41 protein-coding genes are annotated in these 51,233 nt (G+C 74.6%); 22 read left to right on the top strand and 19 right to left on the bottom strand.

Annotation, left to right across the window (positions count from 1 at the left end; genetic code table 11):
• Positions 1–153: 153 nt before the first annotated feature.
• On the top strand, positions 154–843 hold the full coding sequence (locus ACZ4W5_RS29670; RefSeq protein WP_465657980.1) for a hypothetical protein: 690 nt from the start codon (positions 154–156) through the stop codon (positions 841–843).
• Positions 844–984: 141 nt separating this feature from the next.
• Here ACZ4W5_RS29670 and ACZ4W5_RS29665 read toward each other — a convergent pair whose 3' ends face one another.
• The 4 genes from ACZ4W5_RS29665 to ACZ4W5_RS29650 all read right to left on the bottom strand — a co-directional run bounded on the left by ACZ4W5_RS29665 (position 985) and on the right by ACZ4W5_RS29650 (position 6,771).
• Complete coding sequence (locus tag ACZ4W5_RS29665) at positions 985–3,636, bottom strand: glycoside hydrolase family 31 protein (protein WP_465657978.1); 2,652 nt, start codon at positions 3,634–3,636, stop codon at positions 985–987.
• A gap of 75 nt (positions 3,637–3,711) precedes the next feature.
• Complete coding sequence (locus ACZ4W5_RS29660) at positions 3,712–4,542, bottom strand: carbohydrate ABC transporter permease (protein ID WP_360242013.1); 831 nt, start codon at positions 4,540–4,542, stop codon at positions 3,712–3,714.
• Complete coding sequence (locus ACZ4W5_RS29655) at positions 4,542–5,414, bottom strand: carbohydrate ABC transporter permease (protein WP_360242010.1); 873 nt, start codon at positions 5,412–5,414, stop codon at positions 4,542–4,544. Before ACZ4W5_RS29655 ends, ACZ4W5_RS29660 begins: the two co-directional genes overlap by 1 nt.
• A gap of 76 nt (positions 5,415–5,490) precedes the next feature.
• Positions 5,491–6,771 (bottom strand): extracellular solute-binding protein, encoded by a 1,281-nt coding sequence (locus tag ACZ4W5_RS29650; RefSeq protein ID WP_465657976.1) that lies wholly within the window; start codon positions 6,769–6,771, stop codon positions 5,491–5,493.
• Between the two features lie 371 nt (positions 6,772–7,142).
• On the opposite strand from ACZ4W5_RS29650, the gene ACZ4W5_RS29645 reads away from it, so the two are divergent.
• The 5 genes from ACZ4W5_RS29645 (at position 7,143) to ACZ4W5_RS29625 (ending at position 17,314) form a co-directional block, all read left to right on the top strand.
• A complete protein-coding gene (locus ACZ4W5_RS29645) occupies positions 7,143–7,589 on the top strand; it encodes a CU044_2847 family protein (RefSeq protein ID WP_402480764.1) in 447 nt (148 codons plus the stop codon).
• On the top strand, positions 7,586–8,554 hold the full coding sequence (locus ACZ4W5_RS29640; protein WP_465657975.1) for a trypsin-like peptidase domain-containing protein: 969 nt from the start codon (positions 7,586–7,588) through the stop codon (positions 8,552–8,554). The genes ACZ4W5_RS29645 and ACZ4W5_RS29640 overlap by 4 nt, the downstream gene beginning before the upstream one ends.
• 4 nt (positions 8,555–8,558) lie before the next feature.
• A complete protein-coding gene (locus ACZ4W5_RS29635; protein ID WP_465657973.1) occupies positions 8,559–10,088 on the top strand; it encodes a VMAP-C domain-containing protein in 1,530 nt (509 codons plus the stop codon).
• A 102-nt stretch (positions 10,089–10,190) separates the two neighbouring features.
• Positions 10,191–11,228 carry an AAA family ATPase gene (locus tag ACZ4W5_RS29630; protein WP_465657972.1) on the top strand — a complete coding sequence of 346 codons (1,038 nt, stop codon included), beginning with the start codon at positions 10,191–10,193 and terminating at the stop codon, positions 11,226–11,228.
• Positions 11,229–11,239: 11 nt separating this feature from the next.
• The gene (locus ACZ4W5_RS29625) at positions 11,240–17,314 is read left to right on the top strand and encodes an SAV_2336 N-terminal domain-related protein (RefSeq protein ID WP_465657970.1); all 6,075 of its coding nucleotides are present in this window, start codon (positions 11,240–11,242) and stop codon (positions 17,312–17,314) included.
• Positions 17,315–17,353: 39 nt separating this feature from the next.
• Here ACZ4W5_RS29625 and ACZ4W5_RS29620 read toward each other — a convergent pair whose 3' ends face one another.
• The 5 genes from ACZ4W5_RS29620 to ACZ4W5_RS29600 all read right to left on the bottom strand — a co-directional run bounded on the left by ACZ4W5_RS29620 (position 17,354) and on the right by ACZ4W5_RS29600 (position 22,026).
• Positions 17,354–18,349 (bottom strand): class I SAM-dependent methyltransferase, encoded by a 996-nt coding sequence (locus tag ACZ4W5_RS29620; protein ID WP_465657968.1) that lies wholly within the window; start codon positions 18,347–18,349, stop codon positions 17,354–17,356.
• Positions 18,346–18,987, bottom strand: coding sequence for a cysteine hydrolase family protein (locus tag ACZ4W5_RS29615; RefSeq protein ID WP_465657967.1), 642 nt, complete (start codon positions 18,985–18,987; stop codon positions 18,346–18,348). The genes ACZ4W5_RS29620 and ACZ4W5_RS29615 overlap by 4 nt, the downstream gene beginning before the upstream one ends.
• A gap of 286 nt (positions 18,988–19,273) precedes the next feature.
• On the bottom strand, positions 19,274–20,029 hold the full coding sequence (locus ACZ4W5_RS29610; RefSeq protein WP_465657981.1) for an FAD:protein FMN transferase: 756 nt from the start codon (positions 20,027–20,029) through the stop codon (positions 19,274–19,276).
• A 29-nt stretch (positions 20,030–20,058) separates the two neighbouring features.
• Positions 20,059–20,568, bottom strand: a complete 510-nt coding sequence (locus tag ACZ4W5_RS29605; protein WP_465657965.1) for an FMN-binding protein — start codon at positions 20,566–20,568, stop codon at positions 20,059–20,061.
• Between the two features lie 90 nt (positions 20,569–20,658).
• Positions 20,659–22,026 carry a ferredoxin reductase family protein gene (locus ACZ4W5_RS29600; protein ID WP_465657963.1) on the bottom strand — a complete coding sequence of 456 codons (1,368 nt, stop codon included), beginning with the start codon at positions 22,024–22,026 and terminating at the stop codon, positions 20,659–20,661.
• Between the two features lie 366 nt (positions 22,027–22,392).
• Between ACZ4W5_RS29600 and ACZ4W5_RS29595 the strand changes: the two genes are divergently transcribed.
• Complete coding sequence (locus ACZ4W5_RS29595) at positions 22,393–23,583, top strand: macrolide family glycosyltransferase (RefSeq protein ID WP_465657961.1); 1,191 nt, start codon at positions 22,393–22,395, stop codon at positions 23,581–23,583.
• A 61-nt stretch (positions 23,584–23,644) separates the two neighbouring features.
• On the opposite strand, the gene ACZ4W5_RS29590 is transcribed toward ACZ4W5_RS29595, so the two are convergent.
• Both ACZ4W5_RS29590 and ACZ4W5_RS29585 read right to left on the bottom strand, forming a co-directional pair.
• Positions 23,645–24,634 carry an ArsR/SmtB family transcription factor gene (locus tag ACZ4W5_RS29590; protein WP_465657959.1) on the bottom strand — a complete coding sequence of 330 codons (990 nt, stop codon included), beginning with the start codon at positions 24,632–24,634 and terminating at the stop codon, positions 23,645–23,647.
• Positions 24,635–24,875: 241 nt separating this feature from the next.
• Positions 24,876–25,514, bottom strand: coding sequence for an isochorismatase family protein (locus ACZ4W5_RS29585; protein ID WP_465657957.1), 639 nt, complete (start codon positions 25,512–25,514; stop codon positions 24,876–24,878).
• Between the two features lie 224 nt (positions 25,515–25,738).
• Between ACZ4W5_RS29585 and ACZ4W5_RS29580 the strand changes: the two genes are divergently transcribed.
• The gene (locus ACZ4W5_RS29580) at positions 25,739–26,833 is read left to right on the top strand and encodes a GlxA family transcriptional regulator (protein WP_465657956.1); all 1,095 of its coding nucleotides are present in this window, start codon (positions 25,739–25,741) and stop codon (positions 26,831–26,833) included.
• Here ACZ4W5_RS29580 and ACZ4W5_RS29575 read toward each other — a convergent pair.
• The 3 genes from ACZ4W5_RS29575 to ACZ4W5_RS29565 form a co-directional block, all read right to left on the bottom strand.
• Positions 26,790–28,289, bottom strand: coding sequence for a sensor histidine kinase (locus ACZ4W5_RS29575; protein ID WP_465657954.1), 1,500 nt, complete (start codon positions 28,287–28,289; stop codon positions 26,790–26,792). The two genes, ACZ4W5_RS29580 and ACZ4W5_RS29575, sit on opposite strands and share 44 nt — an antisense overlap.
• Complete coding sequence (locus ACZ4W5_RS29570; protein WP_465657952.1) at positions 28,286–29,029, bottom strand: response regulator transcription factor; 744 nt, start codon at positions 29,027–29,029, stop codon at positions 28,286–28,288. Before ACZ4W5_RS29570 ends, ACZ4W5_RS29575 begins: the two co-directional genes overlap by 4 nt.
• Before the next feature lie 222 nt (positions 29,030–29,251).
• Positions 29,252–30,562, bottom strand: a complete 1,311-nt coding sequence (locus tag ACZ4W5_RS29565; protein ID WP_465657950.1) for a citrate synthase — start codon at positions 30,560–30,562, stop codon at positions 29,252–29,254.
• Positions 30,563–30,720: 158 nt separating this feature from the next.
• Here ACZ4W5_RS29565 and ACZ4W5_RS29560 point away from each other — a divergent pair, with 158 nt between their 5' ends.
• Positions 30,721–31,872, top strand: a complete 1,152-nt coding sequence (locus ACZ4W5_RS29560; protein WP_465657948.1) for a citrate/2-methylcitrate synthase — start codon at positions 30,721–30,723, stop codon at positions 31,870–31,872.
• A 163-nt stretch (positions 31,873–32,035) separates the two neighbouring features.
• Here the strand turns inward: ACZ4W5_RS29560 and ACZ4W5_RS29555 are convergent, their stop codons facing one another.
• Positions 32,036–32,875 (bottom strand): alpha/beta hydrolase, encoded by an 840-nt coding sequence (locus ACZ4W5_RS29555; RefSeq protein ID WP_465657946.1) that lies wholly within the window; start codon positions 32,873–32,875, stop codon positions 32,036–32,038.
• 225 nt (positions 32,876–33,100) lie between these two features.
• Between ACZ4W5_RS29555 and ACZ4W5_RS29550 the strand changes: the two genes are divergently transcribed.
• Entirely contained in the window at positions 33,101–33,907 is an 807-nt protein-coding gene (locus ACZ4W5_RS29550) for a mechanosensitive ion channel family protein (RefSeq protein ID WP_360234447.1), read from the top strand.
• Positions 33,908–34,320: 413 nt separating this feature from the next.
• Here the strand turns inward: ACZ4W5_RS29550 and ACZ4W5_RS29545 are convergent, their stop codons facing one another.
• Entirely contained in the window at positions 34,321–34,674 is a 354-nt protein-coding gene (locus ACZ4W5_RS29545; RefSeq protein WP_360234444.1) for a DUF6401 family natural product biosynthesis protein, read from the bottom strand.
• A 142-nt stretch (positions 34,675–34,816) separates the two neighbouring features.
• Here ACZ4W5_RS29545 and ACZ4W5_RS29540 point away from each other — a divergent pair, with 142 nt between their 5' ends.
• Positions 34,817–35,743 carry an LLM class F420-dependent oxidoreductase gene (locus tag ACZ4W5_RS29540; protein ID WP_360234441.1) on the top strand — a complete coding sequence of 309 codons (927 nt, stop codon included), beginning with the start codon at positions 34,817–34,819 and terminating at the stop codon, positions 35,741–35,743.
• Between the two features lie 242 nt (positions 35,744–35,985).
• Here the strand turns inward: ACZ4W5_RS29540 and ACZ4W5_RS29535 are convergent, their stop codons facing one another.
• The gene (locus ACZ4W5_RS29535) at positions 35,986–36,426 is read right to left on the bottom strand and encodes a HEAT repeat domain-containing protein (protein WP_465657944.1); all 441 of its coding nucleotides are present in this window, start codon (positions 36,424–36,426) and stop codon (positions 35,986–35,988) included.
• A 264-nt stretch (positions 36,427–36,690) separates the two neighbouring features.
• Between ACZ4W5_RS29535 and ACZ4W5_RS29530 the strand changes: the two genes are divergently transcribed.
• The 4 genes from ACZ4W5_RS29530 (at position 36,691) to ACZ4W5_RS29515 (ending at position 40,048) form a co-directional block, all read left to right on the top strand.
• Positions 36,691–37,293, top strand: coding sequence for an AAA family ATPase (locus ACZ4W5_RS29530; RefSeq protein ID WP_465657942.1), 603 nt, complete (start codon positions 36,691–36,693; stop codon positions 37,291–37,293).
• 114 nt (positions 37,294–37,407) lie between these two features.
• Entirely contained in the window at positions 37,408–38,445 is a 1,038-nt protein-coding gene (locus tag ACZ4W5_RS29525; RefSeq protein WP_465657941.1) for a zinc metalloprotease, read from the top strand.
• A 233-nt stretch (positions 38,446–38,678) separates the two neighbouring features.
• Positions 38,679–39,131 carry a universal stress protein gene (locus ACZ4W5_RS29520; RefSeq protein WP_360234429.1) on the top strand — a complete coding sequence of 151 codons (453 nt, stop codon included), beginning with the start codon at positions 38,679–38,681 and terminating at the stop codon, positions 39,129–39,131.
• A 62-nt stretch (positions 39,132–39,193) separates the two neighbouring features.
• A complete protein-coding gene (locus tag ACZ4W5_RS29515) occupies positions 39,194–40,048 on the top strand; it encodes a DNA-formamidopyrimidine glycosylase family protein (protein ID WP_465657939.1) in 855 nt (284 codons plus the stop codon).
• Positions 40,049–40,053: 5 nt separating this feature from the next.
• Here ACZ4W5_RS29515 and ACZ4W5_RS29510 read toward each other — a convergent pair whose 3' ends face one another.
• Together ACZ4W5_RS29510 and ACZ4W5_RS29505 are read right to left on the bottom strand one after the other, a co-directional pair.
• Positions 40,054–40,689, bottom strand: a complete 636-nt coding sequence (locus tag ACZ4W5_RS29510; RefSeq protein WP_465657937.1) for a nucleoside/nucleotide kinase family protein — start codon at positions 40,687–40,689, stop codon at positions 40,054–40,056.
• A gap of 41 nt (positions 40,690–40,730) precedes the next feature.
• On the bottom strand, positions 40,731–42,056 hold the full coding sequence (locus ACZ4W5_RS29505; protein ID WP_465657935.1) for an outer membrane protein assembly factor BamB family protein: 1,326 nt from the start codon (positions 42,054–42,056) through the stop codon (positions 40,731–40,733).
• 178 nt (positions 42,057–42,234) lie between these two features.
• Between ACZ4W5_RS29505 and ACZ4W5_RS29500 the strand changes: the two genes are divergently transcribed.
• The 7 genes from ACZ4W5_RS29500 (at position 42,235) to ACZ4W5_RS29470 (ending at position 51,066) form a co-directional block, all read left to right on the top strand.
• Positions 42,235–42,771, top strand: a complete 537-nt coding sequence (locus ACZ4W5_RS29500) for a Uma2 family endonuclease (protein ID WP_465657933.1) — start codon at positions 42,235–42,237, stop codon at positions 42,769–42,771.
• A gap of 134 nt (positions 42,772–42,905) precedes the next feature.
• Positions 42,906–45,464, top strand: a complete 2,559-nt coding sequence (locus tag ACZ4W5_RS29495; protein ID WP_465657931.1) for a SpoIIE family protein phosphatase — start codon at positions 42,906–42,908, stop codon at positions 45,462–45,464.
• Positions 45,465–45,500: 36 nt separating this feature from the next.
• Positions 45,501–47,168, top strand: coding sequence for a sensor histidine kinase (locus ACZ4W5_RS29490; protein ID WP_465657929.1), 1,668 nt, complete (start codon positions 45,501–45,503; stop codon positions 47,166–47,168).
• 137 nt (positions 47,169–47,305) lie between these two features.
• Complete coding sequence (locus ACZ4W5_RS29485) at positions 47,306–47,974, top strand: response regulator transcription factor (protein WP_360234489.1); 669 nt, start codon at positions 47,306–47,308, stop codon at positions 47,972–47,974.
• A 554-nt stretch (positions 47,975–48,528) separates the two neighbouring features.
• Positions 48,529–49,302: a transglycosylase family protein gene (locus tag ACZ4W5_RS29480; protein ID WP_465657928.1), complete on the top strand. Its 774-nt coding sequence runs from the start codon at positions 48,529–48,531 to the stop codon at positions 49,300–49,302.
• Between the two features lie 147 nt (positions 49,303–49,449).
• Positions 49,450–50,166 carry a methyltransferase domain-containing protein gene (locus tag ACZ4W5_RS29475; RefSeq protein ID WP_465657926.1) on the top strand — a complete coding sequence of 239 codons (717 nt, stop codon included), beginning with the start codon at positions 49,450–49,452 and terminating at the stop codon, positions 50,164–50,166.
• A 144-nt stretch (positions 50,167–50,310) separates the two neighbouring features.
• A complete protein-coding gene (locus ACZ4W5_RS29470) occupies positions 50,311–51,066 on the top strand; it encodes an SDR family oxidoreductase (protein WP_465657924.1) in 756 nt (251 codons plus the stop codon).
• The last annotated feature ends 167 nt before the right edge of the window (positions 51,067–51,233 follow it).

Raw genomic sequence — 51,233 nt, 5'->3', positions numbered from 1 at the left:
GCACGCTCGACACCCCCACCATGTGTCCCCCCCCCCTCCCTCCCCAGCCGGGGCACAACCTCCCCACCCCCCCCCCCCTCCCCCCCCCTTCCCCCCCCCCTCCCCCCCCCCCCCCCCCCCCCGCCGCCCGGGACGCCGGAGGAGATCGCGGCGATGGCCGCCGACGTCCCCGACATCGATCCGGAGGGCCTGACGACGGCGCTCTGGTGGATCGGCGCCCTGTACGGGGACGCCGACGCCATGCGTCAGCTCGCGGCCTCGCCGAAACTGCTGGTCCGCCGCAGCGTCGCCAGAGCGCCGCGCCTGCCCGCGGACGTGGTGGCCGGGCTGGCCCGCGACCGGGACCGGATCGTGCGGCTCTTCCTCGCCGAGTCGTGCGACGACGCTCCGCCGGAGCTGCTCCTGGACGTGGCCGCGTGGTGGGACGGGAGCCTGTCCTTCCCCGGCCGACCGCACAACCACCCCAACTTCCCCCGCGAGGGCCTGCTGCGCTTCGCGACGGACCCCAACCCGCGCCTGCGGGCCCTCGCCCTCGACGACCCGGCCTCGACCGGCGCCCTCGTCGAGCAGTTCAGCCGCGACCCCGATCCGCTCGTGCGCGCGGCCGCCGGCCGGGACCGGCGCCTCTCGCCGGAATCGCTCCGAGGGCTCGTCACCGACCCGGACGGAGGCGTGCGCGGGTGCGCCTGGCTCAACCCCGCCCTGCCACCGGATCTGCTGGTGACGCTGCTGCTCGAAGCCGACAGCGCCGAGCACGCCGTCCGTAACCCCGCCATCCCCGTCCCCGTCCTGCGCCGGATGGCCGCGCTCGGCAGACTCCGGGCCGCGACCGGAACCTCCTGAGCAGACCTGAGCACCGGCGAAGCCGGGCCCGACGCCGGTGAGGCCCCCGGCGGTGTGCCGGGGGCCTCGGGCGGTCGGTCGGCCGATCAGCCAGCCGGCCGATCAGCGGGCAGGCCGATCAGCCGGCCTCCGGACCAGTGTTCAGCGGATCAGGTGGAGCGAGAACTGGTCGTCGGTGGGGACGGACGGGGTCTTGACGTGGGTCACGCCCGTTGCCGGGTCGTGGTACCAGCCGGAGGCGGCGGTGTCGAGGGCGGCGGCCGACTCGAGTTCGGGCAGCCGCCCGCCCTGGGTGACGACCAGGCGCGGGGCGGACTGGCCGTGCACGGTGAAGCGGTACGAGCGGGCGTCCGGCTTGCCGGTGTAGCTGCCCTGGCTGGCACCGACCTCGACGGTGGTGACCGGCCCGTGGGAGTGGACCTCGACCTGCTGGGTGGCGGAGGACCCGGCGTTGTACTGGCGGGTGACGCCGTCGTCCTCGTACAGGGTGTACGAGGAGTCGCCCTGCGGGTAGAGGTCGTAGTCGAGTTCGCCGCGGTCGCGGTTCTGCCAGGACAGCGTGCCCTGCGGCCACATCGGGACGATGGCGCCGCCCTTGACGAACAGCGGCAGCGTGTCCAGCGGGGCGGAGTAGTTGTCGATGGTGGTGGGCCCCTGGTAGGTGCGCCCGGTCCAGTAGTCGGTCCAGGTGCCCTCGGGCAGGTAGATGCCGTTGCGCACCGAGGTGTCGGAGTAGACCGGGGCGACCAGGAAGTCCGGCCCGGCGAGGAACTCGTACTTGGCGTTCGGGCCGAGCGCGTCCTTGTCGTGCGGGTACTCCAGGGCGAGCGGCCGGACGGCGCCGATGCCGGTGCGGGTGGCCTCGGCGGACAGGGTGTACATGTACGGCAGCAGGCGCTCCTTGAGCTGCAGGTACTTGCGGTTGATCGAGGTGTAGGGCTCGCCGTCCAGCCAGGGCTGCTGGTCGCGCTGCTCCTTGCCGGTCATGTCCTTGGCCCAGCCGTCCATGGTCATGATGGTCGGCAGGAAGGCCTTCCACTGGAGGTCGCGGGTGTACATCTTGGGGTCGCGGCGGAAGATCGAGCCGACGTCCCCGGTGTTGTAGGCGATGCCGGACATGGTGGCGCCCGCGTAGGTGGGGATCTGCCAGCGGATGTAGTCCCAGGACAGGCTCTGGTCGCCGCTCCACAGCACGCCGCAGCGCTGGGCGCCGGCCCAGGAGACCGGCAGCCAGACGAAGCCGCGGGCGTCGCTGTTGTCCTCGATGCCGGCCTTGGCCTGGTCGCAGGCGTTCAGCGCGAAGTCGTAGCCGTTGCCGACCCAGGCGACGTCGAGCTTGCGCACCCGGACCCCGGCCTTGACCTCCTCGGCCTGGTTGGGCAGGCCGTTCTGGGTCCAGAGGCCGAGCTGGGCATGGTCCTTGCGCAGGCCCTCGCCGGTCTGCGGGAGGTTCTCGTAGCCGCAGCCGTAGCCGTCGTTGACCAGCATCCAGCCGAGCGGCATCTGGTTCTGCACGTAGCCGTCGGCGACCTTGAGGGCGTCGGTGGTGTGGCGCTCGCCGCGGTTGGCGTTGTGCAGGTAGCAGTCGGAGTCGCCGGGTTCCAGGCCGTAGACGGGCGGCATGAAGGGCTTGCCGACCAGCGAGGTGTACTGGCCGATGACGGACTTGACGTCACCGGTGAAGTAGTAGGCGTCCAGGCGCCGTTCCTGCTGCCCGGTGCGCACCGGCGAGCCGAAGTCGTAGATCCCGGGGGCGAAGGTGTTGCGGAAGACGCCGTAGCCTCCGCTGGAGACGTAGAACGGCTGGGAGTTGTTGTAGCCGCCCTCGTTCCAGTTGGTGCTGTTGGCGACGTGGACGGTCTGGTCGCGGTGCGAGAAGCTGCCGTTCTGCTCGCCGCCGCCGAAGAACTGCTCGTCGGCGCCGCGGGTCAGGCTCTGCCGCAGGCCGCTGGTGGACCAGCGCAGCGGGGCGTTCTCCTGCCAGATCGCGGTGCGGTTGTCGGCCTGGTAGAGGCCGAACCGCAGCGGGTGCTTGTAGACCCGCAGGACGACGTGGCCGGACCGGATGCCGTAGTAGTCGCCGGCGTCGAACGAGGAGGTGCGGGGCTGGAGTTCGGGCTGCTTGCGGATGATGGTGCTGCCCGCCGGGTCGGTGATGGTGCCGTCCGGCGCGGCGCGCAGCCGCAGTTGGTCGTCGGCGAGGAAGTCGACCTTGGCCTTGAGGGTGCCCGCGGCGATGTCGTAGCTGCCCTTGCCGCCGCTGAACGAGGTGAGGTCGCCGGCGTCGGCGGTCTGCGGCAGGTAGGCGCGGCCGGTGAAGGAGCCGCCGTGCACGTCGTACGGGACGACCAGGACGTGGTAGGTGCCGGAGGCCTTGGGGATCACCGTCGCCTCCGGGTCGGCGGTGCCCGCGCTCTCGGCGACCTCCTTGCCGTTGGCGTCGTAGATGTACAGGTCGAAGTCGTCGGTGGGGTTCTGCCACTGGACGGAGATCGGGACGCCGCCCTCGGGGTTGTCGTCCCAGTAGCCCTTCGGGACGTTCACCGTCAGGTCGAAGCGGGCGCAGACCGCGCCGTCCGGGTCCTGGGCGACGGCGGGGCAGGAGGTGGCGCCGCCGAGGGTGCCCTTGGCGTAGGTGGGGCTCTGCCAGGTGACGCTCTGGTGGCCGTCGTCGAGGACGGCGGCGGGCGGGCCGGCGGCGTGGGCCGGTACGACGGGGCCGGTGACGGCGGCCAGGCTGGTCAGGGCCGCCGCGAGGGCGGCCCTGCGGAGCTGGGGTCGGAGCAGGCGCACGGGGGTTCTCCTGTCGACTCGGGTGCTCGGTGGCTTGTTGGAGGGGGCAGGGGCTCGACTCGGTCGTTCGGAGCGCTACTTGACGGATCCGGCGGTCAGGCCGGAGACCACGTGCCGCTCGATCACCGCGAACAGCACCACCACCGGCACGATCGCGACGACCGAGCCGGCGAACAGGTAGTTCCACTGGACGGTGTAGTTGCCGATGAAGCTGTTGATCCCGACGGTCAGCGGCTGGCTGCCCGGATCGGTGGACAGCGTCAGGCCCATGACGAACTCGTTCCAGGCGGAGATGAAGGTGAAGATCACCGCCGTGACCACGCCCGGCAGGGCCAGCGGCAGCACCACCCGGCGCAGCGCCCCGATCCGGCCCAGGCCGTCGAGCATGGCGGCCTCCTCCAGCTCCACCGGGATCGAGGAGATGTACGCGGTGAGGATCCAGACCGCGAAGGCCAGGTTGAACGCGGCGTTGCAGAGGATCAGCGTCCAGACCGAGTTGAGCATGGACAGCTGGTAGAACTCCCGGTAGAGGCCGACCAGCAGGGAGGTCGGCTGGAACATCTGGGTGACCAGCACCAGCAGCAGGAACAGCCGGCGGCCCCGGTAGCGCACCCGGGCGGTGTAGTAGGCGGCGGGCAGCGCGACCAGCAGCGCCAGCAGGGTGGAGCCGCCGGCCACCAGCAGGGTGACCCGCAGGTTGTCGCCGAGCGTCGACTCCTGCCACACGCCGACGAAGTTGGACCAGGCGAAGTGCCGTGGCAGGTACGTCGCGTCGCGCAGCTCGTCGGCCGGGCGCAGCGCGGTGACCACCATCTCCAGGTACGGGAACAGGAAGACCGCCGCCAGCAGCCAGGCCGCTCCCGCGAGGGCCAGGGTGCGCGGCCTCCAGCGGTTCTGACGCAGCATCAGCTCTCCTCCTGGTTCCAACCGCTGACCTTGAGGAAGGCCAGCACCATCAGCACCACGAGGGCGAAGTTGACCACCGACATCGCCGCGGACTCCCCGATGTCGGTGGACTTCAACTGGTACATGAACACCGTGCTGGTGGCCGTGTCGCTGCTCGGGCCGCCCTGGGTCATGCCCCAGATCACCGGAAAGGAGTTGAAGACGTTGATCAGGTTGATCACCAGGCCGACCAGGAACGCCGGGCGCAGCAGCGGCAGGGTGATCCGCCGGTACGCCTGCCAGGCCGAGGCGCCGTCCACCCGGGCCGCCTCGTACACCTCGGCGGGGACGGTCTGCAGGCCGGCCAGCAGGGTGTAGGTGGTGAACGGGAGGGACACGAACACGGCGACGAAGACCATCCAGGGCCAGGCCGTCGACGGGTCGCCCAGCCAGTCCCGCGGGCCGTCGACCAGCCCGAGGTCGGTCAGGAGGGTGTTCAGCACGCCCGCCGTCCGGTCCAGCATCCAGCGGAAGCCGATCGCGGTCATCAGCACGGACGCCGCCCACGGGGCGATCAGCGCCCAGCGGGCGTAGCGCCGGCCCGGGAAGCGCTGGTCGAACAGCTGGGCCAGGGCGAGCGACAGCAGCATGGTCAGGCCGACCACGGCGAGGGTCCAGGCGACCGTGGCCAGCAGGACGTGGCCCAGGTCCGTCTCGCCGAACAGCTTCCGGTACTTGTCCAGTCCGGCCGAGCCGCGGACGAAGCCGCTGGTGCTGACCCGCAGGAACGAGGTGCGGACCATCTCGTACACCGGCCACAGCACCACGGCGAGGATCAGCAGCACGGCCGGGGCGATCCACGGCAGCGGGCCGAACCGGCGGCCTCTGCGCACAGGGGGGTTGGGAGTCACGGGGGTGCCTTTCACGGCCTTCGACGGGAGCCGGCCGTCAACTGTTCGAAGTGGGCCGTCACTTGTTCGCGACCGCGTCCTGGGCCTTCTTCTGGAGGTCGCCGAGCACCTTGGCCGGGTCGCCCGAGACGGCGCTGCCGACCGACTTCTTGAGCTCGGCCGAGACCGCGTCCCAGGTGGTGTCGCCGAGCGGGTAGAACACGGCGTGCGGCAGCAGCGCGAAGAACGGCGCGAGGTCCTGGTGCTTGCCCCCGGTGGTGAGTTCGCGCAGCGCGCTCTGGGTGACCGGCATCAGGTTGTACGTCTCGTCGAAGGCGACCTGGTTGTCCTTGCTGTACGCGAAGTCGAGGAACTTCCGGATCTGGTCGCGGTGCCCGTTCTTCTTGAACGCCATCATCCAGTCCGCCACGCCGAGGGTGGAGGCCAGCGGGCCGTTCTTGCCGGGGATGGGCGCGACCCCGTAGTCGACCTTGCCGTCCTGCGCCATCTGGATCAGCGACGGGTGCCCGTTGAGCATGGCCGCCTTCCCGGCCGCGAAGTCCGCGAACGCGGTCTTGCGGTCGGTGGTGGCCGGGTTGGCGTAGGTCAGCCCCGGGTCGACCAGGTTGGACTTGAGCCAGCGGAAGGTGTCGATGTTGGCCTGGCTGTTCAGGGTGTAGGCGCCGTCCTTGCCGGTCGGCCCGCCGTCGCCGCCCAGCTCCCAGATCATGCTCTCGCCCTGGGCCTCCTCCGGCCCCAGCGGCAGCGCGTACGGCGTGACCCCGGGCACCTTGGCCTTCACCAGCTCGGCGTCCTTGCGCAACTCGTCCCAGCTGGTGGGCGGTTGGCCGATCCCGGCCTGCTGGAACAGCGCCTTGTTGTAGAACAGCGCCCGCGCCGAGGAGACGAACGGGATGCCGTACTGCACGCCCTTGACCTGCCCGGCCCGGGCGAAGCTGTCGATCAGGTCGCCCCGGGTGTCGGGGGAGAGCACGTCCTCGGCCTTGTACAGCAGGTCGTCGGCGACCTTGTCGGCGTACCCGCCGGTCTGCAGGACGTCCGGCACGTTGCCGCTCTGGATCATCGTCTTGACCTGCTTGTCGATGTCGTTCCAGTTCACCACCTGGACGTCCACCTTGATGCCGGGGTTGGCCGCGGTGAACGCGGTGGCGACCCGGTTCCAGTAGTTCTTCGAGCTGTTGGACTCCTTGTCGCCGTAGTCGGCGGCCACCAGCTTGAGCGTCACCTTCCCGTCGGCGTCCGCCCCACCACCGCCGCTCCCGCCGCCACTGCCGCAGGAGGTGAGGGCGAGCGCCCCCAGGGCACACGCCGAGACGAGGGCCAGCACACGTTTGTCCACCGCAGATACCGCCTTCGTGCGTGCTTGATCGGATGATCCAAGATGCTTGAAGAACACTAGTTTTGAGCAGTTTCGAAAGAGCAGCTTGCTGCTCCGGGCGGTTCATGTCAATCGTGACTGCAGTTTTGAGCAACCCGTCCCCCCGTTCTCGGCCCACCGCGACCCGCTCTGCGCAGAAACGCTCAACGCCTAAGGCCTCCTCCCGGAGCCAGGGGTGAGCACCCGTCACCCACGAAGAGGAGGAGCCGCCGGACGGGCGGAAGACGATCGAGCGGGCCGCGCGGTCGCGGTATTGTGGCGCGCGCGGTCGGGGAGGCCGCAGGTGAGGACGGCGGTCCGGGCACGGCCCGGACGTTCGGGAGGGGAGCGGCATGGCCGGGGACGTGACGGTGGAGACGATCGACCTGGGGGACGGCACCACGGTGCGGGCCGAGGTGATCGGCGAGGTGGGCTTCGCCGCCGCCGGGGGCGAGGACGAGTTCGGCGACGTGGGGCTGCGCGACCGGGCCGCCCGGGTCGGCTCGGCGGTCGCGCTGTCGCTGGACCAGGTGCGCGGCACGGTGCAGGGCATCGGGCGCTGGGCCGCCGAGACCATCACCCAGGGCGGGGCCGGGGCGCCGGACACCTTCGAGGTCGAGTTCGGCCTCAAACTGGCGGTGAAGTCCGGGCAGTTGCTCGGGATCATCGCGGAGGCCGGGAGCGAGGCCGGGCTGACCGTCAAGCTCTCCTGGGACCTCGCGGCGCGCCGGGAGCGGGCAGGCGCGGCGCCGAGCGCAGGAGACGGCGCCGAGGCCGCCACCCCCGCCGCCGCGGAGTGACCGGCCCGCACCTCGACCGCGCCCGGGCCGAGGCGCTGCACCGCTGCGCCGTCCGGATCGAGGCCGCGGGCGCCTTCCTGGGCAGCGGCTTCCTGGTCGCCCCGGGCCTGGCCGTCACCTGCGCGCACGTGGTGCTGGACCGGCGCGGCCCGGCCGAGGCCCTGGTGGTGCGGCACGGCGTGAGCACCCACCCCGTGCCGCCCGGCGCCGTCCGGGCCGAACCCGCCGGCCTGGGCACCGGCCCCTTCGAGGCGTTCCCCGACCTCGCGCTGCTCGACGTCCCGGCCGCCGCCCCCGGCCACCCGGTGGCCCCGCTGGCGGGCGCCGAGGCCGAGCCGGGCACGTGGCTGACCGCCCTCGGCCACTCCACGGCCACCCCGACACCGGGGGTCAACGAGGACACGGTGGCCCTCCAGGTCGTCGGCCGGTCCGGGGAGTTCATCGCCGTCACCGGCTTCGTGCAGCCCGGCCTCAGCGGCAGCATGCTGGTCGGAGCGGACGGGCTGGTGCGCGGCGTGCTCAAGGGCAGCCGCTCGTACAAGCAGGACCTGGGCGGCTGGTACGTGCCGCTGGCCGCGCTGCTCGCCTTCCTCGGCCCGGTGGTCCGCGCGGCCGGATCCGGGTCGGCGCCGGAACCACCGCCCAGCGACGCCGAGTTGGTGACGGCGCTGATGGCCCTCCCGTACACCGCGCGCGCCGACGGCCGCTTCGACCTGCTGGAGCGGATGGGCGAGCACCTCGGCCTGCCGCACTCCTTCGAGGTCGAGGAGCGCTCCGACCGCCGCGACCACCTGTTCCGCATCGTGCGCCGCTGCCGCCACCACCGCGACGCCCCGGCGGCGCTGCGCGCGCTGTACACGGCACTGGAGGAACTCGCCCCCCACGACGGCGCGTTGCCGCACCTGCGGGACGTACTGGACCGGGCCGCCGGGGACCGCCCCGCCGACCGTCCGGGAAGCTGGTAGGCCGATGCACACGGGCGCGTACGGCGACCGGCCGCCGTGGGCCGGCGGCGAGCCGGGCACCCACCTCGCCGCCCCGTTCGAGGAGGCCGAGGACCTGCTGGCCGACATCCTGTTCGGCTTCCGGGGGATGCAGCGGCGGGAGTTCCGGCAGGGAGTGCTGGAGACGATGGGCCGCTCCCCGTCGTCCAAGCACTTCCACCTGGACGTCAAGGAGGCAGACACCGCGCGCGAACACGTCCTGGAGATCCTGCGGAGCATCCGCTGCGCCCGCGACCCCCGGGCCGTGCTCGGCTCGCTCCGCGAGGCGCTCAGGGACCACGACCCGTACGGCGGCGCGCTGCCCTGGCTGGAGGTGACCGTGCTCGCGCTCACCGCCGAGACCGGACTGCCGGCCGGCGTCCTGCTGCGCGCCATCACCCTGCTGCGCACCCTGGACCCGGCCCCCGGCCCGCACCGACTGCTCTTCCACGTGCCCCCGAACGCGCCCGGCCGCCACCGCATCGACGAGCGGACCACCCTGCCCGAGGTCCTCACCCGGCTGCTGGACCACTTCGGCGGCCCCGACGCCGGCCACGCCCTGGCCTTCCTGGACAGCCTGGCCCGGGACCAGGACCTGCTGCTCCGGCACCCCCGGCTCGCCGACCTGGGCACCCTGCTGAGCAGCCTCCCGGTCGCCCGCCCCACGCCCCCGGAGAAGGCCGCCGCCCGCCTGATCGTGCAGATCCGGCTGGAACCCGAGACCCCGGAGCACATCGAGGCCGGCCGCTACCACCTCCGGGCGTCCTGCTACCGGCAGCCGCTGGCCGGCGGCCCGATCGAACGCCTCCACGACCTGGTCGCCACCGACTCGCTCGCCCTGGAGGACCTGGTCGCCGAGGGCAGCGCCCGGCTGGCCGGCTGGCAGACCCTGGTCTCCGAGCTCGGCCGGCACAAGCGCAGCCCGGTCCGGATCGAGTTCCTGCTGCCCAGGGAACTGCTCGGCCACAGCGCCGAACTGTGGTCCCCGACCCTGGACGGACGCCGGATCGGACTGCTGCACCCGGTGGTGGTCCGCTACCTGGACCGCTACATCAACCCGTGGCTGCAGACCGAGGCCTGGTACGACCGGTGGGAGCACCTGTTCGCCGACACCCTCGACTGCGAGGCCGTCGACCGCATCGGCTGGCCGCCCCTGCACCCCGAACGGGTCGCCGACCTGCCCGGCTGGCTCGACGGCCGCCCCACCGTCGCCTGCCTCGGCCTCGACACCCCGTACGACGAACTCGATCCCCGGGTGCGCGCGGCCGTGCTCGACGCCGTGGAGATCGACGGCGTCCCGGCCATGCTGTGGCGCCGCTCCCCGGGCGCCCCGACCGACGTGGTCGACGCCCTGCGCCGCGACCGCCCGCGCTCACTCGCCCACCTGCCGGAAGCCGTCCACCGGCACCGCAAGGTGACCCGGCAGGCGCCCGCCCAGGACGGCGTCACCCTCTTCTGGGACGACCCGAACTGCCTGGACCCGGATCAGGACGCCGGATTCCCGGGGATGGTGTGAGACGGATGGTGTGAGACGGATGGCGTGAGGCGGACGGTGTGAGACGGATGGTCGGCAGTGGAGCGGGAATCAACGGCAGACGATGAGGACGAGGCGGTAACCATGCCCGAGAACTGGTGGATCTACTGGGGCACCGGCGTGCCCCACGGCGGCATCGCCGCGCTCCCGCCCGCCCCCGCCTGGCGCTCCTTCGGCGACTGGGTCGACGACGACGAGGAACTCCCGCCGCCCCCGGCCGAGGAAGCCGCCGGGCTGACGGCCCGCCGACTCGGCCGCGTCCAGCAGGCCACCGCCTACCAGGCCGACGAGCGCGAGATCCACCTCGTCAACCTGGCCCTCCACCTGCGCCGCCCGCTGCTGATCACCGGCAAGCCCGGCGTCGGCAAGTCCACCCTCGCCTACGCCGTCGCCCACGAGCTGGGCCTCGGCCCGGTGCTGCGCTGGCCGATCAGCAGCCGCTCCACCCTGCGCGACGGCCTCTACACCTACGACGCCATCGGCCGCCTCCACGAGGCCGGCCTGCACGCGCCGCAGGACGGCACCCACCGCAGGCCGCCCGCCATCGGCCGGTTCCTGCGCCTCGGCCCGCTCGGCACCGCCCTGCTGCCCTGGCGCACCCCCCGCGTCGTCCTCATCGACGAGATCGACAAGAGCGACATCGACCTGCCCAACGACCTCCTCAACGTCTTCGAGGAGGGCGAGTTCGAGATCCCCGAACTCCAGCGCCTCGGCCCGGGCCCGCAGGAGGTCGCCGTCGCCGACCCCGGCCGGCACGCCGTCGTCCGCGGCGGCCACGTGCGCTGCGCCCACTTCCCGCTGGTCGTCCTCACCAGCAACGGCGAGCGGGAGTTCCCCTCCGCCCTGCTGCGCCGCTGCGTCCGGCTGGAGATCCAACCGCCCACCGAGGAACGGCTGGCCGCCATGGTCGCCGCCCACCTCGGCCCGGACGGCAGCCCGGACGGCGCCCAACGCGCCGAGCTGATCACCGAGTTCCTGCGCCGCCAGCGCGAGGACGGCGCCGACCTGGCCAACGACCAGCTGCTCAACGCCCTGCTGATGGCCGAGCGCGGCCTGTGGGGCAGCGGGCCGGGGCGCGACGTCATCCAGGACGTCCTGCTGCGCCCGCTCAACGAGGGCTGAGGCGGCGGCCGGTGGACGGGTTCGGTACGGGCGGGCGCGGTACGGGCGGGTCCGGCGCGGGCGGGAACGGTACGAGCGGGAGTGGTACGGGCGGGCCCGGCCCGGACGGAGCGTCGGCGGCGCGCGCCGCGCTGCGGCAGGCGCTGGCCGCCCTCGTCGCACCCGAGGACGGCGCGTCACGGCCCCAGGACCTCGCCGACGCGCTGTGGATCTCCCGGCTGGCCGGCCTCGGCCCGCTCCCCGACGCCGACGACGGTGCCGGTGCCGGTGTCGACGCCGACGCTGACCCGGAGCCGCCGGGCGGCCACCCCGCGCCCCCGACCACCCCGCACCCGCACCCGCACCAGCCGTCCGCCGACCCCGACCGCCCCCGACCGCCCGCCCCCACCACTCCGCGGCCCGGCCCCAAGGTCGAACTCCACCCCCGCCACGCCCCCACCGACCCCCACCACCCGGGCAGCCCTGCCCGCGGCGCCGAAGTCGTCCAGGTCACCCGGCCCCCCGCCCTGCCCGGCGCCCTCGCCATCGCCCGCGCCCTGCGGCCACTGCGCCGACCGCTCACCCAACGCCCCGGCGGCCGCAGGCCGTCGCACCTCGACGAGGAGGCGACGGCGGAGGCCACCGCCGAGGCCGGGGTGCTGCTGCCGGTCTGGCAGCGGACCCGGCCCCGCTACTCCGTCGACCTGCTGGTCGACACCGGCGCCACCATGGCCGTCTGGCACGACCTCGCCGGTGAACTCGCCACCCTGCTGGAGCGCCACGGCGCCTTCGAGGAGGTGCGCACCTGGTCCCTCGACACCGACCGGCAGACCCCGCACCTCACCCCCTTCCGCCGCCGTCGCACCGCCGCCCCGCCGCCCGCCACCCCCGACCGGAACTGGTCCCGGCCGCTCGCCGACCCGCACGCCCGCCGGATCCTGTTCGTCCTCACCGACGGCGTCGGACCGGCCTGGTACGGCAGCGAGTTGGTGCCCTTCCTGGCCCGCGCCGCCGCCACCGGACCGGCCGCCGCCCTCCAGGTGCTGCCCCGCCGGCTCTGGCACCGGACGGCCCTGCGCCCCGCCCCGGTCGAGGCCCGGGCCGCCACCCACGGACGGCCCGTCCCCGTACTGCGCACCGAGAGCACCCTGCCCGGCATCCCGCGCGGCCGGGCCGGCGAATCGGCCCGGGCCGCGGTCGGCTGGCTGCCCGTGCTGGAGATCGACGCCGACTGGCTCGCCCCCTGGGCCGACCTCACCGCGGGCCGCACCACCGGCTGGACCCCCATGCTCGCCGCGCCGCTCAGCGGGGTCCCGCGCCCGCCGCGCCCGCGCACCGGGGAGACGGCCGCGCGCCCGCCCGCCGACCGGGTCGCCGCCTTCCGGGCCGGCAGCTCCCCGAACGCCTACCGGCTCGCCTGCCACCTGGCGGCGGCGCCGCTCAGCCTGCCGGTGATGCGGCTGGTCCAGCGGTCGACCGTGCCGGAATCGGGCCAGCGGGAACTGGCCGAGCTGTTCCTGTCCGGGCTGATCGAGGTGCGGGAGAAGGCCGCGGACCCGGACGAGGTGGTGTACGACTTCGTCGACGGCGTCCGGGAGGAACTGCTGGGGGAGTTGACCCGCACCGAGTCGGTCCGGGTGCTGGAGCACGTCCTCGCCAAGGTCTCCGGCCGGGTCGCCGCGACCTTCGGCGGCACCCTCGACTTCCGCGCCCTCGCCGCCGCGACGGAGGACTCACGGCACCGGATCCCGGAGCGCAGCCGCCCGTTCGCCGAGGTCGCGGCGCGGGTGCTGGCCGGGGCGGGCGGCCAACACGTCACGATCGCCCGGCACTTGAGCAGCGCCGTCGGCGGCGGGACCCTCCGGCGCGACCTGCTGACCCCACCCCCGCCGATCACCAGCCCACCCGACCCACCCCGGATGATCGGACGGCAGGAGGAACTCGACCGGCTCGCCCAGGCCTGCGAACCAGGGGGCACGAGGACCCGGCTGATCGTGGTCGAGGCGGCCCAGGGCATGGGGAGGCGCCGTCTCCTCCAGGAGTACGTCCGAACGCACGGTGGGCAGCATCCCTTCATCCACTGGATCACCGGGCGGACCGCCGACACGATGGCCACCGGTTTCGAGCGGTTGCGGGCCGCCCTGGGCGCGGAGAGCGCCGACCGCCTCGGCGCGCGGCTCGAAGCCCACCCGAACTGGCTGGTCATCGTGGACGATCTGTGGTCGGCCGCCTCGTACCCGCGCGAACTCGCCCGGCTCCTCGACTCCGAGGGTGGCCGGGTGATCGTCACGACCGACTCGCGCGACGGAAAGCCGTTCCTCGACTCCGCGACGACCGTCGTGCTCGCCTTCCTCACCGAGGAGGAACTGCGGGAGGAGATCCGCCACCGTCTCGGCGACGCCTACCGACGGATCGAGTACGCCCAGGAGTTCCAGTACCTGCTCGACCGGATGCCCCGCCGCCCGGACGAACTGGCGACCTGGCCCCTCGACGCCCAACTGGCCGCCCTGGTCGGGCCGGAGGGAGCGGAGGACTCCTACTCCAACGTCCGCAGCTTCCGCCTGCCCAGCCCGGCGCTGGCGATCGCCGCGGTGGGCCACCTCGACGGCGCCGGGCACGTACACGTCGCCGTGTACGGCGTGGACGGCGTGATCCGCTCCATCGACGTGTCGACCGGGCAGGAGACGGGCCGCCGACTGACCCTCGCGGGAGCCGTCCCGTCGATCGTCGCGCTGGCGCAGGTCAGTGAGCACCCGCCCGTCCTCTGCACGGCGGACTCCACCGGCGAACTCGCCTACTGGGACGGCCAGGACGGATCGCTCGTCTCGGCCCCCCGCAGCCTTCCCACACCTCCGGTGGCCATGGCGTCCTTCGGCGACAGCGGTGAGGGGCAGCTGTTCTGGACGTCCGACGCCGACGGCCGGATGCACGTCCGGAGCCGGCTGGACGGCGACGCGGGCCTGGAGCTGTGGGGCCTGCCCGGCGGCCATCGCTCCTGGGCCATGACCGTGCTGCCCCAAGTGGACGGGCGGCAGCTCCTGGTCGGCGTCGACCCCACCGGACGCCTCCACCGCTGGCAGCCCGAGGACCCCACAACCGCCGAGTTCTTCGCCGCCGCCGTGGTCGACCCCGGCCGCGCGCGGACGATCGTCGGGATCTCCGGCGACGAGACCCGCTGCGTGATCGCCTCGATCGGCGACCGGGACACCCACGTCCACATCTGGGAGTTCGACGGCCGTTGGCGCGAGGACCGTCGGCTTGAGGACCGCCGGCACGAGGACCGTCGGCACGGAGAGCGGAGGAGCGGGGACCGGGCGGGTGAGGCCGAACGGCCGCTCGTCGCTGACCGGTTCCGTCTGGTCGAGCGGATCGCCCAGGGGCGGCGGAGCGAGGTCTGGCGGGCCCTCGACGAGTGGGACGGCTCGACGGTCGCGGTGAAGACCTTCGCCCGGGAGCACCTCCTCCCCGAGCTGGACCGGGACCTGTTCCTGCAGCAGACCGGCAGGCTCGCCGAGATCACCGCGCTCGGCCACCCGGGCCTCGTCGCCTTCCGCAGTGCCCGCAGTGACGCCGAACGCTTCTACCTGGCCATGGAGTTCATCGACGGCCCGGACCTGAGGAGCCTGCTCGACGCCGGCCCCGTGCCCCCGCACGAGGCAGCGGTGATCGCCCACGGCGTGGCCGAGGCGCTGGTCCACCTGCACGGCCAGGGCCTCGCGCACGGCAGGATCGAGCCCGCCAACATCCTCATCCGGCCGGACGGCAGCCCGGCCCTCTGCGACCTCGGCATCGACCTGGACGGGAACGGCACGACGGATCGGACCGTCGACCTCTTCGACCTCGGCACCGTTCTCCAGGAGACCGGAGTGCCCGAGGCCCTGAACGGCCTCGTCCTCGACCTGGTGCACCCGGACCCGCGCCGACGGCCGACCTCCGCCGTCGAGGTCCTCCAGCGGATCGGCGCCTCCGGCGTCCTGGTCCGGCCCGGCCGAACGACCGCGCCGCCGCTGAGGTTCACGCTGCTCGGGGAGGTCCGCGTCCGGCGCGGGGACGAAGCCGTGGAGCTCGGGTCCAGGGAGCAGAAGGCGCTGCTCGCCGCCCTGCTGAAGTACCGCCGTCGCCCCGTCCGGGCCGAGGTGCTGATCGCGGAGGTACGGCACCAGCACACCTCCTCCGCCCGTGACATCGAAGAAGTCCGTTCCCACATAACGGAGTTGGTGAGGGTCCTCAACTCACCGTCGGACCGTCGCAAGGTGGTGGAGGAACTGGCGGATCACCACACCTGGGTCCTGAACGTCGGCTCCGAGCAGATCGACACCGTGCTCTTCGAGCAGGCCCTGGAACGCGCCGAGACGGCCCGCGCGAACGGCGACCCGGCGGAGGCCCGGCGGTGCGCCGAGGAGGCCCTCGCCCTCTGGCAGGGCCCGCCGCTGGCCGACGTGCCGGGGCCGCTGGCGGACATCGAGCGGACCAGGCTGACCGAACTGCACGAGCGCGCCCAGGAGTTGCTGCGCGAAACGGCGCCGCCGCCCGGCCCGGGCGACACCCGCCTCAGCTACCGGCTGCTCGGCCGGCTGCGCGTCCTGCGGGGCGGGGAGCCGCGGCCTGCAGGCTCACCGCAGCAGCAGGCCGTCCTGGCCGCCCTGCTGCTGCACGCCCCGGCACCGGTGCCGAACGCGAGCCTGGTCAACGCCGTCTTCGGCGACGCCCCACCGGCCCAGGCCCTGGCTGCCGTGCGCACCTACGTCGTTCGGCTGCGCCACGTCCTGGCGGACCGCACCGGGCCGCGCGGCGCCCCCGAGATCCTCCAGTCGGTCAGCGGCGGCTACCGGCTGACCGTCGATCCGGGCTCGCTCGACGTGGCCGTCTTCGAGCAGCGCCTGGTCGAGGCCCGGCAGGCCCAGGAGGCCGGGAGCCTGTCCGAGGCGCACGCCCTGCTGCGGTCCGCACTCGACCTCTGGGAGGGGCCCGCGCTGGACGGGGTACCGGGGCCGTACGCCTCCTGGGAGCGCACCCGGCTGACCGAGCGGATGAGGGCGGCCGGCGAGGAGCTGTACGTCACGGGGCTGGCGCTCGGACGGCACCTGGAGTTCCTCGCGGAGCTCGAACAGCTGGTCTCCGAGGACCCGTTGCGCGAGCGGCTGTGCGCCCTGCTGATGCTCGCCCAGTACCGCTGCGGGCTGCGGGACGACGCGATCGAGGCCTACCGGCGGCTCCAGGAGGGGCTGAGCACGGAGCTCGGCATCGAGCCCGGTCCGGCCGTGCAGCGGCTGTACCGGATGATCCAGGCGGCCGACCCCGAACTCCACCGCCTCGGTCTCGCCGAGGCGCTGGTCGTGCCGCAGGGCGGAACGGCCGCCCCCGCCGGGGTGGACGTGGACCGCCTCCCGCGCGGCGACGACCCGCGGGGCGTGGCCATCGGGACGGACCCGGCCGAACAGGCCCCCGTCTTCGTCGACTTCGAGCGGGATCCGCTGTTCGCCGTGTTCGGCGACCCCGGATCGGGGAAGACCGCGCTGCTCCGGCTGCTGGTCAGGCGGCTCACCGAGCGCTACAGCGCGGAGGAGATCGGCTTCCTGGTCTTCGACTTCCGCCGCACGCTGCTGGACCGGCTGCCGCCCGAGTACCTCGTCCGCCACGCTTCCAGCGTGTCGGGTCTTGCCACCCTGGCCCGGATCGTGCGCGTCGCCGCCGCCAGCCGTACGCCGGACGCCGACCGACGGCGGCAGGGCCGGCGGGGGCACAAGGACATCTTCCTCGTCGTGGACGACTACGAGCTGATCGCCGAGGCCCTCGCCGAGGGCGAGCCGCACCCGCTGGCCTCCCTGGCCGAACTCCTCGATCAGGCGGGGAGCGTGGGCCTGCGGGTGATCGTCGCCCGCCGCGCGGAGGGCGCCGGCCGTGCCCGGGCCACCGACCCCTTCCTCCGCGCGGTCTGCGACCTCGGCCGGCACGGGGTGGTCCTCCCCGGCGGCGCGGAGGAAGGCCCGCTGCTGGGGTCCGTCGCCCCCCGGGTCCTCCCCCCGGGCCGGGGGGTCCATGTGACGCCGGGCCGCCCGTCCGGAACGCTGATCCGAACCGGCTGGATGCCCGACGGAAGCGGCTGATGACGACTGACGACGCGTCAGAATCTGGTCGGCGGCGGCTCAGGGCCGGACGGCGAAGACCCAGCGGTTGGCCGCGAGGGTGTCGTCCGGTTCGGGGAGCGGGCCGCGGCCGTAGTGGCGGGTGAACTCGAAGGGGGTGTGGTCGGTGGTGGACCAGCCGTGTGCGCGGAGGTCGGCGGAGGTGTCGGGGCGGGGTTCGGCGTCGAAGAGGGCCGGCAGGTCGATGCCGGTCCGGTCCCGGGTGGCGGTGTAGACGGGGTTGCCGCGGACGGCCGCGGACTCGAAGCCGAACTTGGCCTCGTAGGCGAGGGTGGAGCCGGGCGCGCTGAGCCGGTCGACGCTGGCGAAGAGTTCGCGTTCGGCGGTGCCGGGCAGGAAGAGCAGCAGACCTTCGGCCAGCCAGGCAGTGGGCCGGTCGGGGCGGAAGCCGGCGGCGGTGAGCGCGTGGGCCCAGTCGGTGCGCAGGTCGGCGCCGACGGCGACGCGGTGCGGGGTCGTCGGACGGGCTTCGATGCCGTCCAGGACGCCCTGTTTGAAGGCCAGCACCTCGGGCCGGTCGATCTCGTAGAGGGCGCAGTCGGACGGCCAGTCGAGCCGGTACGCCCGGGCGTCCAGCCCGGCGCCGAGCAGGACGACCTGCCGGGCGCCGAGTTGCACGGCGCGCAGCAGCTGGTCGTCCAACGCCCGGGTGCGCAGGGCGAAGTAGCGGCCGAGCCGGCCCCACAGCGGGTCGGCCTCCCCGGCCGGGACGTCCCGGGGGTGGAGCGGCCAGTCGGCGGCGGCGGGGACGGCGCGGACGAAGTGCTCCGCGTACGGGTCGCGGGCGAGGGCGTCGGGGCGGTGGGTCTCGATCGCCCGGGCGGCGGCGACCAGCACGGCGGTGAGGCCCACGCCTTCGGTGACGGCGTGCTCTCCGGCCACGGCGTGGTCATCGACGGCGGCATAATTTTCGACGGCATTGTCGTCGACGGCGGCGTGGTCGTCGGGGGCGGGGGTTCCGGTCGGGTCGAGGGTCTCGGTCGCGCCGACGCTCATGTGCGCTCCTGCGGTCGGGGGTCGGGGGTCTCGGGAGGGTTGGTCCAGACGTCGAGCCGGTCGCGGGTGGTGACCCGGGCGCCGTACACCCGGCGCATGAAGCCGAGGACCGCCTCGTCGGGCAGGTGCAGCGCCGCGGTGCAGTCGGCGAGGACGGTGACGTGGAAGCCCTTCTGGAAGGCGGTGCGCGCGGTGCTGTCGACGCACACGTCGGCGAACACGCCGGCCATGGCGAGGTGGTGGACGCCGCCGTCGGCGAGGTGCCGCTCGAAGCCCGCGCTGAGGAAGGCGTCGAAGCAGGCGTGCTTGGTGAACACGGCCTCGTCCGCCCTCGGCGTCACGGCGTGGAACTCGGCGCCCCAGCTGCCGTCGAGGCACTTGGGGCGCTTGCCGAGCACGGCGTCCCGGTGGCGCCAGCTCGCGCCCTGGTGGGCGGGGTCGCCGAGGAAGCGGACGAAGACCACCTCGGTGCCGTGGGCCCGGGCCGCCTCGACGGCGCGGGCGGTGTTGGCGGCGACGGTGGTGAGCCGGGTCGGGTCGCCGGGGTAGCGCACGGCGGCGACCGGCCCGGCGCAGAAGTCGTTCTGCAGGTCGACGACGACCAGGGCGGTCCGGCCGGCCGGCTGCGCCGCGCTCACGCGGCCGACCCGGGCCGGGCCACCAGTTCGACCCGCTGGGCGGCCTCGGTCGGCATGAAGGGCTCCTGGGGGGTGGTGCGTCGGGGAACGGGACGCCTCGGCGCCCGGTGGTTCCCCCACTATCGATGACCGGGCCGGTGTGGGCGGGGGCATGATCGTCGGGTTCACCTGATGGGATGAAATCGTCCGAATGGCCCGGAGGTTGCCGGTGCCGCGCGCACCTGGGCTGCGCGCTCGTTGGGCCCGCGCTCGTTGGGCCCGCGCGCGTGGGCCGTACGCGCGGGCGTCAGCGCGCCGTGGCGAGCTGCCAGTCGGCGGGCCCGGCCGGCGGCAGGTGGCCGGGCAGGCCGGGGGTCCAGCGCTTGGTGCCGTCCGGCAGGACGGCGAGTGCCTCCACCCCGGGTCGGCGGGCCGCCCAGGCGAGGGCCCGGTCCGGGCCCATCGCGAAGGCGGCGGTGGCCCAGGCGTCGGTGCGGGCGATGCCGGTGCCGGGGGCGCCCACCAAAGTGAGCGAGGCGAGGCCCTCCGCCGGTCGGCCGGTGTGCGGGTCCAGGACGTGGGCGCCGCGTTCGGCGGTGCCGGAGGTGGCGATCGCGAGGTCGCTGCCGCCCAGGACTGCGGCGAGCGCGCCCGGCCGCCCGGGGTGGGCGACGCCGATCCGCCAGGGCCCGCCGCAGGTCTGCACGTCACCGCCGCCGTTGACGCAGAACTGCCGGGCTCCGGCGGCGCGCAGCAACCGGGCCGCCTCCTCGACGGCCCAGCCCTTGACCCAGCCGCTGGGGTCGAGTCGGCCGCCGGGGCGCTCGGTGAAGTAGCCGTCGGTCTCGGCCGCGACCTCGCGGCAGGCGTCCAGCACCGTGCGGACCTCGGGATCGCAGCCCGCGAGGGCCAGTTCGCCCCGGTCGAGCCGGCTGATGTCGCTCTCCGGCCGGTACGGGGAGAACACCGCGTCGATCCGGTGCAGCCGGTCGGCGATCCGCCGCAGCGCCTCGCGGGTCCCGGGGCCGGGGTCGCGGACGGCGATCGAGAACACGGTGCCCATCACGGGCTCGGCGTGCCGCAGCACCGGCGTCAGCCCTTCGCCCGGTCGAGGGCGCTCTGCAGCGAGCGGGTGTAGCCGTCGCTGGTGTAGGTCGCGCCGCTGACGGCGTCGATCCGGGCGCTCTGCGCGGCGATCGCCTCCTGGTTGAGGGTGGGGAGGGCGTCGGCGTTGATCTCGCGGTCCCGGCGGTCCTCGGCGGGGTACTTGACCACGTCGATGCCGGTGATCCGGCTCCCGGCGAGGGTGACCTGCACCTGGACCGGGCCGTACCGGGTGTTGACGGTGTCACCGCTGACCTTCCGGGTGGCGCCGCCCGCCGCCGGTGCGGGCGCGGGGGAGGCGGAGCCGGAGGTGTCGGCGGCGCCGGTGGTCCCGCTGCCCGAGGACGAGCCGGACCCGGACCCGGATCCGGAGCCGGACGGGGTGCCCGCCCCCGAGCTGATCACGGGCGCGTTCCCGGCCGCCTGGTGCGGTTTGAGGGAGAGCAGCAGCACCACCCCGGCGGCGGTGGCGGCACTGGTGACGACGGCTCGGCGCATGACCGGACGACTCCTCCGATGAGTGGACGATTCCGATGACTGGACGATGACTGCACGGTGACTGGACGAGTGAGTGGCAGCGGGGCGGGCTCAGAAGGCGAAGGACTCGTGGTGGATCCGCCCCGGCCGCACCCCGGCCGCCCGCAGCGCCCGTACGGCCTCCGCGGTGACGGCCTCGGGCCCGCACAGGTACACCTCGTGTTCCGCGAGCCCCGGCACCAGCCGGGCCAGCGCGGCCCCGAGGTCCCCGATGTGTTCGCGCGGGCCGAGCAGCTCGTGCACCACCGCGCCGCGCCGCCGGGCGACCTCCGCCAGCTCCGCCCGGAACAGCACGTCCTCGGCGCGCCGGGCCCGCTGCACCAGGGTCACCTCGCCCGGCAGGGTCTCGAACAGGGCCCGCAGCGGGGTGATCCCGACGCCCACCCCGAGCAGCAGCACCCGGCGCCGGCGCTGCCGCCGTCCGGTGAACGCCCCGTACGGCCCCTCGGCCCGGACCCGGGTGCCCGGGCGCAGCCGGGCGACGGCGGCGCTGTGGCCGCCGAGGTCCTTGACGGTGAACCGGAGGAAGTCCGGGTGGGCCGGCGCGGACAGCGAGTACGGGTTGGCGGCCCAGCGCAGTCCGGGGGCCTGGAACTGGAGGCGGAAGAACTGGCCGGGCTCGGCGCGGAGTTCGTCCAGCCGCCGACCGGCCAGGAACAGCGACACCACGCCCGGCCCCTCCGGCCGGACCTCGGCGACCCGCAGTCCGTGCCGCCGGTCGAGCAGCCAGGGCCGCAGCAGCCGGAACCAGCCGAGCAGCGCCGCCGTCCCGAAGTAGAGCGCGTACCAGGCGGCCCGGCCGGGCCCGCCGCCGAGGTCGGCGCCGGTGGTCAGCTGGTGGGCGAAGGCCAGTGCCACCGCGAGGTAGGTGGCCAGGTGCAGGTAGTACCAGGTCTCGTAGGAGAGTCGGCGGCGGGCCGCCCGGGCGGAGACCGCTCCGGTGCCGAGCATCAGCAGGGTGCCGAAGGCGGCCTTGAGCATGTCGGGGTAGTGGAACACGATCTCCACGCCCTCGGCGAGCGGCCCGCGCCCGTCGGTGAGCGCATAGCCCCAGACCACGGTCAGCAGGTGCACGGTGACCAGGCCGACCAGCCAGCGGCCGCCGTACGCGTGCCAGCGGGCCAGCCGGTCGGCGCCGACCCCGCGCTCCACCGCCGGCAGCCGGGCCATCAGCAGGAGCAGCACCGGCGCGGCGTACCCGGCGAGCAGCCCGGTGATCCGCCCGGCGCCGGTCAGCCAGCCGGCCGCCCCGGCCACCGAGGCGGTGTCCGCCCACCACAGCCCGAGCACGCCGAGCACGCCGGCGGCGACCAGGCCGAGCGCGGCGCCCGGCGGCAGCGCGAGCGGCGGGCGCTCGGCCGCCCGGTGACGTGGTCCGGCCGGCGCCCGCCGGGACTTCGGTGCGGTGGCAGTGGCCATCGGGGAACCTCCTTGACTCCCGGCGGCGGCACGGCCCCGCCGGGGCGGTCCACGATGGCACCGCAAGCTCTGAGTCACCTCTGAACGGGCCCGGCCCCGACGCCCGCCACGAGGGCCGTTTGCCCTGGTCAGAGGCCATACGAGGGCTACGAACGACCCCCGTTGATCTCACGGCTTTCTCATCGCGGCACCCCCGGTACGAACACCACCCGCCTCGACCCGAGGGACCACCCCGGTGCGGGGCGGGTTCGCGCGGCAGCTGGAGACCTGCGCGCGGGCGCTGACCGAGGCCCGGGCCACCCTGCCCGCCTGCCCACCCGGAACATGACGTAACGTCAGAAGCTCACGCACAGGATTCTGCTGACCATGCGGAGAGGTACCGACATGCCCCGTCCAGCACACATCGCGATGGTGAACATCCCGGCGCACGGCCACGTCAACCCCAGCCTGGACGTGATTCGGGAGCTGGTCTCCCGTGGCCACCGCGTCAGTTATGTCAACGACCCGGCGTTCGCCGAGCAGATCGGGACCACCGGCGCCCGGCTCGTGCCGTACCAGACCGGCCTGGAGGTCCTCAAGGGCCGTGCGGTCGCGCCCGGGACCAACATCCACGGCATGGTCTTCGGCGAGGCACGGGCGATGCTGCCCCGGATGCGGGAGGCGTTCCACGACGACCGGCCCGACCTGGTGCTGTACGACTTCATGGCGTACGCGGGACGGGTTCTGGCCGACGGCTGGGGCGTGCCGTCGGTGCTGGTACTGCCGTCCCGGGTCGCCCAGGCCGACCCCCAGGTGGAGCCGTTCCGGACGGTCATGGCGGCCCTGGAGGCGGAGGGCGTCCCGGAGCGCTTCGCCAAGTGGCTGGCCGAGAACGGGGTGGCGTCCCAGGACATGTTCTCGTACATGCTGCGGCCCGACCGCGGGGTCGCGCTGATCCCCCGGGCGCTGCAGAGCGCGCTCGAGGAGATCGACCCCGAGGTCTTCTCCTTCGCCGGCCCCTGCCTGGACAACCGCGAGCACCAGGGCAGTTGGACCCGGCCGCAGGGCGCGCAGAAGGTCCTGCTGGTCTCGCTCGGCTCCGCCTTCACCCACCAGCCGGCCTTCTACCGGGCGTGCCTGGAGGCCTTCGGGGACCTTCCCGGCTGGCACGTCGTGCTCCAGGTCGGCAAGGCGACCGACCCGGCGGAGCTGGGGCCGATCCCGGCCAACGTCGAAGTGCACCCCTGGGTACCGCAGTTCGCGGTGCTGCGGCAGGCCGACGCGTTCATCACCCACGCGGGGATGGGCGGGTGCAGCGAAGGCCTGTACTGCGGGCTGCCCATGGTGGCGGTGCCCCAGGCCGCCGACCAGTTCGACAACGCGGACCGGCTGGTCGAACTCGGCGTCGCCCGGCGCCTGGACACCGAGCAGGCCACCGCCGAGGCGCTGCGCTCCGCCGTCCTGGAGCTGACCACCGACCCGGCGGTGGCGGCCCGGCTGGCCGAACTCAGTGCGGAGGTCCGCGCGGGCGGCGGCGCGTCGAGGGCCGCCGACCTGATCGAGGCCGCACTGGTCTGACGCCGCGCCGGGGTCCGGCCAGCCGTCCACTGCCGCCCCCCTGGGGGCGGCAGTGGACGCCCTACGCCGGGTCGGAGGACGGGGGAGGGAGGTGGCCGGCGAGGAGGGCGCGGCCGAGCGGGGTGGGGCGGTGGGTGACGGTGCGGCCCTCGCGGTCCTTGGCGGTGAGGCCGGAGTCGGCGAGGACGGTGGCGTGTTCGCTGGCGGAGGCCGTGGAGATGTCCAGCAGCCCGGCCAGGTCCTTGGTGGAGCACGGGCCGTGGGTGGCGATGGCCTCCAGGGCGGCGGCGCGGGTCTGGCCGAGCAGCGCGGTGAGGTTGCGGCTCGGGGTGGGTTCGGGCTCGGGCTGCAAGGGGCCGCCGATCCTCGCCGGGTAGAGGAGGACGGGCTGCTGCCGGGGGTCCTCGAAGCGGGCGATGACGGGGCGGCGGGGGCCGAACACGCAGGGCTGGAGCAGGAGTCCGCGACCGTCCAGCCGGATGTCGTGCCGGCAGGACCCCACCAGCGGGAAGCTGAGCACCGGGCGGCGCCAGGAGACCGACGGGTGCAGCGAGGCGAGGACCCGGTCCGGTTCGCCGAGCCGGCGGCGCCGGCCGTGGTCGGTGGTGACGATGGTCTCGATCTGCCGCCGGTACGGGTCGATCGCGCGGGTCTGGTAGTCGGCGGTGACGTTGCCGAGCAGCCGCCGGGCCCGCCGGTCGCCCGCCGCCACGCCGCGCGCGAAGGCGCTCAACTGCCGGGTCCCGCCGACCGATCGCAGGTGGTCGCGGAGCGGCTCCTCGGGCGCCTCGGCGGTGGCGCTCTCGGTGGCGCCGGGGTCACGGCGCACGGTGAGGAACTCCGGGATGGCCGAGGGGGTGTAGAGGTCGAAGAGCAGCGCGGTCCGCGGGTTCCAGGACGCCCGCAGCCGGTTGCGCCACACCTGGAAGCGTGGATCGCAGTGGCCGCTGACCAGGCCGTGGACGCTGAGGGACAGCTCCATCGACATGTCAGGACGCTCCGCCACCCGGACGCGGTCCAGGTCGTCCGCACCGAAGATGATTCGCAGCACGGACAGGATCGTCACCCCGTGGGCGGCCGGTCCGCAAGACCGTTCGGCGAGGGCCGAATCGATTGCCCGGCGGGCCTCGGACCCGGCAGGCTCGGAGGGCCGGCGGGGCGGCGGTCCGGCGGGGGCGGAGGTCGTCGCCTCGCCCGGGCGGGGTGCCCCGGGTGACGGACCGGGGCGCCCCGCCGGTGCGGACGCCGGTGGACGAGCAGCGGGCGCGGTCGGCGGACGGGCCGCGGGCCGCTCAGTCCAGCTCGGCCGCTGACTCGACGACCACGCCGTACAGGTCCCCGACGGTGGCGAGCGCGCCGCGGTGGACCTGGGCCGCGGTGAGCTCCTCGGTGCCGGAGTTCAGCGGGCGGGTCGCGCAGGCGTCGGCGACCACGGTGGGGCGGTTGCCGCGCAGGAATGCGCCGGCGGCGGTGAAGGCGACGCACATGTGGGTCATGAACCCGGCGACCACGACCTCCTGGTGGCCGGCCGCGTCGACCAGTTCGCCCAGCTCGGTGCCGACGAAGGCGTCCGGGGCCTGCTTCACCACCACCCGCTCGCCCTCGGCCGGGGCCACCGCCGGGTGGATCCGCCCGATCTCCTCGCGGATGTCGTACGGGGTGCCGGCGCCGCCGTCGTTGACGACGTGGATGACGGTGGCGCCCTCGGCCCGGGCCCGGGCGAGCAGGCCGGCGGCCGCGTCGAGGGCCTCGCGCCAGCCGGTCAGCTCCATCACGCCGCGGGTGTAGGTGTTCTGGTAGTCGACCAGGAGGAGGGTGCTCGCGCCGAGCCGGGCGGGCTTGTCGTCGAGGCCGGTGAGCGTGCGCAGGGTGAGGGTGCGTGGGGTGAGGGTGCGTGGGGTGGTGCGGGTGCTCGGGGTGGTGCCGGGCATGGCTGTACCGCCTTCGGGGCTGGGAGGGTATCGGGGCAGGTCACGCGTGGTGCGGCCCGCCCCAGGAACGCTACGGGCGGGCCCGGCATGGCGGCAATGCCGTCCAACGTGCAGAATCCGACATCGGCGTCGGGTGCCGGCGCCCGCGTCGGTGGCGGTGTTGGCCTCGGCGTCGGTGGCGGCGCATCCGCGTCGGCGGAGATCGAGCGAGAGGGGGAGGGCCCGTGGAGAGCGCGCAGCGGCTGGTCGTCATCGTCCTGTTCGAGGGGGTCGACCTGTTGGACGTCACCGGACCGCCCGAGGTGTTCGCGCTGCTCCGGCGGGAGACCGGTGACGCGGTCGGCTACCGGGTGGTGCTGGCCGCCGCCACCGCCGAGCCGGTCACCACCGCCGCCGGGGTGCGGATCCTGCCCGACCTGACCTTCGACCGGGCCGCCGCCGAGGGCGGCATCGACACCCTGCTGGTGCCCGGGTCGGTGGAGGTCGACCAGGCCGGGCGGGTCAGGGCGTTGGCCGACCCGGAGGTGGTCGAGCAGGTGCGCCGGCTGGCGGCCCGTTCGCGCCGGGTCGCCTCGGTGTGCGTCGGCGCGCACCTGCTGGCCGCCGCCGGGCTGCTGGACGGCAAGCGGGCCACCACCCACTGGTCGACCGCGGGCCAACTCGCCGCCGAGTACCCGCAGATCGAGGTCGACGCGGACCCGATCTTCATCCGCGCGGGCGAGGTCTGGACGGGCGCGGGCATCAGCGCCTGCCTGGACCTCTCGCTCGCCCTGGTCGCCGAGGACTTTGGCGAGGAGCTCGCGCTGCGGGTCGCCCGCCAGCTGGTGATGTACCTCAAACGCCCCAGCGGCCAGAGCCAGTTCAGCGTCCCGCTGGAGCCGGTCTCGACCACCCGGCGGATCGAGGAGCTGCGCCACCACGTCCTGCGCAACCTGACCGGCCGGCTCACCGTGCCCGAGCTCGCGGCCCACGCGCACCTCAGCGAACGGCAGTTGGTCCGGATCTTCAAGTCCGAGCTGGGCACCACCCCGAGCGCCTACGTCGAGTCGGCCCGGGTCGAACTCGCCCGCCACCGGCTGGAGTCGGGCGACGACACCCTCGAACGCATCGCCACCGCCTGCGGGTTCGGCACCACCGACACCCTGGTGCGGGCCTTCCGCCGCCGACTGGACACCACGCCGACCGACTACCGTCGGCGCTTCCGTACGGCGGTGCCGGATGCGACGGCCACGACGGACACGACCGCCACGACGGCCGTCACGCCCCAGGCGGCCGTCACGCCCGAGGCGGCCGTACGGGCTGACGCAGCCGCACCGTGAAGGTGGTGCGGCCGGGCCGACTGGTCGCCTCGACCGTGCCGCCGTGCGCCTGGACCACGGCCCGGACGATGGCCAGGCCCAGCCCGGTCGAGCCGGTGGTCCGGGAGCGGGCCCGGTCGCCCCGGACGAAGCGTTCGAAGACCCGCTCCAGCAGCTCCTCCGGGATCCCCGGGCCCTCGTCGGTGACGCTCAACTCGACGTGCTCGTCGCCGGGTTCGAGGCGCAGCTCGACCGCCGTACCGGCCGGAGTGTGGGTACGGGCGTTGGCCAGCAGGTTGGCCACCACCTGGCTCAGCCGGTGCTCGTCCCCGCGCACCAGCACCGGCTCCTCGGGCAGCGCCAGGCGCCAGCGATGGTCGGGGCCGGCCGCCCGGGCGTCGGCCACGGCGTTCAGCGCGATCCGGGTGAGGTCCACCTCGTCCCCGGCCAGTGGGCGGCCCGCGTCCAGCCGGGCGAGCAGCAGCAGGTCCTCGACGATCGCGCCCATCCGCAGCGCCTCGGCGTCGATCCGCTCCAGCGAGTGCCGCACCTCGCCGGGCACCTGGCCCGGGTGGCGCAGCGCCAGTTCGGCATGGCCGCGGACGGCGGCGACCGGGGTGCGCAGTTCGTGGCTGGCGTCGGCGGCGAAGCCACGCAGCCGCTCCTCGACCGCGTGCCGGCGGGCCAGCGCGTCGCCGACGTGGCCGAGCATCCGGTTGAGCGCCGCGCCGACCCGGCCGACCTCGGTGCGCGGGTCGTCGTCCGGGACCCGCTCGGCGAGCATCACCGCGCCGCTGGCGAGCGGCAGCGCGCTCACCCGCTCGGCCATGCCGACCACCCGGCGCAGCGGGCGCAGCGACCAGCCGACCCAGACCGCCCCGGCCCCACCGGCCGCGGCGACGGCGATCGCGAAGACGGTCAGCTCCAGGGTCTCCAGCCGTGTCACGGTGTCCTCGGCCGGGCCCATCGGCAGCCCGCTGACCAGCACGTCGCCGTCCCGGCCTGCCACCGCCCGGACCCGGTAGTGGCCCAGGGTGCCGCCGAGGTCCAGGGTGCGGGCCGGGCCGCCCGGTGGCAGGGCGGCCAGGCGGTGCTGTTCGTCGGGCGTGAAGGTGACCCGGTCGTCCGCGTCGTCCGGGTTGTCGACGTCGTCGGCGTCCCCGTCGACCACCCCGGCGGCGGTGACCCGGCCCCCGAGCAGCCGGACGCCCAGGGTGCCGGGGGTCTGGGCCCGGGTGTCCGGACCGGCGCCGGTGCCGGTGTGCTCCAGGCTGGCGGCGTAGCGGCCGCCGGCCTCGGCGAGCTGCTGGTCCAGGCGGTCGACCAGGAAGTGCCGCAGGGCGGCGGCGGTGGCGAAGCCGACGGCGGCGCAGGTGACCACCAGCAGCACCAGCAGTCCGGCGATCAGGCGTGCTCGGAGCGTACGGGGCAGCGGCTTCCGCAGGGCCCTCACGGCCCGTGCGGCGGCCCGCCTCATTGCGCGGCCTTGATCAGGTAGCCCGCGCCCCGGACGGTGTGGATCATCGGGCTGCGGCCCGCGTCCAGCTTCTTGCGCAGGTAGCTGATGTACAGCTCCACGATGTGTGCCTGCCCGCCGAAGTCGTACGACCAGACCGCGTCCAGGATCTGCGCCTTGCTGAGCACCTGCCGGGGGTGGCGCATCAGGTGGGCGAGCAGCGCGTACTCGGTCGGGCTGAGCTCGATGGTCTCGCCGTCCCTGGTCACCTCGCGGGCCCGGTCGTCCAGGACGAGGTCGCCGAGCACCAGGGCGTGCGCGGGCGGTCGGCGCGGTCCGTCCGTCGGAGCGGCCCGGCGCAGCAGCCCGCGCAGCCGGACCACCACCTCGGCCAGGCTGAACGGCTTGGTCACGTAGTCGTCACCACCGGCCGCGATCCCCGCGATCCGCTCCTCGACGGCGTCCCGGGCGGTGAGGAAGAGCACCCGTACCTCGGGCTGCTCGGCGTGGATCCGGCGCAGCACCTCCAGTCCGTCGAGGTCGGGCAGCATCACGTCGAGGACCACGGCGTGGGGCCGCCAGTGCGCCGCCTCCCGGACGGCCTCCAGGCCGGTGGTCGCGCCGCGGGCCTGCCAGCCCTCGTAGCGGACGGCGCCGCAGACCACCTCGACCAGGTCCGGTTCGTCGTCGACGACCAGGACGCGCCAGTCCGGGCGGTCGCCGCTGCCGGCGGCGTCGGGGCGGGCGGCGGTGTCGTCCATGGTGCTCCCTCGGCTCGGCGGTGGACGGCGTCCACTCCCGCGGCGTTCATTCCTGCGGCGTCCACTCCGCGGCGCCCATTCCCTGCGGCGTGCATTCTGGCCCGCCGCGATGAGAGACCCGTGAGAGCGCCGGAACCGGGTCGTGGCCCCCAAGGCGACCGACCTGGGCGAACACGGTGGGGAGCGAGCGCCGGCCACCACCCCCTGACAGCGGCGAGGACTTCACCGACTGAGCGCGGAGCCCGCCCCGGAGCCCGTCCCGGGGTCCGTCCCGGAGTCCGCCTCGGCGCCCTGCGGGCGCGGCCCGGTGTAGGTGGCCCGGGCCCGCATCCGCAGGGGCTCCTCGCGGTACTCCTCCATCGCGTGGGCCAGCCAGCCGGGGGTGCGGGCCACGGCGAAGACCACCTCGCCGGCCTCCGCGGGCAGTCCGGCGGTCAGTGCCATGGCGGCCAGCGCCAGGTCGATGTTGGCCCGCTGGGCGGGCCGGCCGGCCGGGCCCGCGGCCGCCTCCACCGCGGCGACCGCCGCCACCACCTCCGCTCCGCCGTCGAGTCGACGGACCGCGTCGAGCAGGGCGACCGCCCGGGGGTCGCCGTCCGGGTAGAGCCGGTGGCCGAGCCCCGGGATCGGTCGGCCGGTGCGCAGGTAGTCGGAGACCACGGGCACCGCGCCGTCGGCCAGTACCTCGGCGAGCATCCGGTGCGCCAGTGGGCTGGCCGCGCCGTGCAGGGGGCCGTCGGTGGCACCCAGTCCGGCGGAGACCACCGCGTACGGATGTGCCCGCGCCGAGGCGGCCACCCGCGCCGCCACGGTGGAGACCGCCAGTTCGTGGTCGATCAGCAGCACGAGGGCCCGGTCCAGGCAGGCCAGCTCCCCGGGCGCGGCGGCGGCGGTCGCCAGTCGGCTCCACAGCCGCGCGGCCAGCGGGGCGTCGGGCCCGGGGTCGGGCGCGGTGCGCGGCAGGGCCTCCACCATCCCGGCGATCAGAGCCGCCCCGGCGGCCCGGACGGTCTGTTCGCGCAGGTCGAAGCGGAGCGGGTCGAGCGCGGCGGCGACGGTGACCGCGATCCGGAGCCGGTCGGGCAGCCGGATTCCGTCGGGCAGCGTGGAGGCGGTACGGGCCAGCGCCTCGGCGGTGGCCGGCGGCACCCGCAGCTCCACCGGGGCTTCGGTGCCCAGCCCCCAGAACCAGCCGATCCCGGCCTCGAAGCCGTGCTCGGCGGCCAGCTCGACGGCGTCGCGGCCGCGGTAGTAGAGCCGGCCGTCCTCGATCAGGGTCAGCCCGGTCCGGACCCCGACCGGTTCGGTCCCCCACCCCGGTTCGGCGCCCGACGGCGCTGCCGCCACCGGTCGCACCGGCGCGCGACGGCCGCGGGTGGCCAGCTCGGCGACCTCGCGGGCGTCGAAGGTGCTGCCCTTGCCTCCGGGGGCCCGCTCGCTGCTGAGCTGCCCGCGGCTGGCGTAGGCGTACACCGTCTCCACCTTCACGCCGAGCTGCTCGGCGACCTGCTGGGTGGTCAAGCGTTCGGCCATCGTCCGCCCTCGTCGTCCTGTGGCGCCTTCGCGCCTTGACGATCCACAGTATTACACATTGATTTCAATCAACATTGACAACATGGATCAACGGTCGGAGAGTACAGAACGTCGCCGGAAGCACGCAGCCGGGAAGATCCACGAGAAGGGCCACTGCCATGCCGAGCACCACCGAGATCGAGGTCCCCCGCGGCCTCAAGGGCGTCGTGGTCACCGAGACCGAACTCGGCGACGTCCGCGGCCTGGAGGGCTTCTACCGCTACCGCCAGTACTCGGCGATCGACCTCGCCGAACAGCGCACCCTGGAGGACGTCTGGCACCTGATGCTCCTCGGCGAACTGCCGGACGCAGCCGGCCGCGCCGCATTCCTCGCCCGCACCACCCCACTGCGCCGCCTGCCGGACGCACTGCGCCCGCTCCTGCCCGCGCTGGCGGCGGGCACCGCGCACGGCGGCCCGCTCGCCACCCTGGGCGCCGCGCTCTCGGTCGCCGCCGCCGACCGCGGCATGCGCCCCCTCTACGACACCGCGCCCGAGCAGCGGATCGAGGACGCGCTGTTCGCCACCGCGCTGGTTCCCACCGTCCTGACCGCGCTGCACCGACTGCAGCAGGGCCGGCAGCCGGTGGAACCGCGCGACGACCTCGGTTACGCGGCCAACTACCTCTACATGCTGACCGGCGAGGAGCCCGGGCCCGCCGAGGCCCGGGCGATCGAGCAGTACCTGATCTCCACGGTGGACCACGGCTTCAACGCCTCCACCTTCACCGCCCGGGTGATCGCCTCCACCGGGGCCGACCTCGTCGCCTGCCTGGTCGGCGGGCTCGGCGCGCTCTCGGGGCCACTGCACGGCGGCGCGCCCAGCCGGGCCCTGGACACACTGGACGCGATCGGCACCCCGGACCGGATCGACGGCTGGATCCGCGAGCACGTACTGGCCGGCGACCGGATCATGGGCTTCGGCCACGCCGTCTACCGGACCGAGGACCCGCGGTCCCGCATGCTGCGCGGCGTCGCCGAATCCTTCGGCGGTGAACTCGTCGACCTCGCCGTCCAGGTGGAGGCCCGGGTCGAGGCGATCCTGGCCGAGCTCAAGCCGGGTCGCGAACTGCACACCAACGTCGAGTTCTACGCCGGTGTGGTGATGCACCTCTGCGGCCTGCCGAGGGAGATGTTCACGCCCACGTTCGCCGCGGCCCGGGCGATCGGCTGGAGTGCCAACATCCTGGAGCAGGCCGCCGACCCCAAGATCATCCGCCCGGCCGCCCGCTACACCGGCCCCGCGGCTCCTCAGCCGCTGCCGACGGCCTGACCGCCCGCCTGCCGCGGGCCGTCTCGTCCCACTCGCAACGGGGGGCGTACAGCAACCTCGGAAGGCGCGGAGCAACTTCGGGGGCGCGGCGCAGCGGCGGTGCTCCCGCACCGTGAGGAGGGGAGGTCCGGCATCGGCCGGCAGGGCCCTGCGGGCGTCGGCGTCAGGAGGTGGCGGTGCGGGGCTGGCGGGGGAGCGGGAGGGCGAGGGCCTCGGGGGAGGCGGGCGGGAGGGCCAGCGCGGAGGCGGTCTCGGCCGGGAGAGGGCGGAGGCCGAGGAGGGCGGTGGTGAGGCGGGTGGTGGCGCGGTGCCAGTCGGGGATGCGCTGGAGCATGGCGTGGCCGCTGCCGACGACGGTGTAGCCGCAGACCCGGGCGCCGGCGGCGCGGCTGCGGGCGGCGAAGGCGCGGGTGTCGGCGGGCAGGGTGACGGTGTCGCGGTCGCCGTGCAGCAACAGGACGTCGCGGTCGGTGAGCTGCTCGCAGGGGTCGGAGGCCGGGCACCAGGGGGCGAGGGCGACCAGGCCGGTGACGGACGGGTGGCCACCGACCCGCAGCGCGGCGCGGCCGCCCATGGAGTGGCCGACCAGGACGGTGGGCACCGGGCCGAGCGCGGCCGTCAGGTCGTCGAGCGCGGCGGACGCGTCCCGGGCGGCGTCGGCGCGGGCGCCGTTCCAGCCGCGGTGGCGGTAGCGGACGGTGGCGACGGCGACGCCCTGACCCGCGGTCTCCCGGGCCAGGGCACGCAGGAAGCCGTGCATCCGCAGCAGCGGGAGGTTGAGCCGGCGGGGCCGGGCGAGGTTGTGCTCCTCACCGCCGTGCAGGACCAGGACGGCGGCCCTGGCCGCCGGGGGCCGCACCTGCCAGCGCAGCGCCCGGTGCGCGGTACCCGGTCCGGTGCCCGGACCGTTACTCGTACCTGCGCCCGTGCCCGTGCCCGTACCTTCGCCTGCGGTGGCGTCCGAGCCCGCACCGCCACCGCTCACCTTCGCACCGTCCAGCACAGTCCAGCTCCGTCCCGCCCCGTCATCGTGGATCCGTAGTCCGTGGCCCCCGTCCCCGCCGCCGTCGGCCCGGACCGTCACTGTACGCGTGCGGATGGCGGGACCGTTCACCCGACGGAACCATCCCGGACACTCCGGCGCGCGCGGCAGGGGCGGGGTGCTGCTATCCACAAAGGGGGGTCGCCTGCGCCGCTCGTGGCGCGGTGTCACCGAGTGGAGGACTTCGTGGCTCAGCAGCTCGCACTCTCCGTCGACTTCGGGTCGGGTTTCACCCAGGCCTGGGGCAAGATCGCCAAGGTCGTCCCGCAGTTCATCGCCTTCCTGGTGATCCTGGCCATCGGCTGGTTCGTGGCCAAGGCGATCGCCCGGATCCTGGACCGCGTGCTGCGCCGCGTGGGCTCCGAGAAGGTCGCCGCACGGGCCGGGATGGCCCGGTACCTGAGCGGTTCCAAGTACGACATGACCGGCATCATCTGCAAGATCGTCTACTACGCGGTCCTGCTGATGGCGCTCCAGCTGGCCTTCGGCGTCTTCGGGCCGAACCCGATCAGCGTGATGATCCACAGCATCGTCGCCTGGCTGCCCAGGGGCATCGTCGCGGTCGCGATCGTGGTGGTGGCGATGGCCATCGCCAACGGCGTGCGCGACATCGTCGGCAACGCGCTGTCGGGTGCCTCGTACGGGCGCACCGTCTCCACGGTGGCCTGGGCGTTCATCGTGGGGCTCGGGGTGATCGCGGCGCTCGGCCAGGCCGGGATCGCGACCGCGATCACCGGACCGGTGCTGATCGCGGCGCTGGCCACCGTCACCGGGGTGCTGGTGGTCGGCGTCGGCGGCGGCCTGATCATGCCGATGCGGCAGCGCTGGGAGCGGTGGCTGGACAGCGCGGAGCAGGAGACCGCCCGGCTGCGCGGCACCGCCTACCAGGCCGGCCGCTCGGACGCGCTGGCCAACCAGCCGATCCGGCCGACCACCCAGACCGGCCCGGGCAACCCGCCGGTGCCGGGGATCGACCCGGGTGAGAATCGGTAGACCGGTCTACCTGGCTTTTCGGTCCGCCCGGTCCGCCCGGTCCGCCCGGTCCGCCGTCCACCCGGGTCCCCTCGGTTGCCCCTCCCGGTTTACCCGGCCCCCGGTGTCTACCCGGTCTACCCGGTCCCCGGGGTCTACCCGGTTCCTCCGGTCTACCTGGCCACCCGGCCTGACGGGAGATCTCTAGACCGGTCTACATATCCATCGGGCTCAACATATCCATCGGGCTCAACACGAGATAGGTAGACCGGTCTACAGGGCTCAGTGAGAGGCCCTGTAGACCGGTCTGCATATTTCCCCCACGACCCGCGATTCCGCTGTCCGGGATCGGCGAACCGGCATCGGCGGAGCGGGATCGGCGGACCGGGTCCACCGATCCCGCCCTCCGCCCCGTCGCCCCTCCGCCCCTCGGATCAGACCTCCAGCAGGCCCTGGTTACGCACCAGCCAGCAGATCGCCGTCAGCCTGGTCACGGCGTAGTCGTAGCCGACCGGCTCCCGCCAGCCGATCTCGGTGAGCGCGTCCAGGAAGCCGAGCGCGTAGTCCGACAGTTCCTCACGGTCCAGCGGCCGGGGCGCGAGCTCCGGTCCCTGCGCGTACAGCAGCTCGCGCAGCATCGCCGCGTGCTGGTCGACGGCCGCGACGAAGCCGGGCTCGAAGGCGAACTCGGCCAGCCGGGGCGTGAAAGCGGCCACGATGCCCGGCAGCGGGCAGCCGGCCGGCTCGTCGGGGGAGTGCCGGAAGGACTCGTCGGGGGTCGCGAACATCCGTCCACGGTAGGCGAGCCGCTGTGGTGGCGAGCCGGGACGTGACGGTTCCGTGTTGAGACCTTGGCCACCTTCGGAACGTTCCGTGGCATGGCCGATTCCCTGCGTTCCCGAGCGGGTGATCCGTACCAGAATGGCCCGCATGGATCTCCGCATCTTCACCGAGCCCCAGCAGGGCGCGAGCTACGACACCCTCCTCAAGGTCGCCCGCACCGCCGAGGAACTCGGCGTGTTCAGCGCCTTCTTCCGTTCCGACCACTACCTCAAGATGGGCGACGTGGACGGCCTGCCCGGCCCCACCGACGCCTGGATCACGCTGGCCGGCCTGGCCCGCGACACCAGCACCATCCGGCTCGGCACCCTGATGACGGCCGCCACCTTCCGGCTGCCGGGCGTCACGGCGATCCAGGTGGCCCAGGTCGACGCGATGAGCGGCGGCCGGGTCGAGTTCGGCCTCGGCGCCGGCTGGTACGAGGCCGAGCACGCCGCGTACGGCATCCCGTTCCCGAAGGAGAAGTTCGGGCGGCTGGAGGAGCAGCTGGAGATCATCACCGGGCTGTGGCGGACCAAGCTCGGCGACACCTTCGACTTCGCCGGGGAGTACTACACCCTCACCGACTCGCCCGCGCTGCCCAAGCCCGCGCAGGAGCGTATTCCGGTGCTGGTCGGCGGCTCGGGCCCGAAGCGAACCCCGGCGCTGGCCGCCCGCTTCGCCGACGAGTTCAACCTGCCGTTCGCCTCGCTGGACGACACCGCCGCCCAGTTCGGCCGGGTCCGGGCGGCCGTCGAGCAGGTCGGACGCTCGGCCGACGACCTGGTGTACTCCAACGCCCTGGTGCTCTGCGTCGGCCGGGACGACGCCGAGGTGGCCCGTCGGGCCGCCGTGATCGGCCGTGAGGTGGCCGAGCTCAAGGAGAACGGCCTGGCGGGCACCCCGGGCGAGGTGGTGGAGAAGCTCGGCCGGTACGCGGCCGTCGGCAGTGAGCGGGTCTACCTCCAGGTGCTCGACCTGAGTGACCTCGACCACCTGGAGCTGGTCGCCGCACAGGTGGCCCCGCAGCTCGGCTAGGCCGTCTACGAGCGGTTCGCCCGCTGGGAAACGGACGGGACCTGGGCGAAGCTCCTCGAGCACGTCCAGGTCCGGGACGACGCGCCGCCACCACCTTCGGCCGGGTCCGTGACGCCACCCGGAGCCCGCGCGGCCAGCACCGGCCGTCCGCGCACAACAGCGGACCGGACCGAGTACTGGACGGCAAGTGCCGCGCGATTGCCGCCCGCTACCGCGCCGGGGTCAACATCTCCCGGCTGCCGTTATTCGACCTGCTCGACCTGCTCGACCTGCTCGACTGCCCGGCGAACGGCGGCGCGGAGTTCCTCGTCGGGCTCGTTCCGCCTGAGTACGGCTTCGAGAGAAACCTGCGCCGCCTCCCGCACATCGGGATCCGGGTCGGAGAGCGCGGTGGCGATGATCGGCGCGTGCGCCACAGCATCGGGGCCGAAGATGCCGAGGCCTTCGATCCCTGCGCGCCGCAACATCGGATCCTGTGCCGCCGTAGCCGCGACGAGGAGTTCCAGAGCCTCAACAGGTGCCTCCGCGCACAGCAGCGCCAGGCCGAACAGCGCCTGCTCGAACTCTGCGGTGTCGTGGCGCGTGGCTGCGGCGAGCCGCTTGAGCGCCTCGCTCACCGCCGACGGGCAGGCCGCACGATGGCTGACCTCGTCGGCCCGGGTGGGGGCGGTGGCGTCGTCCATTCGGCCATCCTGCCAGCAGCTGAGACCCGATTCCGCTGGGGAGCGACCCGCTGGCCCTCTCCCCGCCTCCACCGAGGCCCTCATACCCGCCCTGACCACGGGTCTTTACTCGTTCTTGGTCATACGCCATGCTCGTGGCAGGGAACGCGAGTGGAAGCGGGGGGCGGAGGGCCGGTGACGGGGACACGAATACCGCGGGCGGCGGCGCCACGGGTGCCGCCGCCCCGCGCTGCCGAGGACCGCGCTGCCGAGGACTGCACTGCCGTGGACCGCGCGGCCCACGGCCGGACGGTCCGTGCTGGCGTGCACGAGCTGCGCGGCCCCGGCCCGGCCGCGCTGCGCTACCCCGCCGACGACCTGCTGGTCGTCACCGGGCTGCCCGGCAGCGGCAAGAGCACCCTGATGCGCCGCAGCGTCCGCGCCCCGCTGGTCGACTCCCAGCTGGTCCGCGAGGAGTACGCGTCCCGGCTGCCCGGCCGCCTCCCGTACGCGCTGTACCGGCCGCTGGCCCGGCTGGCGCACTACCGCCGACTGCGCCGGGCGGTGCTGGACGGCGGGCCGCTGGCCGTGCACGACTGCGGCACGCTGCCCTTCGTCCGGTCCTGGCTGGTCCGGGCCGCCGCCCGGCAGGGGCGCCAGGTGCACCTGCTGCTGCTCGACGTGGACCCGCAGGAGGCCCGCGCGGGCCAGCGGCGGCGCGGCCGGTGGGTCTCGCGCTACGCCTTCGCCCGGCACCGGGGCGCGGCCGCCCGGCTGCGCGGGCAGCTGCTCGGGGCGGGGCGGCCGCCGGCCGGCTGTGCGTCGGCCGTGGTACTCGACCGGGGTGCCGCGCGCGCCCTGCGGGAGATCGACTTCTCGGCGTCGTAGTCTCGGGCCGGTCCGCGCCGGGCGCCGGTCACCGGTGGGCGGGCCCGAGGCGCGGCCGGTGCCCCGTCACCTCCCCCCGCCACCTCCCTGGTCACCTCCCCGTCAGGAGCGCTGATGCGCCGTACTGCCCGGGTGCGCTCGCGTGCCCCCCGCCTGTTCCCCTGCGCCGCCGCGCTGGTCGCCGCGGCCGGTCTGAGCCAGTTCGCCGCCCCGGCCCCGCACCGTACGGTGGCAGCCGTCTGCGACGGCACCGCGGCCGAGACCGCCGCCGAGACCGCCGCCACCGGTGCCGCCGCCACCGGTGCCGCCGCCACCGGTGCCGCCGCCACCGGTGCCGCCGCCGCCCGGAAGCCGGCGGGCAGCCAGGCGGGCCGGGACCCGAACGCCGTGAGCGCCGGTGAGGCCCGGGCGATGCAGGCGGACCTGGACCACCGGCTCACCGAGCTCGGCCCCGCCCACGTGCAGCTGGCCGCCGCCCCGACCACCGTCCCCGTGTACGTCCACGTGATCCACTCCGGGGACGCCGGCCGGCTGGACGCGGGCGTGGTGGCCGCCCAGATCGACCACCTCAACGCCACCTACGGCGGCCAGGGCGAGGGCAACACCCCCACCCGGTTCCACTTCGAGCTGGCCGGCACCGACTGGACCGACAACGCCGGCTGGTACTCCGGCATGACCCCCGGCTCCGCCGCCGAGCGGTCGATGAAGAGCGCCCTGCGCAAGGGGGACCAGGGCACCCTCAACCTGTACACCGCCCACCCCGGCCAGTCCCTGCTCGGCTGGTCGACCTTCCCCAACGCCTACCGCTCGGCCCCGACGGACGACGGCGTGGTGATCCTGGACGACTCGCTGCCCGGCGGCCCCGCCACCCACTACAACGAGGGCAACACCGCCACCCACGAGATCGGCCACTGGCTCGGCCTCTTCCACACCTTCCAGGGCGGCTGCCTGCTCCCGGGCGACTACGTGGACGACACCCCGCCCGAGCGCAGCGCCGCCTACGGCTGCCCCGAGGGCCGGCACACCTGCCCGGGCGGCGGGCTCGACCCGATCCACAACTTCATGGACTACGGCTACGACTCCTGCATGTCCCAGTTCACCCCGGGGCAGGCCCAGCGGATGTCCAACTCCTGGGACGCCTACCGCAGTTGACCGCAGCCCGGAAACCAGGAGGCCGGTCAACAGTCGTGCCAGCCGCCCCAGCCGCCCCAGTCGCCCCAGCCGTCCCAGTCACCCAGCGTCATGGCGGGACCGGTCGGCGGCCCCCGAATTGAATGCGGAACGCCGGGCGCGGCGTGGCAACTGCCGGGTGCATGCCCGATTTGATCTATGTTCGGACGATCCGTGCCGAGCAGCCGAGCAGGAGTGACCGAAGGAGCAACCGCATGAGTGCCAACCCCCGGATCGTCGTCGGCGTCGACGGCTCGCCCGCCTCGGAGCAGGCGCTGCGCTGGGCGCTCGACTACGCGAAGGCCGTCGGCGGGACGGTCGACGCCGTCACCGCCTGGGAGTACCCCGCCTTCTACGGCTGGGGCGGGACGGCCGTCCCCACCGGGGAGTCCTTCAACCCCGAGGAGCTGGCCGGCAAGACCCTGGCCGAGAGCGTCGCCAAGATCGTCGGTACCGACCCGGAGGTGTCGATCAGGGAGAGCGTGATGCCCGGCAACGGGGCCGGCGTCCTACTGCAGGCCGCCAAGGGCGCCGCGCTGCTGGTCGTCGGCAGCCGCGGTCTCGGCGGCTTCTCCGGCGTGCTGCTCGGCTCGGTCAGCCGCCACGTCACCGAGCACGCGCCCTGCCCCGTGGTCGTGGTGCGGGAGGGCCAGGTCGAGGCCGGGTAGCGGCCAGGTAGCGGCGAGGGGCCGGTGGCGCACCGGGCCGCCGCGCGGACCAGAATGGAGACATGCCAGAAGGTGACTCCATCTACCGCGTGGCGGCCCGGCTGCACGAGGCCCTCGCCGGTCAGCAGCTGACCAGCGCCGAGCTGCGGGTGCCGGCGCTCGCCACCGCCGCGCTCGCCGGCCGCCGGGTGCTGGAGGTCCGCCCGCGCGGCAAGCACCTGCTCACCCGCCTCGAAGGCGGGCTCACCCTGCACACCCACCTGCGGATGGACGGCCGCTGGGAGGTCTACCGCCCCGGCGAGCGCTGGACCGGCGGCCCCGCCTTCCAGATCCGCGCCGTCCTCGGCACCGAGCACGGCACCGCCGTCGGCTACCGGCTGCCCGTCGTCGAACTGCTGCGCACCGGCGACGAAGGGCGCGCCCTCGGCCACCTCGGCCCCGACCTGCTCGGCCCCGACTGGGACCCGGTCGAAGCCCTCCGCCGACTCCTCGCCCGCCCCGCCCGGCCGCTCGTCGAGGCCCTGCTCGACCAGCGCAACCTGGCCGGGATCGGCAACGTCTACGCCAACGAACTGTGCTTCGTCGCCGGGGTCACCCCGTGGACCGAGGTCGGACAGGTGCCGCACCCCGACCGGCTGGTGGAGCGGGCCCGGCAGATGCTGGAGGCCAACAAGCTGCGCCCCGGCCACATCACCACCGGTGACACCCGCCCCGGCTACCAGCACTGGGTCTACGGCCGGGCGGGCCGCCCCTGCCCGCGCTGCGTCACGCCCGTGCTGACCGGGCGCCAGGGCGAGGCCCCGCGGGACCGGGCGGTGTTCTGGTGCCCGTACTGCCAGCGCGGGCCGGCCCCGACGGCCGCCTCCGCCCCGGGCCCCCAGGACCGTTACACCCGTCACACCCGTTACGTCCGCTAGGTCCGCTAGGTCCGCTCGACCAGGGCAGGGTGCCGCGGGTCGTCCGCCCGTACGGTGAGGTCGGCGGCCTCGGCCGGCCCGGTCTCCGCCTCGTAGCGGGCGAAGGCGGGCAGCGTCCACTGCTGGTCCGCCGGAGTGCGGCGGGCCAGCGCGGCCGGGGTGAGCGCCAGGTGGACGCTCAGTTCGAACGGCAGCCAGCGGCCGAGCAGCAGGGCTCCGTCCAGCAACAGCACCCCGCCGGGCGGGAGTTGGACGTACGGGGCGCGGGTCGAGCGGTCGGTGGCCGGGTCGCGCAGCGAGGGCAGCACCCGGCCGGTGCCGCCCGGCTCCAACGGGTCCAGCACCTCGCGCAGCAGGGCGCCGTCGTCCAGCCAGAGGTCGTGGAAGGCGTCCGTGTCCTGGTGGCCGTACTCCAGCCGGATCGAGGCCGGGCGCAGGAAGCCTGCCGCCGACACCCGCAGCGCCGGGCGGCCGCGCAGCCGCAGCGGCTCCACCAGGGCGTCGGCGAGCAGCTCGGGCCGGGCGGCCGCGGCGCCGTCCACGGCGACCCGCAGCCACCGCTCGCCGGCGCCGGGCAGTTCGGTGATCCGGTCGGCGAGCAGCTCGGCCAGCTTGTCGGGAGAGATCGGGTGTACCTGCACCAGGACATCCTGCCGCCCGGGGCGCTCGCGGCCCAGCGGTTTCAGGTCAGCGGGAGCGCGTGCAGGACGTCGTCGTGGCCGGCGTAGAGGTGGGAGCCGTCGGCGGCGAGGTTCCAGACGTCCCGGCCCGGGCCGGAGTCGTGGAAGGTCCACCCCGGCGTGCCGGTCGCGGTGTAGATCGCGGCCACCCCGCCCGCCGTCGGACCGGGCACGTACAGCGTGCCGCCGACGACCAGTGGACGGCTGCGGCTGTCCAGCAGGAACGGCAGCCTGACGGACCAGAGCACCGCGCCGGTCCCGGGCTCGAGGCAGGTGACGACGCCGTCGTTGCGCAGCACGAGGACCCGGGCGACGTCCGGGACGGGCGGCAGGGCCCGCCACGACTCCCCCCGGGCGGCGGTGTGGTTCCAGACCGGCTTGCCGTCGGGGCCGAGCAGGGACACCCCGCCGTTGCTGTCCGGGACGAGGAAGGACGCCCCGGAGGCGACGCACCAGCCGAGGTCCTGGCTGACGGCGGCGGTCGAGAGCTGCTCGCCGGTGGTGGCGTCCCGGACCACCAGCTCGATGCGTTCGCCGGTCGACCGGACGCAGGCCAGCAGGTTCTTGTCGTAGGGGGCGGTGGCGGCGACGGGCCGTTCCTGGTGGTCGACCGCGACGGACCAGAGCAGGGAGCGATGGTCCAGCCGTACGGCGAAGATCCGGCTGCTCGGCACCGAGCCGTCCGAGCGCGGCCAGCTCGACAGGCAGCCGTAGAGGACGCCCGCGCTCAGGCAGGTGAGCTGGACCTGACCGTCCAGCTCGTCGGGCAGTGCAAGGCTCCAGTCGGCGGCCGGGTCGGTGAGGTGGTGGGCGTCCAGGTGGCCCCGGGAGGTGGCCGTGTACAGGTAGTCGCGCCAGACCGCGACCTTTCCGGCGGGCAGTTCCCGGTCGCTCGGCCAGTCCTTGGGTGCCGGCGGGTCGAACACCAGCAGCCGTCCGGGGCGACCGGTGTCCGGGTCGAGGGCCTGCCACCCCGCCTTGGAGAGGAACGCCGCTCCCTGTGGCGCGGCGAGCAGCCGCTCCGGGGTCATCGCCTGCGGGCCCCGGTACGTCCACAGCGGCGTCGGCCCGGACGTCGCGGTGGGCTGCGGCCCGCTCGGCGACGGCGACGGCGTCGGCCCGTCGCCCTCCACCCGGCCCAGCGCCCACGCTGCCCCGCCGGCCGCCAGCACCCCGGCCCCGATCAGCAGCCCGCGCCGGCTCAGCCGGGGACCGCCGCCGTCCGGGCCCCCACCGCCGAGCACGTCCCCGGACACCGCGTCCGCACCGTCCGCCTCCCCGTCCCACTGCCAGGCGGCGTCCTGCACGGGCCCCTCGGGCGACTTCATCCGGTCCTCACTCCCACCCCCGGCGGCCACCGTGCCACCACCCGCCGGGGAGGATATCGAACGGCCCCCGAACCATCCCAGGCGGCGACGGCCGTCGTGCGCTTGGCGGGAATTGTCAGACACGCCCCCTACGCTGCGCCCGACGGAACGAGTACCGGCGCGCCCAGGAGGCCCGAGGATGTCCACCGTGACGGCCGAGCAGTACGACGGCTGGACCGAGGAGCAGTGCGCCGAGGTGGAGATCGTCGGCGGGGCGGTGGTGGCCCGTCCGAGCCGCTCCGCCCGTCACAGCCGGATCGCGCGGCTGGTGGCGAACGCCCTGGACGAGGCGGGCGGGGCCGCCTGGAACGCCGACTGCGGCTTCGACCTGCGGCTGCGGGACGTGCCGCTCGACAACCGCCGCCCGGACGTGGCGGTCTACCGGGCCGACCCGATCGACGAGGGGCCGGCCCGGCCGGAGCAGGTGCTGCTGGTGGTCGAGGTCGTCTCGCCGGGCTCGGAGACCACCGACCGGGTGGTCAAGCCCGACCAGTACGCACAGGCCGGAATTCCCTTCTACTGGCGGGTCGAGCAGGCGGCGGGCCGGGTGCCGGTCGTCCACACCTGTGTGTTGGACGAGGCGAGCCGGGTGTACCGGGCCGGTGAGGTGTTCACCGGACTGGTGAAGGCCGCGGTGCCGTACCCGGTGGAGGTCGACCTCACCGGTCTGCCGTAGCGCGTCACCTGCCCGGTGGAGCGGTTCGGCCGGGCGAGCGGGGCGTCCGTGCCGGTGCGGCTGGGGCCGGTGGGCCGCCCGGGGCGGGCGGGGCTCGCCTTGACACGGTTCCGGGCCGGACGTAGCAAGGGAGCATGCGCGATCCGCGGCCGACCGGCGGGGACGCCGAACCGGTCCGTGCGGCGGGCCCGGAGGCGGCGCACGCGCGGGACGAGCTGTTGGCGGAGGCCGTCCGGGAGGTGCTGGCGTCGACCGGGGCGTACGGGGCGATGGTGCACCTGCGCTCGCGGGACGGGCGGTCGCTGGTGCTGCGGACCCTCGTCGGGGTGCCGCTGTCGATCATGAGTCCGTTCCGTCGGGTCGCGGCCGCCGGACCGCTGCCGGTCGCGGTCTGCTTCCGGACCGGGCGGACCGTCACGCTGTCCGACTCCGAGGACGCCCTGCGGCGCTTCCCGCAGCTGGCCGTCGGGCTGCCGTACGACTTCGTCTCCGTCTGCGTGCCGGTGGAGCACGGCGGGGAGCGGTTCGGGGTGCTCAGCGTGCTATGGCCGGCCTCGGACGACGGGGTGCCGACCGGGGACGGCGGGCGGCCGGAGGCGGTCGCCTCCCGGCTGGGCGCGGGGCTCGCCGGGGTGGCGGCGGCCGGGCAGCCGGTGGAGCCGGCCGGGGACGCCGCCGTGGTGGAGCTGGCGCCGCCGTCGGTGCCGACCACCCGGGTCGGGCTGTTCGACTGGGATGTGGCCCGTGGCGTGCTCGCGGCGGACGTGCGGTTCCGGGAGATCTTCGGCTTCGGGCCCGGCGAGTTCGACGGCACGGTGCGCTGCCTGACCCGCCGGATCGCCCCCGGCGACGTGCCCGAGTTCCGGGCCGCCGCCCGCACCGCCCTGGAGCACGGCGAGGTGCTGGCGGCCCGGGTGCGGGTGCTCGGACCGGGCGGCCGCCCGTACCCGGTGGAGCTGTGGGCCCGGGTGCCCGGGGCGATCACCGGCGGCGGGACCCACCTGGTCGGCGCCGTTCTGGACGTCCGCACCCTGACCGCGGCCGCCGCCGCCGTCGAGCGGCTGCACGAGGGCCTGGTCTCGCTCGACCCGGACGGCCTGATCGGCTACGTCAACCGGGCCGCCGAGCCGCTGCTCGGGGCCGGCGCCGAGCAGCTGGTCGGCCGCCATCCCTGGGAGGTGCTGCCCTGGCTCGCCGACCCCTTCTACGAGAACCGCTACCGCGCCGCCCTGATCTCCCAGCAGCCCACCGCCTTCCTGGCGGCCCGCCCGCCGGACGGCTGGCTCGCCTTCTCGCTCTACCCCGACCCGCACGGCGTCACCGCCCGGGTGGTCGCCGCCGAGGCCCCGCCGGGCGCGGCCGAGCCGCCGACCGCCGTGGCGCCGCCCGCCGCCACGGCCGGTGCGGGCAGCGGTAGCAGCGGCGGCATCGGCGGCACCCACCACCTGCTCCAGCTGGCCGGCGCGCTCACCGAGGCCGTCACCGTGCGGGACGTCTGCCGGGCGGTGGCCGAGGAGCTCCTGCCGGCCTTCGGCGGCCAGGAGCTCGCCATCTACGCGGTGCGCGACCAGCGGCTGCACCTGGTCTCGCAGAGCGGCTACCCCGACGGCTTCCTGGACGGCTTCGAGGGCACCGCGCTGGACGCCCGCGTCCCCGGCGCGGAGGCGCTCAGCACCGGCACCCCGATCTTCTTCGAGTCGGTGCGCGAGCTCGCCGCCGCCTACCCGGGCCTTGCCCTGGACGAGATGGGCGCCTGGGCCTTCCTGCCGCTGATCGCCTCCGGGCGTCCCGTCGGCAGCTGCATCCTCGGGTTCGACCGGGCGCACCCCTTCACCGTCGAGGAGCGCGGACTGCTCACCGGCCTCGGCGGCTTCATCGCCCAGGCCCTGGAGCGGGCCCGGCTGTACGACGCCGAGTTCACGCTGGCCCGCGGCCTGCAACAGGCCCTGCTGCCGCACCGGCTCCCGCAGGTGCCCGGCATCCGGACCGCCGCCCGCTACCTGCCCGGCACCCAGGGCATGGAGATCGGCGGCGACTGGTACGACGCGATCGTCACCGGCGACGACCTCACCCTGGTGATCGGCGACGTCGAGGGCCACAGCGTCGGGGCGGCCGCCGCGATGGGCCAACTGCGCAGCGCCGTACGGGCGTTCGCCAGCGGCGGCGAGCCGCCCGGCCAGGTCCTGGCCCGCACCAACCGACTGCTGCTCGACCTCGACCCGGGGCTGCTCGCCAGCTGCTGCCTGGTCCGCCTCACCCCCGCCGACGGCACCGTGCGGATCGGCCGGGCCGGCCACCTCCCGCCGGTGCTGCGGCACCCGGACGGACGGGCCGAGGCGCTCTACGTGCCGGGCGGGCCGCTGCTGGGCGTGGCGGACGGGGCGGTGTACCCGGTCAGCGAGCTGCGGCTGCGGCCCGGGTCGCTGCTGGTCCTCTACACCGACGGGCTGGTCGAGGACCCGGCGCTGGCGATCGACCAAGGGGTGGACCGGCTGCGCGCGGCGCTGGCGCACGGCCGGGCGGGGGAGGAGCTGGAGGAGCTGGCCGAGCGGCTGTTGCGCGAGGTCGGCTCGACCGGGCGGGTGGACGACGTGGCGCTGCTGCTCACGGCCTTCGAGCCGGAGAGCGGGCCGGGCAGCCCGGACGGCGGCGGAGCGGCGACTTTCGTCGGTCCGGGCGGCGACGAAGGGTGACCGCGGCCGGGGCGGTCACCCGGTTAGCCTCGACGGGTGGAAGCAATCGCACGGGCCTGGTCGAAAGCGGTACGGACGGCCCTCCCGGGGCCCTGGCGCCCCCGCCGGGTGGTCGGCGAGGCCGTGGCGGCCCTGCTGATGGGCCTGCTGGCGGCCCTGCTGGAGCTCCTCGCCGCCAGCGACCTGGCGGTGCCCTTCGGGCTGGCCGTCGCCGCGCTGTGGCTGCTGCGGCGCGGGTTCCCGGCGACCGTGCTGGTGCTGGCCGGGACGCTGGCGGGCTGGTCGCTCGGGCCGTTCCCGCTGCTGGTGTGCGCGGGCTGGGTGGCCGGGGCGCGGATCGGCCGGGTGTGGCGGCTGGTCGGTGCCTTCGTGCTGAGCTACCTGATGTTCTCCATGTTCGGGATGCTCAAGGACGGCGCCTCGTACTCGCCCAAGCTGATCATCGGGTTGTCGCTCGGCGTCTTCCTGGTCTTCGCCGCGCTGCCCGCCCTCTACAGCCGCTACCGGGCGCAGCGCCGTGCCCTGCTGGACGCGCTGCGCGAGCGCAACGACCAGCTGGTGCGCGAGCGGGCGATGGTGGTGCACCAGGCCCGGCTGCGGGAGCGGCACCGGATCGCCCAGGACATGCACGACAGCCTGGGCCACCAGCTGGCGTTGATCTCCGTGCACTCGGGCGCGCTGGAGGTGGACCGCACCCTCGGCGACCGGCAGCGGGAGGCGGTCGGGGTGCTGCGGCAGGCGGCGGTCGCGGCCATGCGCGAGCTGCGCGAGGTGGTCGGGGTGCTGCACGACGAGTCGACGGCGCTGCCGCCCGCGGTCGTCGGCGCCCAGGGGCCGGCGGCCCCGCGCGGCGGGGTCGACGGGATCGAGGGCTTGGTGGAGTCCTCCCGGGCGCCCGGGGCGGTGGTGGAGCTCGGCGTCGAGGGCGAGCGGCGGCCGCTCGCGGCGGCGGTCGACCACGCGGCGTACCGGATCGTGCAGGAGGCGCTCACCAACGCGCACAAGCACGCCCCCGGCGCGCCGATCGCGGTCGCGCTCCGGTACGAGCCGGACGCCCTGGTGGTGGAGGTCACCAACCCCCGCGCGCCGGAGCTCGTGGGCGCGCGCGCCGGCGCGGGGCCGGTGGTGAGCGGCGGACAGGGGCTGACCGGCCTGCGGGAGCGCGCCCGGCTGGTCGGCGGCATGGTGCACGCCGGCCCGACGCCCGACGGGGGCTTCCGGCTGGCCGCCGTCCTCCCGTACGAGGGGGCGGAGGCCGAGGGCGCCGCCGCCCTGGCGGCCGAGGAGGACTGGGCGGTCGGCGGGCTGCCGCCGGTGGACGGCGCGGAGGGCGCCCGGCGCCGCCCGGCGCTCGGCTGCGCGGCCGGGGTGGGCGCGGTGACGCTGATCCTGGCGGGCCTGGTGGCCTGGGGCGTGGTGGCCTTCGTCCGGGGCGCCAACGACGCGACGGTGCAGCAGTCGGTCTACGACCGGATCCAGGTGGGCGACTCGCGGGGCGAGGTGCTGCGGCAGCTCCCGCCCGGCAACGACTTCTTCACCTCCGACTTCCAGTCCGCCGGGCCGCCCCGGCCGGAGGACTCGCACTGCCGCTGGTTCTCGCTGGCGAAGGACGGCCAGGGCGACTCCTGGTCGGACAACCGCGTGGCGCGGTTCTGCTTCAAGGGCGGGGTGCTGGTGGAGAAGGTGGAGTACGTGACCGGCTGACGCCGCCGTGCCGTCGTGCCGTCCGGGCGCCCGGGGCCGTGCCGGTTGGTTCCGCCGGGCCCCGGGCGGGAGGCGGGCGCGGCCGGGATGTGAGGATGGGGTTCCAGCCGCACCACCGTTCGAGGGGAATGACCAGCGTGATCCGAGTCCTCGTCGCCGACGACGAGCCGCTCATCCGGGCCGGGATCAGGATGATCCTCGGGTCGGCCGAGGACATCGAGGTGGTCGCGGAGGCCGCCGACGGCCGGCAGGCGCTGGAGCTGGCCCGGGCGCACCGGGTGGACGTCGTCCTGCTGGACATCCAGATGCCGGTGATGGACGGACTGACGGCGCTCGGGGAGCTCGGCAGGGTCGCGCCCGGCGCACGGGCGATCATCCTCACCACCTTCGGGGAGCGCGAGAACGTCCTGCGCGCCGTGACCGAGGGCGGCGCCGGGTTCCTGCTCAAGGACACCGCGCCGAACGAGCTGATCCAGGCCGTGCGGGCCGCGGCCGGTGGGAACGCCTTCCTCTCCCCGGCCGCCACCCGGCACATCGTGGACTCGCTGGCCGCCGGGCGCAGCAGCTCGGCGGCCACCCGCAGCGCCGAGGCGCGGCGCCGGCTGGAGGTGCTCACCGGGCGCGAGCTGGAGGTGCTGGCGCTGCTCGGGGAGGGCCTGTCCAACGCGGACGCGGGGGCCCGGATCCACATGAGCGAGGCGACGGTGAAGACCTACGTCAGCCGGATCCTGGCCAAGTTGGGCTGTGAGAACCGGGTCCAGGCGGCGCTGCTGGCGCGGGACGCGGAGCTCGACGGCCGTAGCTGAGCGGGGTCGCGTGGTCGCGGAGCGTGTCGTCGGTGACGGATCCCACTCGACCGGTGGTCCGAACCGGGAACTCCGGATGTCCTGGTGACGATCCGTCACTTCCTGATCGCGGACGGTCGACGGTGTGCGGGAGTTCACGAACGGACAGATGTGAGCGAGGGCACGGAAATTGATCGTCCGATCCCTGAAATGCGGTCAAATGCGGTCGAACCGGGCGCAGTTTCTTGATCGATACCGCCGGTAACAGTCAACTGACCTGCGAGAACCAAGAATTGCTTGCTGAGCCCCGGATGTGCCCCTAGCTTTCTTGGCGGCGCAACGAGCGCCACCCGGGTTCACCCCGACGCACGGCCCGCCGACTGACCCCCGGCGCGAGGGCGGTGCCCGCCGACGAGACCGGCTCGAAGAGGCCGTCGGCGAGTGGAGGTGGCCGGGGCGGCACGGCACGTCCGACACGTGGCCGGCCGCCCGACGAGTGAGGTGAGCGCAACCGACCGGCCCGTGTCCCGGGCCTGGTTCCGCCTGCCCGCCCGGGGCTTGTCGAGAGGACATTCATGACTTCCCGTCACGAGACCGCCGCTGCCACCGAGACCACCACCAGCAAGCGCAACCGCCTGCGGATGGCGGTCGTCGCAGGCGCCGCCGTCGCGGCCCTGCCGGTGGCCGGCCTCGTCACGGCCACCTCGGCCTCCGCCGCACCCTCCTCCACCTGGGACGCCGTCGCCCAGTGCGAGAGCGGCGGGAACTGGAGCATCAGCACCGGCAACGGCTTCAACGGCGGACTGCAGTTCACCCCCTCCACCTGGGCCGCGTACGGCGGAACCGCGTACGCTCCCCAGGCCCACCAGGCGACCAGGGCGCAGCAGATCGCCGTCGCCGAGAAGGTGCTCGCCTCACAGGGGCCGGGCGCCTGGCCCGTGTGCTCCCAGAAGGCGGGCCTGAGCAGGGGCGGCGCGCCGGCCGCCGTCGACACCTCGGCGGGCTCGGGTGCCGCGGACCGGCCCGCGAGCGCCGCCAAGCCGGCCAAGCGGGCCGCGAAGGCGGCCCCCAAGGCCGCCCAGCAGGCGGCTCCGAAGGCGGCCGCTCCGAAGGCGAAGCCGAACGCCGCGCAGGCCCCGCAGGGCCGTCCGTCGGCCAAGCCGGTGCAGTCCGCTCCGGCGGCGGAGAAGAACACCGCCGGTGGCGCGTACACCGTCCGCAGCGGTGACACGCTGAGCGACATCGCCGCCAAGTTCGGCGTCGACACCGACGGCCTGTACAGCAAGAACGCCCGCACCATCGGCGCCGACCCGGACCTGATCTTCCCGGGGCAGACGCTGACCGTCTGACGCTCTACCGCCCACCGGTGAGATCCGGTGAGATCCGGCGCGCTCCGGCGGCCACCCCTGCGCGGGGTGGCCGTTCGGCGCGTTCGGGTGCGTCCTCGCGCCTGGGCCCTTCGGAGTGCCGGGCTTCCGCGTCGATAGGGTCGTCCGATGGTCCGACTGATCGATGACAGTGCGCTCACCGCCTCCTCCGTGGTGGCCAACAGCACGATGAACCGCGGGCGCGGGCTCCGCGGCGTCAACAGCTACACCCGTGAGCTGGGCTTCGACCCCGCCGCCTGGCTCCGGGAGCACGGCGGCGCCGCGCCCGGCTGGCTGGACCTGTGCAGCGGGGAGGGCCGGGCGCTGGTCGAGGCGGCCGCAGCGCTGCCCGCCGGCGCCGAGCTGACGGGGGTGGACCTGGTCGGACCGCTGGTCCCGCCGCCCGTCGTGGCGGCCGTCCCGCCGGCCGGGGCCCGGCTCCGCCTGGTGACGGCGGCGCTCGCCGACTGGGCGCCCGAGCGGTCGTACCAGCTGATCACCTGTGTGCACGGGCTGCACTACCTCGGCGACCAGCTCGGCGCGATCGCCCGCGCCGCCTCCTGGCTGAGCCCGGACGGCCGTTTCGCCGCCCACTTCGACCCGGAGTCGGTGCGCCGCCCCGACGGCTCCGGAGCGGGCCGGGCGGTGCTGGCCGCGCTGCGGGCGGCCGGGTTCGAGTACCGCCCGCGCCGTCACCTACTGCTCCTGGACGGCGGACGGCCGGTCGCGCTGCCGTTCGAGTACGCGGGTGCCGACCCGTCGGCCGGGCCGAACTGGACCGGGCAGCCGGCGGTCGGGTCGTACTACCGGCGGGCGGTCGTACCTCCGGGGCGCGCGGAGTCGTAGTTGAACGTTGAACGCAACGTCCGAATACCGCCGGAGACGTCAAGGAATCCGGAACAGGATCGACTCACCCACCGAGAGCGGAACGCCGGCCGGCACCCGGCCGGGACGCGATCGGAACAACGGTGCACAAGGAGATCCGAGGACATGACGATGAACGGTGCGGCAGCGCTCGACGGCAAGGTGGCCCTGGTGACCGGTGGCAGCCGGGGGATCGGGGCCGCGGTCGCGCTGCGGCTGGCCGAGGACGGCGCCCACGTGGCGCTGACCTACCAGGGCTCGGCCGAGCGGGCCGAGGAGGTGGTCGCCAAGATCACCGCGATGGGGCGGACGGGCTGGGCCGTGCGCGCCGACAGCGCCGACCCGGTGGCGGTGGAGGCGGCCGTGGCGGCGGTCGTCGAGCGGTTCGGGCGGCTGGACGTACTGGTCAACAACGCGGGTGTCGGGGCCGGCGGGCCGATCGAGGCGAGCACGGTCGAGGAGGTCGACCGGGTGCTGGCGGTGAACGTCCGGGCGCCGTACCTGTACGCCCGGGCGGCCGTCCCGCACCTGACCGAGGGCGGGCGGATCGTCAGCATCGGCAGCTGCATCGCCCAGCGCGTCGTCTTCCCCGGCGCCGCGCTCTACGCGACCAGCAAGGCCGCGCTGATCGGCCTGACCAAGGCGCTGGCCAGGGAGCTCGGCCCGCGCGGGATCACCGCCAACCTGGTCCACCCGGGCCCGATCGACACCGACATGAACCCGGCCGACGGCGAGTCCGCCGACTTCCAGCGCGGCTTCGTCGCCCTCGGCCGCTACGGCACGGTGGCGGAGGTCGCGGGCGCCGTCTCCTACCTGGTGGGCGAGGACGGCCGCTACGTCACCGGCGCGGAACTGTCGGTGGACGGCGGCTTCGCCGCCTGACCTCCGTGGCGCATCCTCCCGTTCGGCGGGGGTGGCGGTGTCGGGGGGGGGGGGGGGGGGGGGCCACCCCCCCCCCCCCCCCCCACCACCCACCCCCCCCCCCCCCAAAAGGGGTGCGCCGCAAGCAGTGGGCACGACCGCCCAGCATGTTTAACCAACCGAGGTCG

This window comes from Kitasatospora sp. NPDC029367 (genome assembly GCF_055569135.1).
Note: the sequence above shows the minus strand (reverse complement) of the source record. Positions and strands in the feature narration are given on the sequence as shown.

Excerpts from the sequence above, each read along its gene's own strand:
- ACZ4W5_RS29670 (WP_465657980.1), top strand. The coding sequence starts at position 154 with ATGGCCGCCGACGTCCCCGACATCGATCCGGAGGGCCTGACGACGGCG.
- ACZ4W5_RS29660 (WP_360242013.1), bottom strand. The coding sequence starts at position 4,542 with ATGCTGCGTCAGAACCGCTGGAGGCCGCGCACCCTGGCCCTCGCGGGA.
- ACZ4W5_RS29645 (WP_402480764.1), top strand. The coding sequence starts at position 7,143 with ATGGCCGGGGACGTGACGGTGGAGACGATCGACCTGGGGGACGGCACC.
- ACZ4W5_RS29635 (WP_465657973.1), top strand. The coding sequence starts at position 8,559 with ATGCACACGGGCGCGTACGGCGACCGGCCGCCGTGGGCCGGCGGCGAG.
- ACZ4W5_RS29630 (WP_465657972.1), top strand. The coding sequence starts at position 10,191 with ATGCCCGAGAACTGGTGGATCTACTGGGGCACCGGCGTGCCCCACGGC.
- ACZ4W5_RS29620 (WP_465657968.1), bottom strand. The coding sequence starts at position 18,349 with ATGAGCGTCGGCGCGACCGAGACCCTCGACCCGACCGGAACCCCCGCC.
- ACZ4W5_RS29610 (WP_465657981.1), bottom strand. The coding sequence starts at position 20,029 with ATGGGCACCGTGTTCTCGATCGCCGTCCGCGACCCCGGCCCCGGGACC.
- ACZ4W5_RS29605 (WP_465657965.1), bottom strand. The coding sequence starts at position 20,568 with ATGCGCCGAGCCGTCGTCACCAGTGCCGCCACCGCCGCCGGGGTGGTG.
- ACZ4W5_RS29600 (WP_465657963.1), bottom strand. The coding sequence starts at position 22,026 with ATGGCCACTGCCACCGCACCGAAGTCCCGGCGGGCGCCGGCCGGACCA.
- ACZ4W5_RS29595 (WP_465657961.1), top strand. The coding sequence starts at position 22,393 with ATGCGGAGAGGTACCGACATGCCCCGTCCAGCACACATCGCGATGGTG.
- ACZ4W5_RS29585 (WP_465657957.1), bottom strand. The coding sequence starts at position 25,514 with ATGCCCGGCACCACCCCGAGCACCCGCACCACCCCACGCACCCTCACC.
- ACZ4W5_RS29575 (WP_465657954.1), bottom strand. The coding sequence starts at position 28,289 with ATGAGGCGGGCCGCCGCACGGGCCGTGAGGGCCCTGCGGAAGCCGCTG.
- ACZ4W5_RS29570 (WP_465657952.1), bottom strand. The coding sequence starts at position 29,029 with ATGGACGACACCGCCGCCCGCCCCGACGCCGCCGGCAGCGGCGACCGC.
- ACZ4W5_RS29565 (WP_465657950.1), bottom strand. The coding sequence starts at position 30,562 with ATGGCCGAACGCTTGACCACCCAGCAGGTCGCCGAGCAGCTCGGCGTG.
- ACZ4W5_RS29560 (WP_465657948.1), top strand. The coding sequence starts at position 30,721 with ATGCCGAGCACCACCGAGATCGAGGTCCCCCGCGGCCTCAAGGGCGTC.
- ACZ4W5_RS29545 (WP_360234444.1), bottom strand. The coding sequence starts at position 34,674 with ATGTTCGCGACCCCCGACGAGTCCTTCCGGCACTCCCCCGACGAGCCG.
- ACZ4W5_RS29540 (WP_360234441.1), top strand. The coding sequence starts at position 34,817 with ATGGATCTCCGCATCTTCACCGAGCCCCAGCAGGGCGCGAGCTACGAC.
- ACZ4W5_RS29535 (WP_465657944.1), bottom strand. The coding sequence starts at position 36,426 with ATGGACGACGCCACCGCCCCCACCCGGGCCGACGAGGTCAGCCATCGT.
- ACZ4W5_RS29525 (WP_465657941.1), top strand. The coding sequence starts at position 37,408 with ATGCGCCGTACTGCCCGGGTGCGCTCGCGTGCCCCCCGCCTGTTCCCC.
- ACZ4W5_RS29520 (WP_360234429.1), top strand. The coding sequence starts at position 38,679 with ATGAGTGCCAACCCCCGGATCGTCGTCGGCGTCGACGGCTCGCCCGCC.
- ACZ4W5_RS29515 (WP_465657939.1), top strand. The coding sequence starts at position 39,194 with ATGCCAGAAGGTGACTCCATCTACCGCGTGGCGGCCCGGCTGCACGAG.
- ACZ4W5_RS29505 (WP_465657935.1), bottom strand. The coding sequence starts at position 42,056 with ATGAAGTCGCCCGAGGGGCCCGTGCAGGACGCCGCCTGGCAGTGGGAC.
- ACZ4W5_RS29500 (WP_465657933.1), top strand. The coding sequence starts at position 42,235 with ATGTCCACCGTGACGGCCGAGCAGTACGACGGCTGGACCGAGGAGCAG.
- ACZ4W5_RS29495 (WP_465657931.1), top strand. The coding sequence starts at position 42,906 with ATGCGCGATCCGCGGCCGACCGGCGGGGACGCCGAACCGGTCCGTGCG.
- ACZ4W5_RS29480 (WP_465657928.1), top strand. The coding sequence starts at position 48,529 with ATGACTTCCCGTCACGAGACCGCCGCTGCCACCGAGACCACCACCAGC.
- ACZ4W5_RS29475 (WP_465657926.1), top strand. The coding sequence starts at position 49,450 with ATGGTCCGACTGATCGATGACAGTGCGCTCACCGCCTCCTCCGTGGTG.
- ACZ4W5_RS29470 (WP_465657924.1), top strand. The coding sequence starts at position 50,311 with ATGACGATGAACGGTGCGGCAGCGCTCGACGGCAAGGTGGCCCTGGTG.